The organism is Streptomyces sp. NPDC003379, from assembly GCF_053589195.1.
Genome location: NZ_JBSFRK010000012.1, coordinates 88483 through 143892 on the forward strand (window position 1 = coordinate 88483; position 55410 = coordinate 143892).

The following is a 55410-nucleotide window of genomic DNA, read 5'->3' on the forward strand; positions in this document are numbered from 1 at the left end:
GGTGGGCCAGCTGGGGCTCGGCCCCGCCATCGGCCTGCTCGCCGCCGACGTGTCCGGCATCAGGGTGCATCTGATCGGGCACAGCTTCGGCGCCCGGCTCGTCTCGTACGCGCTGCGCGGCATGCCCGCCGACGTACGCGCGGTGAAGTCGGTGACGCTGCTCCAAGGGGCCTTCTCGCACTACGCGTTCGCCGAGCGGCTGCCGCACGACCGGTCGCGCGGCGGCGCCCTGCACGGTGTGCAGCACCGCATCGACGGCCCCCTCATCTCCTGCCACTCGCGCCACGACGACGCCCTGGGGCGGCTCTATCCCCTGGCGTCGAAGCTGGCCGGTGACTCCACGAGCTTCCTGAACCTGTTCGAACGCTGGGGCGCCATCGGCTACGACGGCATCCGGGCGGTGGAGGACTGCAAGCGCGTCAAGCTGGGCGAGAAGCTGCCGACCAAGGGGTGTGTGAGCGTGGACGCGGCGTCGGTGGTGCGGCGCGGCGGTCCGCCCGCCGGCGCGCACAGCGACGTGTGCCATGAGGAACTGGCGCGTGCCGTGTTCGCCGCCGGGCGGATCGCCCTGGCCTAGATCCCTCCTCCGGCCCGGTGGCGGGGGAACTCGACGACCTGCTGGTACGTCGGGCGGTTCTGCCACTGGACCGGCTTGTGCGTGATGCCGCCGAGCGCGCGGTGAATGATCGCGTCCGCGCACCACTGGTCACCGGCCCTGCACGCGTCGTCGCCGGGGTAGACCTCGGTGGCGGGCTCGGCGACGGCCTGCGCGAGGGTGGCGAGGAGGGTGTCGCGGCACGCGTCGAGCTTGCCGTCGCCGCAGTAGGTGTCGGCCAGCTCACCCTTCACCGGCTGCCCGAGGACCTTGCGCAGGTCCTTGTCGGCGTAGCCCCACCAGCCGTACTGGAAGGCCGACCCGGCGTGCGCCCCCGTGGGCCCGTGGCCCGCGGAGGGTGCCTCGTCGGTGCTCAGCTGCGCGGTCAGGGCGTCGTACAGGTCCTTGCCCAGGCCCGGCTTGAACTCGGCCTCGATCAGCAGTGGCCACCAGGCGTCCATGACGCGTACGGCGTCGGGGTGGGCGTACGTCTTGGAACCCGCCGACGTCTGGTTGCGCCGCGCACCCGCCTTGCGCCAGGCATCCAACCGCTGTACGGCCTGGGAGAGTCGCGGGTCGGTGACCGGCTTGCTGCGCACCACCTTCAGCAGTTCGGGCAGCACCTGCTCACCGCGCAGATCGGTGACGGCCGCCTCGGACATGGCCTGCGTGAGCGCGGCGCGGGTGACGCCGCCCTCCTCGGTGAGCTTCTTGACCCGCCCGTCGAGCAGATCGCCGCGGTGCACGGCGCTGACTCCGAAGCCCGCCGTGCTGAAGTCCTTGGCCTGCTTGTTGTTCCAGGAGATGTAGTAGTCCTGGTTGACGGACTGGGGGTGTTCGGCGGGCGGGGTCCGCGCCGACGTGTTGTCCTCCGGGTCGAAGTCCCGCCACTCGTAAGCCTGTCGGCCTTCGACCGGCAGCGCGGGGTCGACGCTGTCGGCACGCTCGGGGTTGGCGCCGCTGTTGTAGTACGCGATGTCGCGCGAGTCGGCGTAGAACCAGTTGAAGGCGTAGCTGATGTTCTGCGCCGCCTTCTTGAAGCTCGCGGCGTCCTTGACGTACGAGGGGTCGTTCAGCATCTGGAAGCCGATGATCGAGTCGGCCTCGTGGCGGTAGGTGGAGCGCAGCGAGACGTACGCGACGGGCTCGGAATCGATGCTCGCGCGGTGGGTCACGATGCCGTACTTGGTGCGGAAGACCTGCATGCGGTAGGAACCGGCGGCCGTGGAGTCGGCGAGGGTCGGCTTCCAGGCGTTCTTGCGCTCCAGCTTCTCCATGGGCGTGCAGGTGCCCCGGTACAGGTAGCCGGTCGACTGCTTGGTGGGCGTGGAGCCGCCAGGCTCGCAGAGCTCCACGGCGTACGTGTCCGTGATGTCCTGCCCGGCGGAGGTCGCCGACCAGGCGTAGTCCTGGCCGCGCCCCAGCTGGACGTACATCCCGACGCCCGCGAAGGAGACGCCCCGGGCGCTGATGCCCGGCCCCTGGAGCTCCTGCTGCATGAGCAGCTGAGGGGCGAAGTAGCCGGTCTGGGGGCCGAAGACGGCGACCGGGTTTCCGCTCGCGGTGTGCTTGCCGGAGACGAGCAGGGCGTTCGACATGCCCTTCTTGTGGCCGTCGGGCCGGAAGAGGTCGGCGGGCAGGACGCCCTTGTCGTACATGCCCTGGAGCGGCTTGAGCTTCCCGGGCGCCTTCACCGGGTCCTTCGCGCCCGTCTCTGCGCCGCCCTCACGGTCGTACACGAGCTGCTCGCGTTCGACCGATCCCGGGTCGGGCATGGCCGTACCGCGCGCCTTCTCCGGCTTGCCCGCGTAGGGGAAGCCCGTGCCGTCGTGGATGGTCTGGACGGCCTCGGGGTCGTTGCGGGCGCGGAAGGACTCCCAGACCTCCGTGCCCTTCTCGACGCCGTACTTCTCCTGGGACTTCAGCAGGGAGAGGGCGGATTCGACCTCTCCGCCGCCGCCGTTGCCGAAGAGCCCGCCGACGACCGAGGCCAGCGCGATCATGTCGGTGACCTTGAAGGGTTCGATCTCGCCGATGTTGGTGATCGCGTCGATCTTGCCGGTCAGGACGTACTCGCCGGGGAAGTAGCGGCCGTTCTTGGACTTCTCTCGGTAGGCGTTGAGCCCGTCGATGTAGGCCTGCGCGTCCTCCATGGCCTGCCTGCCGCGTTCCCCCTGCGTCGACCTGATGTACTCGACCTGCTTCTCCAGGTCCTTCTCCGTGTACGGAGCCTGCGGCCAGAACTGCTGCTCAAGGCCCTGGTTGGCGAGCGCGCCGCCCGCGAAGGACGTCAGCTCGCCGCGGCCTATGTGCCGGAAGAGGTCGATGAGCCAGAGCCGGTCCTGCCCGGCGGCGAAGCCCGCGCCGAACTCGGTGCCGTAGCGGGTGGTGCCCTTGATGTGCGGCACGCCGTACTTCTTGTCGCGGGTGATCGTCACGTCGTCGCGCGGCTTGGTGACCGAAGCGATCTGGCCGTCGCGCACCCCGAAGGAGGCGTCGTTGAAGAACTCCGTGAGACGGTCGTCGGTGAGGGAGGGGTAGCCGGATGACAGTGCGTCGTACGGGCCCAGCTGGTCGTCGGCGTGCGCGGGCCGGGTGCCGAGGAGCCGGTGGGAGAGGATCTCGGCGAGCGTCGCGTTGCCGTTGGCGCCGGGCGGCAGGATGTCCGCGCACTGGCCCTCGCAGTAGTCGGCGCCCTCCTCGGCGCCACTGCGCTCGGCGGCGGGCTCCCGGGGCGCCGCGCCCGCCCCCGGCGGTGGCGCCAGCAGACAGGCGCCGAGTGCGAGCGCCGCTCCCGCCGTGAGCGTTCTGAGTCTGACGATGCGTCGTCGCATGGCTGCTCCTCCGAGTCCTGCGGAAGGCGGATGCGGCGGAGGTTACTGGCGAGTCGGCGAACCCGAAAGATGAACAAGCGTCGCTTTTTCCGAATCACCACAACGCGCCCCCTTCGTGGGCGCATCAGTACTGCTCAGGCGGGCAGGCGAAAAGCGGTCGCCTCGAAAGGGAGCCGATTCGCGTGTCGATACGTCTACTCGGCGACGTCGTTTCGACTTCGGTTCGATTGCGACGCCGGCAGATACGGAACACGGGGTACCAGTACGGAAGTACGTGTGACGGAGGTGCAGGGCGATGGCCGGATTCCGGAGTCTCGCGAGACAGGTGCGTGATCCGCAGAGCGATCTGGCACTGCGGCGCTACTCGCTGCGCAAGTGCCTGGAGAGGTTCGCCCCATACGGACACCGGGCGACCTGGGACCATCTGTGCTCACGGGCGGGTTTCGGGCCCGAGGACAGGTCGCCCGACCCGGCGAGGCTGGTGGCCGCGCTGGAGGAACTGGAGGCGGCGCGGGCGGTCTGGCTCGCCTACGAGGCGGGCTTCGCCGAGCGCCGCCGCAAGGAGAAGCACGACGGGCTCAGGCGCCCCGGCAGCGAGGACGACTGGCACCGCCGCACCTGGGGCGGCTGCGGCGTCGCCTGGTGCGACGACCCGGACGTCCACCCCCGCGCCCCCCTCGCCGAAGTGCTGCGCCGGCTGATCGCGGCGCTGGAGAGGGAGCCGGGCGCGTCCTGCCCCGTCTGTGGGGACACCTCCCTGGTGTGGAAGCGCGGTCTGGCGCACGAGCCGTCCTCGGGGGCGGTCTGCACGGGCTGCGGCATCGTCGTGCCCGCTCCCGTGCTCACACCGGACGCGGTGGCCCGGGCGCGGGCGCGCAGCCTGCGGCCACTGGTCTCGGCATGAGGAACGGAGCGGTCAGGGCGTGATCACGTCCGTATGGATGGCCAGTTTGAACTGGGCGTGCGTCAGCGGCGTGGCGAGCTTCACGTCTCCCACGCCGCGCGCCGATATCTTCAGCCCGACGGGCGTCTCCGGGTGGACGAACATCTGCCAGACGTAGGACCTGAACTGGCTGCCACGGGTGGGCGCGGAGTCGGTCGTCGCGGTTGAGTCGTACCCGGTGGTCAGGTTCAGCGGGTCGCGGACGAAGCGCGAGCGGTACTCGGTGGGACCGCTGTCGGGCCGCCAGAAGACCAGCGCGGAGAGCACGCCCCAGCCGTCGTGGCTGGGCCATATCAGCCCCGAGTGGGCGTTCGGGAAATGCGAGGGGCCGCTGCCGGCCTTCGCCGGGTCGTGCATGCGCCACGGATCGTACGACTCCTCGCCCGCTCCGTACGGGAAACGCACGAGGTGGTAGCCGTCGCTGTCGTACTTGATGGCCTGCGGCCCGTGCTGTGCGGCGTCCCACTTCAACGAGCAGATGGCGACCGACATCGGCCCTCCCCCTGAGTGATGTTGCGTGAGCCCCTGCCTTCTTGCTTCCTGCTTTCCTGCTTCCTGCTTTCTTCTTCTACTGCTTCTCTTGTACTACTTCCGGGGGCGGCCCTCCACCATCAGGCGGGAGCCCGTGAGCCGTTCGCCGAAGGCGTCATCAGGGTTGGAGAGCACGCACGTCTCCAGGGACAGACACCCGCAGCCGATGCAGTCCGTGAGGTGGTCGCGGAGCCGGCCCAGCTGTTTGATGCGTTCGTCCAGTTCCGCGCGCCAGTGCTCCGAGAGGTGCGCCCAGTCCTCGCGGTTGGGCGTGCGCTCCTCGGGCAGCGAGTCGAGGGCCTCGCGGATCGTGGCGAGCGGGATGCCGACGCGCTGGGACGCGCGGATGAAGGCGACGCGGCGCAGAGTGTCGCGGTGGTAGCGGCGCTGGTTGCCCGAGGTGCGGCGGCTGCTGATGAGGCCCTTGGTCTCGTAGAAGTGCAGGGCGGAGACGGCGGCGCCGCTTCGGGCGGAGAGCTGACCGACCGTGAGTTCGTGGACCTTCTCAGGAATCTGGGGCACCCCTGGAACCCTAATGGCCGGTGCGTTGACACGCGTCGGCGCGCCCCGCATGCTGAGCAAGCGCTTAGTCGCACCTACTGATGACTTGATGACTTGATCGCACACGTCTAGGAGGCCAGGGATGGCGGAGCCGAGGATCTTCACGTCGGCCGAGGAACTGCGCGCCGGAGTCGGCGGGCAGCTGGGGTACAGCGACTGGCTGGAGATCGACCAGAAGCGGATCGACCTCTTCGCCGAGGCCACGGGCGATCACCAGTGGATCCACGTGGACGCCGAGAAGGCGGCCGCCGGTCCCTTCGGGACGACCATCGCGCACGGCTATCTGACCCTGTCGCTGCTGCCGAGCCTGGTGCCGCAGGTCATGCGCGTCGAGGGCATGAAGATGGGCATCAACTACGGCACCAACAAGGTCCGTTTCCCCTCCACGGTGCCGGTCGGCTCGCGGCTGCGGGCCACGGCCACGCTCACGGACGTGACGCCCACGAAGGACGGCGGCGTGCAGGTGACGGCCCAGGTGACCGTGGAGCGCGAGGGCGCCGACAAGCCCGCGTGCGTGGCCGAGTCGGTGTCGCGCTACTACTTCTGAGCCGGGGGGTCTACTTCCCGGCACCCACCATCCGCAGCACGAGGTCGGCGTAGAGCGCGCCGACCTCGTCGGGCGTCCGGTGCCCCGCCACGTTGAACCAGCGGGCCACGTCGATGCAGAGCGAGAGCACGGCGAGCGTGGTGCCCGGCACGTCCGGGACGTCGAACTCCCCGGCCCGCACACCGTCGTTGATGATGCCCCGTACCGCCGCGTCCGACTCGCGGCGCAGCGCCACGATCTCCGTGCGGTGCTCCTCGCCGAGCGCGTCCAGCTCGTACTGCACCACGCGCGCGGTCATGTGATGGGCGGCGTGCCAGCCGACGAAGGAGCGCACGGCCGCCGTGAGCCGGTCGGCCGCGCCGCCCTCGCCGTCCGCCGCGGTGCGCAGGATGGCCAGGGCCTTGTCGTGGCCGATCCTGCTGATGCGGTGGAGCAGCTCTTCCTTCGTCTTGTAGTGGATGTAGAGCGCGGCGGGGCTCATCCCCGCGCGGCCCGCGATGTCCCGGGTCGTCGTCGCGTGGTAGCCGCGCTCGGCGAAGGCCTCGACGGCGGCGATCAGCAGCCGCCTCGCCGCGTCGGGGCTGACCTCGCCCCACGGCTGCTCCTCGACGCCGGTCTCCTCCGCCGCACTCATGCCCGCTCCTTCGCACCTGACCCGGTCTGCCGGGAGGGACACCATACCCCTGACGGTGAGCAAGCGCTTAGAGAGCGACGGTCAGGCGTCCGGTGGGGCGGCCGGTCAGGTGTCAGGGCTTGGCGAACGGGTCGTGTTCGGCGAGCAGCTTGTCGACGCGGGCCTGGTCGACCCTGCTGACGATCTGCACGACCTCCTGCCGGTCCCTGATCACCTTGGCGAGGGTGAACGCGGAGGTCGTCAGGTAGAGCACGGCGATGGCGAGGAAGCCCCGGACCCAGGCCGAGGCGTCCAGGTAGCCGATGCCGATGGCGACGGCGCCGATGGACACGGCGAAGGAGGCCACGGCCTGGCCGTAGAAGGCGTTGGTGGTCTGCTGCTTGACGTGCGGCTCAGTCATGGCCACAGCTTCGCCGCCGGGCGGCCCGCGCCATATCCGCTCGCGTACTCAGATGCGTACTCAGCGCGGGGCCCGGTGGTGTCTCAGAAGGCCGAAATCCCGGTCAGCGCACGGCCGATGACGAGCTTCTGGATCTGGCTGGTGCCTTCGTAGAGCGTCATCACGCGGGCGTCGCGCAGCAGCTTGCCCGCCGGGTACTCGTCTATGTAGCCGTAGCCGCCGAAGACCTGGAGCGCGTTGTTGGCGGCGCGCACGGCGGCCTCCGAGGCGAACAGCTTGGCCTTGGAGGACTCCGTGGCGAAGGGCCGGCCCCGGTCGACGAGGTCGGCGACCCGCCAGGTCAGCAGGCGCGCCGCGTCCACGTCCACCGCGATGTCGCTGAGCAGCTCCTGGACGAGCTGGTGGTGGGCGATGGTCTTGCCGAACTGTTCACGCTCGGTCGCGTACTTCACCGCCACGTCCAGGGCGGCCTGCGCGATGCCCACGCATCCGGCGGCCACCGACATGCGCCCCTTGGCCAGCGCCGACATGGCGACGGAGAAGCCCTTGCCCTCGGGCGCCAGCATGGCCGACGCGGGAACGCGGACGTCCTCCAGGACCAGCTCGGCGGTGGCCTGGCCGCGCAGGCCGAGCTTGCCGTGGATCGTGCGGCGGCTGAGGCCGGGGGTGTCGGTGGGCACCAGGAAGGCGGAGACGCCCCGGTGGCCCGGGGTGTCGTTCGTGCGGGCGAAGAGGAGAACGACATCGGCCCACGTGCCGTTCGTGATGAACATCTTGGCGCCGTTGACCACGTAGTCGTCGCCCTCCCGGACTGCCTTGGTGGTGAGGCTGCCCGCGTCGGAGCCGGTGCCCGGTTCGGTGAGCCCGAAGCATCCGACGTACTCCCCGGAGGTGAGCCCCGGCAGCCACTGCCGCTTCTGCGCCTCGCTGCCCCAGGACGCGATGGTCTTGGCGACGAGGCCGAGCGAGACGGAGACGATGCCGCGCACGGACGAGTCGCCGCGGCCCAGCTCCTCGGTCACCAGGCAGTACGCGAGGTGGTCGCCGCCCGAGCCGCCGTACTCCTCGTCGATGGTGAGCCCCAGGAAGCCGACGTCGCCGAGCTTCTTCACGAGCGCCCGGTCGACGCTCTCCGCGCGGTCCCACTCGATGACGTGCGGGGTGATCTCGCGCGCGACGAAGTCCTCGGCCAGCTGCCGGACGGCGGTCTGCTCGTCGCTGAGCTCCAGGTTCATCGTGGGCACCTCTTCGCCTCGGCATGTACGTGGGGATGTACTGGGCTTTTAAATTAGCACTGCTAGTTTCCTGTGGCAGCCCTACTATGTGCCGCATGGCCCGACCGCGCAAGCCCCTCCTCAGCCGAGAACGCATCGTCGACACGGCGCGCGCCCTCGTGGACGCCGAGGGCCTCGCGGCCGTCTCCACGCGCCGCCTCGCCGCCGAGCTGGGGGTCAGCGGGCCGTCCCTCTACAACCACTTCCGTACCAAGGACCAGATCCTGGAGGCGGTCGCCGACTCGGTGAGCGCGCAGGTCGACCTGTCGATGTTCGACACCGCCGACGGGCGTGACTGGCGTACGGCGCTGCACGACTGGGCGGTCTCCTACCGGGCCGCGCTGACGCTGCACCCGAACATCGTTCCCGTGCTCGCCCGGGGTCCGGGGCGCCGCCCGGCCGGCCTGCGGCTCGCGGACGCGATGTTCGGGGCGATGGTCGACGCGGGCTGGCCGGCCGCGCAGGCCACGTCGATCGGCGCGCTGATGCGGTACTTCATCATGGGCTCCGCGCTCGGGTCGTTCGCCGGCGGCTTCGTGGACGATGAGACCGCGTACGACCCGGCGGACTACCCCCACCTCGGCCAGGCCCACCTCCTCGCCGAACGCCAGCAGATCATCGACGAACGCGCCTTCGAGGCGGGCCTCAAGGCGCTGCTCGACGGACTCGCCCTCCAGTACGAGCAGGTGGAGGCGGGGCGGACGGCCGACGCCTGACGCTGCGGTGCGCACCGCAGCGTTCCTGGCCCATCCTGAGGACATGAAGCCCGGTCACACCACGCGGCAGGGGCGGCACCGCTAGGTGCGGCTCGCCGACGCGGGTGTCGTGCAGCTCGTCGAGGACTTGAACCCCGCGTCCTAGCGCAGCAGCGCGCGCGACACCCGCGCCGGCCTCGCGCGGCGTACGAGGCTCCGCCACCGCTCACTCCGCCACGATGCGCTCCACCGCCGCCGTGACGAGCGCGTCCCGCTCGGCCTCCGAGAGCACCCCCGGCAGCGTGAGCTGCTCCACGATCAGCCAGTTGAAGGCCAGGTAGAGCAGCCGGACGCCGGTCGCGTCACCGGGCAGGCCGGAGGCCTCGTGGTAGGCGAGGTTGGCGTCGAGGTCGGCCCGGACGCGCTCGGTGAGGACGGCGCGCAGGTCGGGGCGGCGGGTGGCCTCCAGGCGCAGTTCGAGCAGGGCGAGGTAGCCGGTGCGGAAGGCGCTGACCCGGCCGACGACCTCCCGCATCAGTCCCGCGTACGCCTCCTTGTCGCGCTCGGCGGTGCGCTGGCGCTCGATCTCCTCCGGGCTGGGCTGGAGCCGTTCGTAGACCCGGGCGCCCGCCTGGGTCAGCAGGTCGTCGCGGTTGCTGAAGTAGTTGGAGGCCGTGCCGGTCGGCACACCGGCCTCGGTGTCGACCGCCCGGAAGGTCAGCCCCCGGGCGCCTTCCCTGGCCAACACCTCGATGGCGGCGTCGACCAGAGCCGCACGCCGTCCGTCGTTCCTGCGCACCATTGACATCACTCCGTCCGTAGTACTACGTTCCGACCACTACAGCAAGAGTACTACAAGGGGAGCAGCAGATGCGCAGACCTGGGCGACGAGGAGCAAGCCACCGCCTACGCCGCGTGGGTCAACACCCGCTATCCCGAGACGGTTCCCACCGCCCTGCGCCCGCACGTCGGCCTCGCCGACGCGCCCAACCGCCGCTTCGACACGGTGGTGATGGGCCACGGCACGTACCGTCCTGCCCTGGCCCACGGCACCCCGAGCCCCTACGCGCACCTGCGCCAGTACGTGGTGTCGAACACGCTCGGCTCCGCTCCCGACTCCGCGGTGACCGTGGTCGGCGGCGGGCGGCTCGCGGCGGCGGTGCTGCCGGAGCTGGACGAGCTGATCGTGAAGAGCTATCCGGTGGTCGCCGGGGCCGGAATCCCCGTATTCGGCGGTGAGTTCGACCCGACGACGTTCCGCGTGAACAGGCGCGAGTCGTTCCCGAACGACGTCACGATCACGTGGTTCACCGTGCCACGACAAGGTCGAAGTGACACCGTCGCCCGGTAAATAGCTGTAGCCTGCATCCGTTCTGTCGGGCGAAACAGGGACATCACACGGGAGTTGGCCGTGGGGCATGCGACGGATGCGCTGGACGCCGAGGGCTCGGCGAAGGCCGCGCGAGTCTCGGCACGGACCGGGGAAGTCCCGGTACAGGCCGCGGGCCGGGTGACCGTGCCGCCCCGCCTCCGCGAGTTCACCGCGCAGGTGCTGCGGGGGCAGGCTCAGGTCACCTTTCTGCCGAGCGCAGCGACGGGTGCGGTCTTCTTCGGCGCGCTCTCCGTGGCGGGCTGGGAGTACGGGCTCTACGCCCTCGTCGGCACCGCCGTCGGCACGGGCGCCGCGCGGCTGCTCGGCGTGGACCGTGACCGGGTCGGGGCCGGGCTCGAAGGGTTCAACGCCTGCCTGACCGCGCTGTGCTTCGCGGTCTTCCTCGGTGCGCGGCACCTGTCGACAGCTCTGCTCGCGCTCGCGGGCTGCGTGGTCGTCACGGTCGTGACCGCCGCCGTGGTCAATCTGCTCGGGGTCTGGGGACTGCCCTCGCTCACGCTGCCGTACTGCCTGGTCGCGAGTGCCATGACCATCGCCGCGCCCGGCTTCCGGCGGGTCTGGCACCACGGCGAGGGGCTCGCGGCCCTCACCGGCCCCGCCACGGGCCCGACCGTACCGAGCCCGGCCGAACTGGCCCGGGGGTTCTTCGCCGACTTCGCGGAGATCTTCTTCATGCCGCAGTGGTACGTCGGCGCCCTCCTGCTCGCCGGTCTCCTCGTCGCCAGCCGTCGCACGGCGGCCGTGGCGTGCCTCGGCAGCGCCGTCGGTATCGGCACGGCGTGGGCGCTGGGCGCACCCGCCGCGCGGATCGCCGACGGCACGACGGGCTACAACTCCGTCCTCGTCGCCCTCGCCCTGTGCGGCGTCCTCCTGCCCGCGCGGGCGGCGACACTCGCGTACGCACTCGTGGGCGCCGCCACCGCGACGGCGGTCGGCCCGGCGGTGGCGGCGCTCTTCGCGCCGTCCGGCGGGCACGCCTTCACCTGGCCGTTCGTCCTGACGACATTCGTGTTCCTGGCGGGGGCCAAGTCCTTTCCCCGGCTCACCGGTTCCGGCAGCGCCCGAACCGCCGGGGCCGCCGGGGGCTGATCAGAAGACGACCAGCGCCCGGCCGCCCTTGCCCGCGACCATGTGCTCGAAGGCGGCCGGGATGCCGTCGAGCGTGATCCGGTCGGTCACCAGGACGCCCAGGTCCAGACGCCCCGCCCGGATGTGCTCGGCCAGGACCGGCAGGTCCACCGCCGGGTCGCAGTTTCCGTACACGCAGCCGGACAGGGTGCGGCCCCAGTGGAAGAGCTCCAGGGCGTTGAAGGTGACCTGCTGGTCCTTGCCGCCGATGCCGACCACCGTGGTGCGGCCGCCCCGGCGCGTGGACTCCCAGGCCGTGCGGATCGTCACCGCGCGGCCCACGCACTCCACGGCCACGTCGACGCCCTGACCGCCGGTGAGGCCCCTGATGTCCTTGGCCGTCCGCTCCGAGGCGACCACGTAGTCGGTGGCGCCCGCCGAGCGCGCCAGCTCCTCCTTCTCCGGGGAGACGTCGACCGCGACGATCCGCGAGGCGCCGGCGATCCGGGCCGCCTGCAGCGTGGCGAGGCCGACCCCGCCGACTCCGTACACGGCGACGGTCTCGCCCTCGCGCACCTTCGCCGAGTGGTGCACGGCGCCGTACCCGGTCAGGACGGCGCAGCCGAGGAGCGCCGCGTCGGTGAGCGGGACGCCGTCCGGCACCGGCAGGACGCAGTTGGCCGCGACCACCGTCTCCTCGGCGAACGCGGCGACGTTCAGGCCCGGATGCAGATCCGTGCCGTCCGGCCGCTTCGCGTAGACGTCGGCGGCGCCCGCGAGGGCGTTCGCGCAGAGCCACACCTCGCCGAGCGTGCAGGCGTGGCAGGTGCCGCAGGACGGCGCCCAGTTCAGGACGACGCCGTCGCCGGGGGCGACCCGGGTGACGCCCTCGCCGACGGAGACCACGGTGCCCGCGCCCTCGTGGCCGAGTACGGCGGGCACCGGGACGCGCATCGTGCCGTTGGACAGGGACAGGTCGGAGTGGCAGACCCCGGCGGCGGCGAGACGCACGCGGACCTGGCCGGGGCCCGGCTCCGGCAGGTCGATGTCGGCGATCTCCAGGGGGGAGCCGGCGGCGGGAAGAATGGCGGCGCGGACCATGATGAGAGGAACTCCCTTAGAACTGGAGGGACTTGGTCTGGAGGTACTCTGCCAGGCCGTGCGAGCCCAGCTCGCGGCCGACGCCCGACTGCTTGTAGCCGCCGAAGGGGGCGAGCGGGTTGAAGCTGCCGCCGTTGATGTCGACCTGGCCGGTGTCCATGCGGCGGGCGAACGCGACCGCCTCGGCGTCATCGGCCGCCCACACGGCCCCGGCGAGGCCGTACACGGTGTCGTTGGCGATGCGCAGGGCGTCGTCCTCGTCCTCGTACCGGATGAGGGAGAGCACCGGCCCGAAGATCTCCTCCTGGGCGATGGTCATCTCCGGGGTGACGTCGGCGAAGACGGTCGGCTGGACGAAGTAGCCCTCGTCCTTGGGGGCTTCGGGTCCGCCCGCCACGATCCGGGCGCCCTCCTCGACGCCCTTCTCGATGTAGCCGCGCACGCGTGCCTGCTGCTTGGCGTTGACGACCGGGCCGATGCGGGGGCCGTACTTGGCGGCCGCGGCCCCGGCGAGCTCCACCGCCTCGTCGTACCGGTCGGTGTGCACCAGCATGCGGGTCCAGGCGCTGCACGTCTGACCGGAGTTGGACATGACGTTCGCGACGCCGACGTTGACGGCCTTGGCGAGGTCGGCGCTCGGCAGGATGACGTTGGCGGACTTGCCGCCCAGTTCCAGGGCGACGCGCTTGACGGCCGCGCCCGCGGTGGCGCCGATCCGCTTGCCGACGGCCGTGGAGCCGGTGAACGAGACCAGGTCGACGCCCTCGTGCTCGGCGAGCGCCTGGCCCGCGACCGGGCCGAGCCCGGTGACGAGGTTGAACACGCCCGCGGGGATGCCCGCCTCATGCACCGCCTCGGCGAAGAGCTGGGCGGTGAGCGGGGTGTCCTCGGCGGGCTTGAGCACCACCGTGCAGCCCGCGGCGAGCGCGGGGGCCACCTTGTTGACGATCTGGTGGAGGGGGTAGTTCCACGGCGTGATCGCGCCGACCACGCCGACCGGCTCCAGATAGACGGTGGAGTTGCCCACCTTCTCCTCGAAGGGGTGCGTCGCGGCCAGCTCCGCGTACGAACCGCAGACGAGGATCGGGACCCCGGCCTGCACCGCCTGTGCGAACGGCAGCGGGGCGCCCAGCTCGGCAGTGACGGTCTCGGCGATCTCGTCCCTGCGGGCGACCAGCCGGTCGCGGAGCGCGCCGATCAGGGCGGCGCGCTCGGCGGGCGGCGTGGCGGCCCAGCCGGGCAGGGCGGCGCGGGCGGCGCGGACCGCGGCGTCGACGTCTTCCGCCGTGCCGGCCGGGACCTGCCCGATGGGCCGCTCGTCGGCCGGGTTGACGACCGTGATCGTGTCGGCGCCGGCAGCCGCGCGCCAGGCGCCGTCGATGTACATGCCGTCGTGGGCCTTCATCGCATTCCTCCAGGTTGTCGTCCGCACTACAAACTAGCGCTGATAGTTTTCGGGCACCAGGGGCGTCGGAGCCCAGGCGTACCAGAGATCTCCGGCGCTTGGGCCGGCCGCTGCCGGATTTCTCCGTCGCCCTCCTCGGAACGGCGGCGTCCGCGGCCCTCCCGGCCCTACCCTCATGCACATGCTGCTGCTGCGCCGGAAGTTGCGGATGACCGTGGTCCTGGCCGTCGCCCTCGCCGCCACCTTCGTCGGGGCGACGGAAGGGGGCGCGGGGTCGGCTCGCGCCGAGGAGAAGCCGCCGCACGAACGGCAGGCGCAAGGGCAAGAGCAACTGCTGTTCTACAACCACGCCTACGGAGTCCTCGACCGGGAGACCGCCGACGCCGTCGAACACTCCCCCTACCTGCGGAAGTTCGCCGACTTCGAGGTCCGTACGACGACCGGTTCCGACGGCCATACCTGGACCGGCCGCTATCTGAAGGGCCGCGAGACCTACCTAGAGATCTTCGGGGTGGGCGACGTGCCCGACACCCCGCTCGGCAGCACCGGCATGGGCGTCTCGACCGAACGCGACGGCGACCTGGCGACCGTGCTCGCACGACTGCGGGACCAGGGCGTCGAGGACCCGCTGGAGTTCCAGCAGACCCGTGACTTCGGCGACGGCGTCCCGGTGCCGTGGTTCGACGGCGCCTTCACCACCGACCAGTACGACGCGTTCGGCACCTGGGCGATGGAGTACCGCCCCGAATACTTCGCCGACCCACGCGGCAGGACGGAACCGGCCTCCTACCCCGGTGACGTCGGCCGCGAGCGCTATCTCCCGGACGCCTACCGCGACCGCCTGATGCGGAACATGACCTCCGTCCGCCTGGCGGTCACCGCACGCGACCTGGCCAACACCGTGCCGCTGCTGCGGGCCGGCGGATTCGCCGTCCGCCCCGCACCGTCCGGCGGCATCGTCGCGAAGGGCGGCGGCACGACGATCCGCCTGGACGCCGTACCGCGCGACCAGGTGGGCCTGCGCCAGTTCACGTTCTCGCTCAACCGCGCCACGAAGAGCCGTCACGAGGAGCGACTCGGCCACTCGACCCTGACGGTCGGCCCGGGCCCCCGCGCGGTATGGGACTTCGAGGGTTCGCCCCCTGCCGACCGGCGTTGAGCCGAGCCGCCTGCCGCGTCAGATGATCGCGCTCCGCGAGGTTCGGCGCCTTCTGGGCCGCCTCGGTATACAGCCGTGCCGCCGTCGCGAGGTCGCCGTCCCGCTCGTGGAGGTAGGCCGCCACCGCCGCGTGGCGGGGCAGCGTCGCGTCCAGGGTCGCGAGCGCCGCCAGGCCGGCGCGGGGGCCGTCCGCCTCGCCTACGGCGACCGCGCGGTTGAGGCGGACGACCGGGCTGTCGGTCAGGCCCGCCAGCTCGTCGTACCACTCGACGATCTGCACCCAGTCCGTCTCCCCCGCGGTGGGCGCGTCGGCGTGGAGGGCCGCGACGGCGGCCTGCGCCTGGTACTCACCCAGCCGGTCGCGGGCGAGAGCCGCCTGCAGAATCCGAACGCCCTCGGCGATCGACTCCGTGTCCCACCGGCCGCGGTCCTGCTCGGCCAGCGGCACCAGGCTGCCGTCCGGCGCCGTCCGGGCGGCGCGCCGGGCATGGTGGAGCAGCATGAGGGCGAGCAGCCCCGCCACCTCCGGGTGGTCGATCGCGGCCGCGAGCTGCCGCGTGAGCCGGATGGCCTCGGCGGCGAGGTCGACGTCTCCGGAGTAGCCCTCGTTGAAGACCAGGTAGAGGACGCGCAGCACGGTGGCGACGTCGCCGGGCGTCTCGAACCGCACGCCCGAGACGGTCCGCTTGGCCCGGCTGATGCGCTGCGCCATGGTCGCCTCGGGCACCAGATAGGCCTGCGCGATCTGCCGGGTCGTCAGCCCGCCGACGGCGCGCAGCGTGAGCGCGACCGCCGACGAGGGCGTGAGCGAGGGGTGGGCGCACAGGAAGTAGAGCTGGAGCGTGTCGTCCACCGCGGGCGAGGGCCCCGGCGCCGGTTCCTCGTCGACGAGGTCCTCACGCCGGCGCCGCGCGGCGTCCGCCCGCGTCGCGTCGAGGAACCGGCGCCAGGCCACGGTGACCAGCCAGCCCTTGGGGTCCCGCGGCAGTCCGTCCGGCCAGACGCGGACCGCCTCGACGAGCGCGTCCTGCACGGCGTCCTCGGCCGCCGCGAAGTCGGCTCCGCGGCGGACGAGGATGCCGAGGACGCTCGGCGTGAGGCTCCGGAGCCTCCGGAGCAGGACCTCTTCCATCGGCGAGGTCACTCCGTGATCGTGGGCGGCGCGGTCAGGAACGGGCGCACCTCCAGCCACTCGTGGATCGGCTTCCCGCCCGCCCCGGGCGCGGCCGACAGCTCCCCGGCCAGCTCCACGGCCCGCTCGTAGCTGTCGACGTCGATCACCATCCAGCCGGCGATGAGGTCCTTGGTCTCGGCGAACGGGCCGTCGGTGACCGGCGGGCGGCCCTCACCGTCGTACCGTACGAACGTCCCCTCGGGGGCCAGCGCCTGACCGTCGACGAACTCGCCGGTCTTCTCCAGCCGGTCCGCGAAGTCCTGCATGTACTGCATGTGCGCGGAGATCTCCTGGGGCGTCCACCGGTCCATGGGTACGTCGTTCACCGCGGCCGGGGCGCCGCGGTAGTGCTTGAGCAGCAGGTACTTGGCCATCGTGTCTCTCCCTTGGTGCTGTACGACCCATTGTGGTCGCGTTCACTACGGGGACGGAGCCGGTCACGGGTTCTCGACATCGTCGGTCGAATTCGTCGGCGGAATTTTTCCGGCTGCCCTACGGAGCGGAACGGCGCGGAACGGCGCGGCGCGGCGCGGCGCCAAAGCCGACATTCACCTCGCATTGGTCCGGAATTTGATTTCCGTTGCGTGACAGACGCATGACAAGCCGTCCAGCCTCTTGATCTACGCCCGTGAAGCGGCCACGCTTCTGCTCGCGACGGGAGCGGCACGCACCGCTCCCTTCTGTGTGTGCGATCACGCGCACACCCCCCACAGTCGCGTCGCCCCACCCGGGCGCGCCGCCTATGAGGAGGACTCCCTCGTAATGGCAATGCTGCGCAGCAAGAAGACTGTGATCGCCGCGGCGATCTCGACCGCCGCCGCCGCCGTTCTCGGCGCGGTCACCGCCCTGCCCGCCCAGGCCGCCCCCACCGAGGGCACCGTGATCGCGGCGGGCTCCGCCGACGCGGTCAAGGGCAGCTACATCGTCACGCTGAAGAAGAGCTCGGGTCTCAAGGCCGCCACGAGCCAGGGCAAGGGCCTCATATCCGAGTACGGCGGCTCGGTGACGAAGACCTTCAAGTCCGCGCTCAACGGCTACGCCGCGAAGCTGAGCGCGACGGAGGCGAGACGCCTCGCCGCCGACCCGGCGGTCGCCACCGTCGAGCAGAACCAGCGGATCCAGGCCAGTGCGACGCAGTCCAACGCCCCGTGGGGCCTGGACCGCATCGACCAGGCCAGGCTGCCGCTGTCCGGCGGCTACACCTACCCGGACACCGCGGGGTCGGGCGTCACCGCGTACGTGATCGACACCGGCGTACGCATCTCGCACTCGGAGATCAGCGGCCGCGCGGTCAACGGCTATGACGCCGTCGACGGCGACAGCACCGCCCAGGACGGCAACGGCCACGGCACGCACGTGGCCACGACCGTCGCGGGCAAGACGTACGGCGTCGCCAAGAAGGCCAAGATCGTGGCGGTCCGCGTGCTGGACAACAACGGCTCCGGTACCACCGCCGGTGTCATCGCGGGCATCGACTGGGTGACCGGTAACCACGCCGCCGGCGCCCCGGCCGTGGCCAACATGTCGCTCGGCGGCGGCGCCTCCACGTCGCTGGACAACGCGGTGAAGAACTCCATCGCCGATGGCATCACCTACGCGGTCGCCGCGGGCAACGAAGGCGTCAACGCCGCCAACTCCTCCCCGGCCCGGGTCCCCGCGGCCATCACGGTGGGCGCGACCGGCAGCAACGACGCCAAGGCCAGCTGGTCCAACTACGGCTCGGTCCTGGACATCTTCGCGCCCGGCGTCTCCATCAAGGCGGGCTGGCACACCGGCGACACGGCGACCAACACGATCTCCGGTACGTCGATGGCCGCCCCGCACGTCGCGGGCGCGGCGGCGATCTACCTGGCGGGCCACACCTCGGCCACGCCGGCGCAGGTCGCTTCCGCCCTGGTGAACGGGGCCACGCCGAGTGTCGTGACCAGCCCGGGCACCGGATCTCCGAACCGGCTCCTCAAGATCGTCCCGTAACCCGCTGTTCCGTACGGATAGTTGCGCCCCGGAGGTTGTCGACGCCTCCGGGGCGTTTCCGTGCCGGGGCGGACGCGTCCGCGGCGGTCCGGCCGTGGGCTGGTGCGGGTCGTCTGTGGCTGAGCGCGCAGTTCCCCGCGCCCCTGACGGGGCGCTGCCCAAGCCCCCGCGCCGAGCAGGCTGACGCGCCTGCTGCCGCCTCGCCGTGGCCTGGTGCGAGCCGTCTGTGGCCGGGCGCACAGTTCCCCGCGCCCCTGACGGGGCGCTGCCCAAGCCCCCGCGCCGAGCAGGCTGACGCGCTCGCCGTGGGCAGTAGCGGGTCGTCTGTGGCCGGGCGCGCGTCGTTCTCCGCGGTCCTGGCGGGGCGCTGCCGGTCAGGGGTGTGGAGTCCGTGTGCCCAGGCCCGCCGCGAGCAGCAGGAGTCCGCCCAGCATCACGAACGGCGCGGCCACGCCCGCGACGCCGGCGACCAGGCCCGCGGAGGCGGGCGCGGCGACCTGGCCGAGGCGGTTGCCGGTCAGGCGCAGCGCCAGTGCCGTCGAGCGCGCGCCGTCGGGCGCTGCCTGGACGACGGTCGTCATGGAGAGCGGCTGGCCGACGCCCAGGCAGAAGCCGAGCGCGGCGAGCATGAGGGCGAGCCCCCACGCCGGTACGGGCAGCGCCATGGCCGCGCACAGCAGCCCGCCCAGCAGACACGTACCGGTCAGCAGGACGGTTCTGCCGAGCAGCCGGATCATCGGCGTCATCACCAGGCGGCAGGCGATGGTCGACGCGGCCCGCAGGCTCAGGAGCATCCCGACCGTGGCGGGAGCGATGCCGCGGTGCTCGCCGACCACCGGCAGGTAGGCGGTGAGGACGTCCGTCACGGAGAGCACCGCGAGGCTGATGAAGATGCCCGCGGGCACGCCCCGGGCGCGCAGTATGCCGAGCACCGGCACCCGCTCGGCGGCTCGCTTCCCCAAAGGCGTACGTACGTGCTCGATGCGCCACAGCGAGGTCAGGGAGACCGCGCCGACCGCCGCCGAGACGAGCAGCGCGAGGGCACTGGTGCGGCCCATGTCCGCGCCGATCAGGGCGCCCGCGGCGACCGGCCCGGCCAGCTGGCCCAGCGAGGCGCCGATGGTGAAGTGCCCGAAGTTGCGGTCCTGTTCGTCGGGCGCGGACTGCCGGGCGACGATCGACTGCGCGCCGATCACGAAGCAGAGGTGGCCGAGCCCCATCACGCCGCTCCACGCGGCCATCGCGGCGAGCGATCCCGCCGCGCCGCTCAGCGCGCAGCCGCCGGAGATCAGGACGACGCCGACGGGCAGCAGCGGCGCGCACCGCCCGTGGTCCGTCCGGCGCCCGAGCGGTACGGCGGCGAAGAGCGGAAGCAGCGCGTAGACGCCCGCGATGACGCCGACGGCCCGTTCGTCGGCGCCCAGCGAGAGGGCCCGGTAGGAGACGGCGGGCCGCGCCATCGACACCGCCGCCTGCGCGAAGCCGAAGGCGATGACGAGACGGAGCAGCCAGCCCCTTCCACCGGGCCCGGGTATCACGGGCGGCATCAGATGATGCCGAAGAGAATTCCGGCGCCGAGCACCACCAGCGAGGTGAGCACGGCCCATTTGACGGTGAACTTGGTGTGGTCGCCGAACTCCACCTTGGCCATGCCGACGAGCACGTACACCGCGGGCACCAGCGGGCTCGACATGTGCAGCGCCTGGCCGGCGATGGAGGCGCGGGCGATCTCCAGGGTGCCGACTCCGTGGGCCTGGCCCGCCTCGGCGAGGACCGGCAGGACGCCGAAGTAGAAGCCGTCGTTGGACATGAAGTAGGTCAGCGGGATCGACAGAAGGCCGGTCACCAGGCCCATGTGCGGGCCCATGCCCTCGGGGATGGCGTCGACGAGCCAGTCGGCCATGTGGTCGACCATGCCGGTGCCGCTGAGGACGCCGGTGAAGACGGCGGCGGCGAAGACCATGCCGGTGACGTTGAGGACGTTCTCCGCGTGGGCGGCGATACGGGCCCTCTGGTCGGGCATGTGCGGGAAGTTGACGGTGAGGGCGAGCGCGGCGCCGAGCAGGAAGAGGACCGGGATCGGCAGCCACTCCATGATCATGGCGGTGAGCAGCAGGACGGTCAGGCCCGCGTTGAACCAGTAGAGCTTGGGACGCAGGGTCGGGCGGTTCGGGTCGAGCCCCTGGAAGCCGTCGTCGGAGTCCTCGGCGTTCTCGGCGTTCTCGGCGGCCTCAGCGTCCGCGTCGGTGCCCGCTCCCCCGGCGGCCTTCTTCGTGAGAGACGTACGTCCGTCAGCCGCGCCGCCAGCGCCACCGGCTCCGGCTCCGGCTCCGGCTCCGGCTCCGACAAGCACCGTCTCCTCGGCCTGCTCCGTCTCCTTCGTCAGGACCTCGTCGAGCGACAGCACGCCGAGGCGCTTGCGCTCCCGCAGACCCAGTACGTAGGAGAGCAGGAAGACGGCGACCAGACCCATGGCCAGCGCCGGGATCATCGGTACGAAGATGTCGGCGGCGTCGACCTTCAGCGCGGTCGCGGCACGGGCCGTCGGGCCGCCCCAGGGCAGCGTGTTCATGACGCCGTTGGCGGTGGCGGCGACACCGGTCATCACCACGAGGCTCATCTTGAGGCGCTTGTACAGCGGGTACATCGCCGAGACCGTGATCATGAAGGTGGTCGAGCCGTCGCCGTCGAGAGAGACGATCGCGGCCAGCACGGCGGTGCCGACCACGATGCGCATCGGGTCCGCCTTGCAGAAGCGCAGGATGCCCCGGACGATCGGGTCGAAGAGACCGACGTCGATCATGACGCCGAAGTACACGATGGCGAACATGAGCATGGCCGCCGTGGGCGCCAGATTGCCGACGCCGTCGAGGACGTAGTCCCCGAGATGGGCTCCCTTTCCTACGAACACGCAGAAGAGCGCGGGGATCAGCACCAGCGCCGCGATCGGCGACATCTTCTTCATCATGATCAGCACCAGGAAGGTGGCGATCATGACGAATCCGAGGATTGTCAGCATGGGGGCTACCTAACGTTCACCATCGAACTCCCACCAGGTCTGGCGGTCCGGTCGACGTTAGGACTCGCCGTGAAGTGTTAACAAGATGTTGACGCGCGAGCAATAAGCGCAAAACTCCTGGTCACAGCTGTGTGCCGGTCAGTCGTGTCGGTCAGTCGAGGGAACGCGCGAAGTACGCGTGCAGCAGCGCCCGCGCCTCTTCGGTGAGGCCGGGATCGCCCGACGGGTGCCCGCGGAAGGCCAGCTGCAACACCGCGTCGACCGCCTCCACGCCCACGAGCACGGTCCGCCGCAGCCGGTCGTCCAGGGCCCGCCCGAGGTGGTCCGCGAGCAGCGCCGCCACCCGCTCCGCCACCTGGACGTTCGCGTCCGGCATCGCGTCGGGGGCCGAGGGGACGCCGAAGTCGACGAGGCCGAAGCCGGGGACGGTGCGCTTCATCGCCAGGTACTCGTCGAAGGCGGCGTCGACCGCGCCGCGCCAGTCGCCGCGGTCGACGCCGCTCACACGCGCGGCCACGCGCTGCGCGTACGCGTCGAGGTTGCGGTGGGCGAGGGCGTCCGCCAGGGCCCGCTTGTTGCCGAAGAAGCGGTAGACCGAGCCGATCGGGACGCCCGCGCGGTGGGCGACGGCGCGGGTGGTCAGACCTTCGTAGCCGACCTCGTCCAGGACGGCGGCGCAGGCGTCGAGGATCCGGGTCAGGCGCTCGGCGCTGCGCTCCTGCACGGGCACGCGGCGCAGGGAGGCCGGGGGGCGCGGTTCCTCGGACGGGTTCCGGTGGGGCATCCGGGGAGAGTAGAGCATCGCTCACATTCCTGGCTTCCTCTTGCGCGAGGAAAACCTGAATCCTACGGTGTCCCATAGGAATCATTCACGAGGGAGCTGTGATGAGCGGGGACCACGCAAGCAACGCCGACCGAGCGGGCGCCGACGACGCCAGGAAGGCCGCCGAAGGGCTGGCCTATCTCTCCGGATTCGGCAACGAACACAGCTCAGAGGCGGTGCCCGGCGCGCTGCCGCACGGCCGCAACGCACCGCAGCGCGCCCCACTCGGGCTCTACGCCGAGCAGCTGAGCGGCTCGGCCTTCACCGAGCCCCGCGCACACAACCGCCGCTCGTGGCTGTACCGCATCCGCCCCTCGGCCGCGCACCCGCGTTTCACCCGTACGGAGAACGGCGCGATCCGGACGGCCCCCTTCACCGAGTCGGTCCCCGACCCGAACCGGCTGCGCTGGAACCCCCTCCCGGAGCCCGCTCCCGGCACGGACTTCGTCGCGGGCCTGTGGACGCTCGGCGGCAACGGCGACACGACACAGCGCACCGGCATGGGCATCCACCTCTACCACGCCAACTCCTCCATGAGGCACCGCGTCTTCGGCGACGCGGACGGCGAGCTGCTGATCGTCCCCGAGCACGGCGGGCTGCTGCTGCGCACGGAGTTCGGCGCGCTGCACGCGGAGCCCGGCGAGGTCGCGCTGATCCCGCGCGGTGTCCGCTTCCGCGTGGAACTGCTGGAAGAGAGCGCGCGCGGGTACGTCTGCGAGAACTACGGCGCCCCCTTCCAGCTTCCCGACCTCGGCCCGATCGGCGCCAACGGCCTCGCGAACGCACGCGACTTCAGGGCGCCCGTGGCGGCGTACGAGGATGTCGAGGGCCCGGTGGAGGTGGTGAACAAGTTCTGCGGCAACCTCTGGCGCGCGACCTACGACCACTCCCCCCTCGACGTCGTCGCCTGGCACGGCAACCACGTCCCGTACGTCTATGACCTGCGCCGCTTCAACGTGATCGGCTCGATCAGCTACGACCATCCGGACCCGTCGATCTTCACCGTGCTCACCTCGCCGTCCGACACCCCGGGCCTCGCGGGCGTCGACTTCGTCGTCTTCGCGCCCCGCTGGCTGGTGGGCGAGGACACGTTCCGGCCGCCGTACTTCCACCGGAACGTGATGAGCGAGTACATGGGCCTGATCGAGGGCGCGTACGACGCGAAGGCGGAAGGCTTCGTACCGGGCGGTGGCTCGCTGCACAACATGATGTCCGCGCACGGCCCCGACCGCGAGACGTTCGAGAAGGCGTCGGCCGCCGAGCTGAAGCCGCAGAAGATCGACGACGGCCTCGCCTTCATGTTCGAGACGCGGTGGCCGGTGACGGCGACGGAGCAGGCGGCGCGGGCGTCCCACCTGCAGCGCGGCTACGACGACGTATGGCAGGGTCTGGAGCGCCACTTCCGCAACTGATGCGGCATTACTGATGCGGCACAATGACGCAGCGTGACTGATTCGGAGAGACCGTGACCGCTTTCGCCCCGGACTCGATCGTCCTGAATCGGAAGCTGCCGCTCTGGTACCAGGTGTCGCAGTCCCTGCGCGCCTCGATACTCGGCCGCACCCCCGAGGCCCCGCTCCGGCTGCCCACCGAGGAGCAGCTGGCGGGGCACTACGGGGTGAGCGTGCTGACCATGCGGCAGGCGCTCAAGGAGCTGGAGGACGAGGGCCTGATCACCCGACACCGGCGGCGCGGCACGTTCATCGAGCCGAGCGCCCGGCGCGGTTCCCCCGTGCGCCTGCTCGGCTCGGTCGACGCGATCGTGGCCCAGCAGTCGGGCATGACCACCGAGCTGCTGGACCACGGCACGGCTCCCCCGCCCGCCGAACTCGCCCCGTACTTCCCGGACTCGGCCGAGGTGGCGACGTACCACCGGCTGCGCAGCGACGAGAAGACGGGCGAACCGACCAACCACGCCCGCAACTACATCCGTACCGAACTTGCCACCCGTATCGACCTGGACGACCTGGTGCGCTGGCCGATGACGAAGGTGCTGCGGGATGTGGTGGGGATGCGCATCAGCCGCATCACGGACACCGTCGAGGCCACGCTCGCCGACCCGGAGACCGCCCGTCTCCTCCAAGTGCCGCTGCTCAGCCCGATCCTGCACTACACGGGCGTGACCTACGACGAGGACGGCCGGGCCCTGGACGTGGCCCGCATCCACTACCGCGGCGACCGCTTCTCCTTCTCGGTGACGCTCGAAGCGACGTGAGGCCGTGCGGCGTGCGGCGGTGAGGCCCGGTACCGGCCCCGGCACCATGCCGCCCGCCGCCGGGTACGTCGTACGATGCCGGGCGTGACGCACGACGAAGCGCCGCTGCTCGCGGACCTCATGCCGTGGTCCGTCGCACCGCTCCGGCCGGGCCGCGGGTGGCCGATGGGACCGGACGCCGCATCCTTGAAGGCCCGCTGGGCCGCCCTCCTGCGCGCGGACGAAGCGGCCCGCGAGGCCCTCTTCCGCCCCACCCGCTCCCGCACGCTGCACACCGCCGTCGCCCAACTCCCGGGCCACCCGGGCGGAACAGGCCGGCTGGCCAGGGAGTCGGGGCCGTGCCCCGAGCCCGTCCGCGTGCTCCACGGCCCGTTCGACGAGCAGTGGCTCATCCCGGACCACCGCCTCATCGACGTCGCCCGCCCGGAGCTGTGGCGGGTCGCGGGCGAGGGCCAGCTGTTCGCCGTCGAGCAGGGGCACGTGCCCGGGGCCGCGGGGCCCGTGGTGCTCGCGTCGGCCGCGCTGCCGGACGGCCGCTCACCGGCCGGGCGACCCGGCCGCGTCCGGCCGCTGTTCCGCCGCCCCGGCGGCCTGGAGCCCAACGTGGCGCCGGGACTGCTCGGGCACCTCTCAGGGGTGCTCGGCCAGGAGGTCACGGCGCGGACACTGCTGGCCTGGGTGCTCGCCGCGGGATCCGGCTCGGCGGCGGGCTGCCGGGTGCCGCTGACGGCCGACGCCGGCCTCTGGGCGCGGGGCGTGGAGCTCGGGGAGCGGCTGCTCAGACTGCATCTGCGCGGCGACGGTGAGCGTCCGAAGCTGCCCGGCGGGCGCAGACCCTACGTCCGGGCGCCCCTGCCCGCGCGCCCGCGCTCCCTGTCGTACGACGCGGAGGAGCAGGTCCTGCGGGTCGGCGAGGAGGGTGTCGTCTCGCCGGTGCCGAAGGAGGCGTGGGAGTTCGAGGTGAGCGGGGTGCGGGTTCTTGAGCGGTGGTTCGGGCCGCGCTCGGGTGACACGGAGGCGGAGCCGGGGACGCTGGAGGCGATCCGCCCCTCGGTGTGGCCGCAGGCCTGGACGTCCGAGCTGCTCGAACTGATCACGGTTCTCGCGCTGATCGCGGAACTCGCGCCGGGACAGGAAGAGTTGGCGGCCGCTCTCGGCGACGGGATCACCGTGGAGGAGCTGCGGCGGGCGGGCGTTCTGCCCGTACCGGACACCGCGCGGCGGCCCGCGTCCGTACTCGATCACCGTGAAGAGGGACCCGAGGGGCAGTTCGCGCTGATCTAACCGGGGGCGGGGGTGTGACAGGCGGGAGAGAGGGGTGAACGGGTGGGCGGGAAAGATCCGCCGCGGAGCGGCGGCTCAGTCCCGGGGAACCACCCGTGATCAGCGACCGCCGAAAAGCGACCGCCGCAGCCTGCGCAGCGGCGCGAAGAGCGAGACATGCCTCACTCGGACACCCCTGCTGCTGCGGGCGCGCGTGGTGTCACGTGAGGTGAGCTCACGCATCAGCAGCGTCGCCTCGTGCGACTCACGCTGCGGGACGGCTGGGCCGCCCAGCACCGAGAGATGGCGGTCGAGGCGCGAGCTGGTCGCGCTGCTCCCACAAGTGATCGCAGGGACACGCGCCCTGCTGCGCACCGTTATCTGTTCCATGTCACTCCCCACCCGTACGAGGGCACCCGGCCCAGGGCAGGTTAACCCTATCGCCCCGTCGTGACACACGTGTATCCCGGTCGCAGGATTCACCTCCCCCACAAGGAGGTTGACGATTACTCTCCGAATATGACTGATTCCAGGGCGAGTTGGACATACAGTTCTAGACTCCTCCGGTCCGGGCGGCGCTCACGTGGGCTATCTCACCTGTCGTCATACCCGGAGAGAGTTGCTACTTTTGTGGACAATCGCACCGCTGCGGATGGGGGACCCCCGTGAGCCGGCCAGAGCGCGTGATCGCCGGGCGGTATCGCCTTCTGGCACCGCTGGGCGAGGGCGGCATGGGCACCGTGTGGCGGGCCCGGGACGACGTGCTCGGCCGTGAGGTCGCCGTCAAGGAAGTGCGCGCGCCCGCCGGGCTCCCGGTGAGCGAGGTCGACCGGCTCTACGCCCGTCTGGAGCGGGAGGCCTGGGCCGCCGCCCGCATCCCCCACCGCAATGTGGTCACCGTCTATGACGTCGCGACGGAGGAGGGCCGCCCGTGGATCGTCATGGAGATCGTGCGGGGGCTCTCGCTGTCCGACGTGCTGGACGCAGAGGGCGCCCTGGCCCCGCAGCGCACCGCCCGGATCGGCGCCGAGGTGCTCGCCGCCCTGCGCGCCGCCCATGACGCCGGGGTCCTGCACCGCGATGTCAAGCCCGGCAACGTACTGATCGCCAACGATGGCCGGGTCGTCCTCACGGACTTCGGCATCGCCATGGTCGAGGGCAGCTCCGCGCTGACGATGACCGGGGAGGTCGTCGGGTCGCCCGAATTTCTCGCGCCGGAGCGGGCGTTGGGGCACCGGCCCGGGCCCGCGTCCGACCTGTGGTCGCTCGGCGTGCTGCTCTACGCGGCCGTCGAGGGCAGTTCGCCGTTCCGCCAGGACACCCCGCTGAGCACGCTGCGCGCGGTCGTCGACGAGGAGCTGCCGCCCGCCCGCAACGCCGGACCGCTCGCCTCGGTCATCGAGGGGCTGCTGCGCAAGGACCCGGACGAGCGGATGTCCGCCGCCGACGCCGAGCGCGACCTGCGGCTCATCGTCTCGGGCGGCAGGCCGCTCACCGAGACCCCGCTCCCCTACATGCCGACCGTCACCGCCGAGCGCGGCCCGTACGGCCCGACCCCGCCCGCACCCCTGCCCATCGCCTCGCCGCAGCCCGCCACGGCCTCCTGGGGCACCGTGACGACCGAACCGGCGCGGCGCCGCCGCACGGTGGCCGTCCTGGTCGCCGGCCTCATCGCCCTGGCGCTCGCCCTGGGCGGACTCACGTACGCGCTGGTCAACCGCGACGACGGCGGTGGCGGCAACGGCAGCGGCTCGGAGGGCGAGGGTGGCCCCGGCTCGACGGGCGGCAAGGGCGGGGCCGAGCAGACGTCAGGGGGCTCGGGCGGCGGCGGGTCCGACGGGGGCGGCTCGTCGGACGGCTCCACGGACGGCGGTGACGGGGGCGGCGACGACGGAGGCGGCGGATCCACCAACGGCGGGAACGGAGGGAACGGGGGAAGTGGAGGGAACGGCGGCAACGGCGGTACGACCACGCCGCCCGCCCAGTCCGTGAAGGTGCACGTCTCCGGAGCCCGTACCCAGTACGAGGGCCCTTGTCCGCCGGCGGCGGCCCAGGCGCCGTCGTTCACCGCGACGTTCACGGTGGGCCGCGTCCCGGTCGACGTCGAGTACCGCTGGGTCACCGGGTCCGGTGAGCCGAGCGATCCGGGGTGGAAGACGCTGTCGCTCCCCTCCGGGGGCGGCAAGACGCGGCAGGTCAATCATGTCGAGACGGCGTACGACCCGGTCGGGACGCACACCAATTCGATCGGTGTGCAGGTGCGCGGTCCGGTGGCCGCCACCTCCAACACCGTGAAGTACTCCGTCACGTGCGAGCAGGAGACCCCGACGGGCGGGGCCTCCTACACGCCGAACGCGTCCCTGTCTCCGGCGGTGGTCAGGCCGCCGAGGTGAACACGGGGAGGTAGCCACCGGACTGTCCGGCGGCCGTGGGGTGGTAGGACTCGCCGATGTTGGCCCAGTTCAGGCTGTGCAGCCATGAGCTGCCCGAGCAGATCTCGTGCCCGGTGAAGGTGCGGGTGACGTCGCCGAAGGCGAAGCCGTGGTCGGCGGCGCGCTTGGCGGTGGCCGTGTTGAGGTAGTCGGCGGCGTCGTTGATGGCGGCCCTCTCACGCTCGGTGAGGCCCGCCGCGCAGGAGCCGCCGAGCTTGTAGAAGCGGGGGTAGCCGAGCACCACCACGCGGGCGGACGGTGCCTTGTCGCTGATCGCCGCGTAGACCTTGTCGAGGTTGCCGGGGAGCGTCGAGTCGACGTACGAGCGCGCCTGGGCGATGCGGTTCAGACAGCTGGTCTCGGACTGCAGTACGCACGTCGTCATGACGTCCGCGAAGCCCGCGTCGTTGCCGCCGACGGAGAGGGAGACGAGACCGGTGCCGGAGCCGAGCGGGCCCAGCTGGTTCGCCAGAACATCACCCGTACGAGCGCCCGAGCAAGCGGTGAAATGGAAGCTGGAGGGTGAGTGCGCGGCCGCCCAGAGGGCGGGGTAGGCACGCTTGCTGCGCTTGCAGTTGCCGCTCGCGCTGTCGTAGTTGCCGGCGCCGACACCCGACGAATAGGAGTCGCCGAGCGCCACATAGCCGGTGGCTGCTGCGTTCTGGTCCGCTTGCGCCGCGGTGGCCCCGGTGAGGGCGAAGGCGACGGAGAGGAGGAGCGAGGACATGTATGCCGTGAAGCGGGACAATCTCATGGAACCTCCCTTAGCAGGATTTCCCCCTCGACCGTGGTAGCACGCGGCCCCGCGCGCCGATAGTGTGCATGTCAACGAATGCCTCAACAATTTCCGTTCGCACACGATGAGTTCACTTCGGCCACGGAAACCTGGCGTGGAACATCTGCACGCTTCCTCCGTATCTTGACGGGCCGCCAGGGACTGCGCGACATTGAAGCCCGGCATCCGGCGCGTCGGGGGGCAAAGTCGCCAATGCAGACCATCGGGAGCAAGGCACCGCCATCAGACACGGAGCGGCGTCCCCGGCAGGCCCGCGGGAGCGACCTGCTGCCGCTGTTCGCGGGAGCGGCCGTGGCCGTGGGGGGCGTCGGCGCGATGCTCGCGCTCGTCGACCTGAGTTCGCCGCTGCGCGGGCCCTTCACTCTCTTCTTCCTCCTCGCCGCGCCCGGGGCGGCGATCGCCGCCGCGCTGCGGGCGCTCACACCATGGGGCCGCGCCGTGGCCTCCGTGGCCGGAGCCGTCGCGCTCAACCTCCTCGTGGCCCAGGGCATGCTGGCGCTGCACGTGTGGTCGGTGCGCGGCGGCGTCGTCGCCGTCACCGCCCTCAGCGCGCTCGCTCTGCTGCTGGTGGTGGCAAGGGGCCCGCGCCGCCGTACGGCGAGAAGGTGGACCGCCTGACGTGGACATCACCGTGCACCGCCCCGGCGAACTCACCGGCGCCGACCGGGCGGCATGGACCGCCCTGCAGTCCAAGGCCCACCTCGACGGCTCGCCCGAGCTGGCCAACCCCTTCCTCGCCCCGGAGTTCGCGCTCGCCACGGCGCACGGGCGGCGCGGGGTGCGGATCGCCGTCGTACGCGAGGACGGCGAACCGGCGGCGTTCTTTCCCTTCCAGCGGACCGTCACCGGCGTGGGCCGGGCGATCGGCCTCGGCATCTCGGACTGCCAGGGCATGGTGCACCGCCCCGGGTTCCGCTGGGACGCCCGGGAGCTGCTGCGGGCCTGTGGGCTCGCGGTGTGGGAATACGATCATCTGGTGGCCGGTCAGGCACCGTTCGAGGCGGGTGCCGGCGGCTCGTTCCCCTCCCCCGTGATGGACATCGACCAGGGGTACGAGGTCTATCTCGGCCAACTGCGCGAGCGCTCCCCGAAGTTCACCAGGTCGACCCTCGCCAAGGAGCGCAAGCTGGGCCGCGACCACGGAGCGGTGCGCTACGTCCACGACGAGCGCGACCCCGAGGTGCTGGCCACCCTGATGGGCTGGAAGTCCGCGCAGTACCGCAGGACGGGGCGGAGCGACCGCTTCGCGCGTCCGTGGATCGCCGAGCTGGTCCACCGGCTCTTCCACACCAGGACCGACTCGTTCGCCGGCGTCCTGTCGGTGCTCTATGCCGCCGGTGTCCCGGTCGCGGCGCACTTCGGGCTGCGCGGCGAGCGCATCCTCGCCTGCTGGTTCCCCGCGTACGACCCGGCGTTCTCGAAATACTCGCCGGGCCTGGTCCTGCATCTGCGCATGGCCGAGGCGGCGGCCGCCGACGGCATCGCGTGTCTCGACCTCGGCCGGGGCCAGAAGGATTACAAGGACTCCCTGAAGACACGCGAACTCGCCGTGTCGGAAGGGTGGGTGGCACTGCGCCATCCGGTGGCTCTCGGACACCGGGCGCGGCGCGCTCCGGTCAGGGCGCTGCGGAACACCGTGCTGTCGAGGCCGGAATTCTTCGGACCGGCCGATAAACTGCTCAAGCGGATGGGCCATATTCGATCACTGGGCAAGGAATAAAGCAGTCCGAATGTGACCGCATAGATTGCTCAAATCATGAAAAACGTGAGGCCACGTTCCAGGTCTTGCCATACAGTCTCAATCATCAATACCGTCGTACATCCACCCGCAACGGTCCATCACGCAATGCGATCCAGGGGAGGGCTCAGGATCGCGATGGTTCCGGTGCGGGGCGCGGTAGGGGGGTGCCGTGCCCGGTGATCGCTCTTCAGCCGGGTCACGTGCCGCGCGATGCCAGCTCACTCGGCATGCACGGAGATCTATTTCGGCATGCGCAAGCGAGAACCCCCCTTTCGAACCGGATCAATGACCCGACTGCCCGGGGGCGGGCGGTCCACCGGACGAGAGGGACCACCGGACTCATGAGTTCTTTTGTGCGCCCGGCTGACGCCGGACAAGACCCATTGGACGAGATCTCCCGGAACTTCCGGCCGATCTCCACGCACTTGGCGATCACACCGCCGGTGAGCGTGGTGATACCCGCGATGAACGAAGCGGAGAATCTCCCCTACGTATTCAAGACACTGCCCGAGTGGATACACGAGGTCGTCCTCGTGGACGGCAACTCCACCGATGACACGGTGGCCGTCGCCCGTGAGCTGTGGCCGGGCGTGAAGGTGGTCCGCCAGCTCGGCAAGGGCAAGGGTGACGCCCTGATCACCGGCTTCGCCGCGTGCACGGGCGACATCATCGTGATGGTCGACGCGGACGGCTCCGCCGACGGCCAGGAGATCGTCTCGTACGTCTCCGCCCTCGTCTCGGGCGCGGACTTCGCCAAGGGCTCGCGGTTCGCCAACGGCGGCGGCACGGACGACATGACGCCGATCCGCAAGCTCGGCAACCACGTCCTGTGCTCCGTAGTCAACGCCAAGTTCGGCGCCCGCTACACGGACCTCTGCTACGGCTACAACGCCTTCTGGCGGCACTGCCTCGACAAGATCGAGCTCGACTGCACCGGCTTCGAGGTCGAGACCCTGATGAACATCCGGGTCGTCGAGGCCGGGCTGAAGGTGCAGGAGATACCCAGCCACGAGTATCTGCGGATCCACGGCACCAGCAACCTCCGCGCCGTCCGCGACGGCATCCGCGTGCTTAAGGTGATCCTCACCGAGCGCTCCAGCCGCGGCAGGCGCGGCGCGCGGCGCAAGGGCGCGCGGGTCCTGCCCTTCCGCAAGGGCCAGGGAGAGGTGTCTTGAGCGCGGACATATCCGTCGTCATCTGCGTGTACACCGAGGACCGCTGGGAGGACATCCTCGCGGCGGTCTCCTCGGTGCGCGCGCAGTCGACGGCGGCCCTGGAGACCCTGCTCGTCGTCGACCACAACGCTTCGCTCCTGGACCGGCTGGCCAAGGAGTACAAGGAGACCGAGGGAGTGCGGGTGCTCGCCAACGAGGGCCCCCGCGGCCTCTCGGCGGGGCGCAACACCGGCATCGCCGCCTCGCGCGGCTCCGTCATCGCCTTCCTCGACGACGACGCCGTCGCCGAGCGGGAGTGGCTGCGCCACTTCGCCGATGCGTACGAGGACCCACGGGTCCACGGCGTCGGCGGACGCACCGTGCCCGCGTGGGAGTCCGGGCGGCGGCCCGTCTGGTTCCCCGAGGAGTTCGACTGGGTCGTCGGCTGTACGTACAGGGGGCACCCCGAGGGCCGCGCGCGGGTGCGCAACGTCCTCGGGGGCAACGCCTCGTTCCGGCGCTCCGCCTTCGACGTGGCGGGCGGCTTCGCGACGGGCATCGGGCGGGACGGCGACAAGCGGCCGCTCGGCTGCGAGGAGACGGAGTTCTGCATCCGGCTCACCCGTGCCGAGCCGGACGCGATCCTGCTCGTCGACGACCGCTCGGTGATCCACCACCGGGTGCCGGCGGCGCGGGAGCGGTTCGGCTACTTCCGTACGAGGTCGTATGCCGAGGGCCTCTCCAAGGCGCTGGTCTCCCGGAGTGTCGGCGCCGGCAAGGGGCTTGAGTCCGAGCGGCGCTACACCACGCGCGTGCTGCCCGCCGGGGTCGGCCGCGGTCTGCGGGACGCCGTGCTCGGGCGGCCCGGCGGCGCGGGCCGCGCGGGCGCCATCGTGGCAGGAGTGGCCGCCGCGGCCGGGGGGTACGTACTGGGGTCCGTCCGTGCGCGCCGGGGAGGCGCCACGTTCTCCGTCGTGGAGATCGCCGGCAGGGCGGGGGACGCACCGGGCACGGGCGGCGAGGGGGCCGCCGCATGAGCGAAGGGTCCGTGCCGATACTGATGTACCACTCGGTCGCGCGCCTGCCGAACGAGGCGACGCACGACCTGTCGGTGTCGCCCGACGCGTTCGCACGCCAGATGGAGGTGCTCGGCGAGCGGGGCTTCACACCGCTCACCACCGCCCAACTGGCCGCGATCTGGCGCTCCTCGGGCGCCGCGCTGCCCGAGCGACCCGTCCTGATCACCTTCGACGACGGCTATGAAGGCGTGCACCGGTACGCGCTGCCCGTACTCGCCAAGCACGGCTTCGCCTCCTCCCTGTTCGTCTCCACGGGCTGGCTGCGCGGGGATCACGACACCGGGGGCGGCCTCGACGTCATGCTCGACTGGGACCAGGTGCGCGAGCTGGCCGCCGCCGGGACGGAGATCGGCGGGCACAGCCACACACACCCCGAACTCGATCAGCTCCCCGACGAGGAGCTGCGGTCCGAGCTGTGCCGCTGCCGGGACATCGTCGCCGACGAGCTGGGCACCCGGCCCGTCTCCTTCGCGTACCCCTACGGCTACTCCAGCCGCGGGGTGCGCGCATGCGTGCGGGAGGCGGGCTTCGGCCAGTCGCTCGCCGTCGGCAACGCCCTGGCCCGCCGCGCCCAGGGTCCGTACGCCCTGCGGCGGGTCACCGTGCGCCGGTCCACCCGCGCCGAGGAGTTCGAGCGGCTCGTGGAGGGCCGCGCGATCACCCGCACGTTCGCCAGGGACCACGCCCTGTCCAAGGGGTACGCCGTGGTCCGCAGAGCCCGACAGCTCCGCCGGAAGGCCATCTGTTCCCGTGTCTGACACGACCACCGCCCAGGCCGACGCCTCCGGTTCCCCGCACACCGGAGAGCAGCCGCCGACAGCCAGGTCCGGCAGGGCGCGCAGAGTGCGCCTGCCGGGCAGGGACGGCGGCAGCCCGCTGTTCCGCAACGCCTACGCGCTGATGCTGAACACGGGCATCTCCGGCGTGCTCGGCGTCGGCTTCTGGCTGGCCGCCGCCCGGTACTACTCGGAGTCGGCGGTCGGCCAGGGTTCGGCGGCGATCGCGGCGATGAAGCTCCTCGCGGGGCTCACCGCCGTGACGCTGACCGGCGCCCTCGCCCGGTTCATCCCCATCGCGGGCCGCGCCACGGGCAAGCTCATCTTCCGCACGTACGCGGGGAGTTCGGTGGCGGTGGCGCTCGCCGCGGTGGTCTTCCTGCTCACGCTCGACCTGTGGGGGCCCTCGTACCGCTTCCTGCACGGCCCGGTGCACGGCGTCGGGTTCGTCCTGGCCGTCGTGGCCTGGTCGGTGCTGACCTTGCAGGACGGCGTCCTGACCGGGCTGCGCAACGCGCTGTGGGTGCCCGTCGGCAACACCGCCTTCTCGGTGGCGAAGCTGGGGCTGCTCATCGCGATGGCCGCGGCGATCCCCACCGCGGGCGTCTTCGTCTCCTGGGTCGCCTCGATCCTCGTATCGGTGATTCCGCTGGGCTGGCTGGTCTTCCGGCGCCTGGTGCCGCGCCATGTGAAGGCCACCGACGGCAGGACGAAACCGCCGACGCTGCGCGAGATCGGCCGGTTCCTCGCCGGTGACTACACCGGCTCGCTCTTCTCGCTCGCCGTGGTCTACCTCGTCCCGGTCATCGTCGCCTCGCAGGTCAGTTCGGTCGACAACGCGTACTTCTACATCACCACCACCATCGGCGGCACCGTCAACCTCCTCGCCATCAACATGGGTGCCTCGCTGACCGTCGAGGGCGCGCACGACCCGGCGCTGCTCGCCGCCAACACCCGCTCCGCGCTGCGCCGGATGGCGATGATCATGCTGCCGGTCTGCGGCATCCTCTTCCTGGCCGCGCCGCTCGTGCTGCGCATGTTCGGCCAGGAGTACGCGGACGCCGCCACTCCGCTGCTGCGCTGGTTCGCGGTGGGGGCGCTTCTGCGGGTGGTCATGGAGACGTACTTCGCGGTGCGGCGGGCGCAGAGCGAGACCTCCGGGATCGCCTGGCTGCAGGGGCTGCTGTGCGTGCTGGTCCTCGGTCTCACGCTGATCCTGCTGCCGCGGATGGGGCTGACCGGCGCGGGCATCGCGGAGATCTGCAGCCTGGCGGTGATCGTGGCGATCGCGGCGCCCAAGCTGTACCGCGTGATGCGGGCGGCTCCCTCGGGCGGGCCCGCCGCGAGCGCGGCTCCTGACGGGGACCTGGCCGACCTGGGGACGCCGGACGCGCCCGCCGGACAGGTGCGGAAGGGGGCCGCCGAGGGTGCGGCCAAGGGCACGGAGCGCAAGGGGCGGCACGGGCCCGCGTGGGCGCTGCGGGAGTCGCTCGACTCGGACACCCTGCAGCTCGCCGTACAGCTCGATTTCGAACACCAGGAGCGCAGGCCGGACGTGCGGCCCGGCCCTGGCACGCCCGCCGCCGGGACGCCCGCCCACGAGGCGCCCGTGGCGAAGAGCGAGGGGGACGACATGGACCACCGGCCCACCTGGGCGCTGAGAACCCCGGGCGCCGAGGGCGTGGCTGCCGGGGGCGTCGCTGCCGAGGGCGCGCCGGCCGTCGAGAAGCCGTCGGCCTCCGAGGCGTCCCTCGTCGAGAAGCCGTCCGCCTCCGAGGCGTCCCTCGTCGAGAAGCCCCATGCCGAGGAGAGCGCGACGAAGCGGGAGGGGGCCGGGGCGGCGCTGCCCGCGGGACCGCTGCCCCAGGAACCGGCGCCCTCCCGGCCGCTGCCCCCGAAGTCGCTGCCCGGCGAGGAGCCGTCGGACGACGAGCCCTCGGCCGAAGAGCCGTCGGCCCACCCGCGCCCCTCTCGGCTCCGCGTCCTCGTCCTGTCGCTGCTGCTCGCCGCCGCGCTCGCCCTGTACTGGGTGCCCGTGCTCGGCCTCGGCGAGCGGGACCTGGACGACATGGGCGGGCTCGGTCTGATCTCCGTACTGCCGAAGCCGACGCTGCTCGGCGCCGCGCTGCTGGTCGTCGTCTTCTCCGTGCTGCTCTGGATGGACCGGCCGATCAAGGGCCTCCTCCTGGTGACGCTGCTCGCCACGGTCGTGTCGCTGCACGCGCTGCCCGCGGTCATCGAGGCCGAGCCGCGGTTCGCCACGGCCTGGCAGCACCTGGGCTTCATGGAGTACATCGACCGGACCGGCACCGCGGTGCCCGATCTCGACGCGCGCTGGAGCTGGCCCGGATTCTTCGCGGCGGCCACGTTCGTCGCGCAGGCGTGCGGCGTCTCGGACATGACCGAGGTGATCCGCTGGTGGCCGACGGCCGTCCAACTGCTCTACCTGGCGCCGATGTTCCTGCTCGTGCGCTCGATGCGGGGGGCCTGGCGCGCCAAGTGGGCCGGGCTGTGGATCTTCGTCCTGAGCGGCTGGGTCGGCCAGGACTACTTCTCCCCGCAGGGCTTCACGTATCTGCTCTACATCGCCTTCGTCGCCGTGCTCCTGGTCTGGTTCCGCGCGCCGCGCGTGCTGTGGACCAAGCGGCGCCCGGGCGAGCTGGAGGTCGAGCCGACGGGCCGCAGGGAGCGCGGGGTGCTGCTCCTGGTCCTCGTGGGCCTCTTCGCGGCGACGGTCCCCGCGCACCAGCTGACGCCGTTCGTGATGCTCGGCGTCCTCACGGTGCTCGTCCTGGTCGGCCGCTCGGAGCTGCGCGGCCTTCCGATGCTCTTCGGGGTGATGGTCCTCGTCTGGCTGGGCTTCCTCGCCGAGCCGTACTGGTCGGGGCATTTCGACGAACTGTTCGGCGGGGTCGGCGGCGTCGGCGGCAATGTGACCTCCTCGGTCTCCGGGCGCATCGAGGGCGGCAGTTCGACGCACCGGCTCGTGCTGTACGTCCGGGTGGCGATGGCCGGCGCCGTCATGGCGTTCGCCTGCTGGGGCTGGTGGCGGCGGCGCTTCTACAAGTACAGCGAACGTTCACTCCTCGTCCTGGCCTTCGTACCGTTCCTCGGCTTCGCCATGCAGTCGTACGGCGGTGAGATGGCCCTGCGCGTCTTCATGTTCGCGCTGCCGGGCGCGGCCCTGCTCGCCGGTCTCGCGCTGTTCCCGCGCGCGGGCATCACGCCGGAGGAACGGGACCGCGACCGGGTGAGCCTGGCGCCGCTGGCCGCTCTGATGGCGGGGCTCGTCCTGATGGGCGGCTTCCTGGTGGCGCGCTGGGGCAACGAGTCCTTCGAGCGCGTCCGGCCGGGCGAGGTCGCGGCCATGGAGTACGTGTACGCGCACGACGACCCGACGGTGCGGCTGCTGTGGATGAGCAACGACACGGTGAACAACGTGACGCCCGCGCTGCCGTGGGGCACGCGGGACATGGAGAAGGTCGAGTACGTCCCGACGCTCGCGCCCGCCGACCCGGTCCTGGTCGCCGGCCTGGTCAAGGCGCTCAAGGACGCGGGGCCCAACTCGTATCTGATGATCAACCGGAGCCAGACCACGTATCTCCAGCTGGACGCGGGCTACTCGAAGACGTGGGAGCCGCGGCTCATCCACCACCTGGACAACCGCGAGGACCTGAAGAAGGTCCTCACCAACGACGACGCGACCGTCTACAGCCTGCGGGAGCAGCCGGACGGCAAGGCGGCCGAGGCCGATCCGGGGCCGGTCGGGCCGAAGGTGACATGGACGCCGTGGTCGGTGGTGGGCGCGCTCGCCGCCGTGGCGCTCGTGCTGCTGCTCACCGCGCGCGAGATCGTGCGCGTCGCGGCGGCGCCGAGCGTGCGGCAGCAGCGGTGGCTGCAGAGCAGCTTCTGGTTCTCGCTGCCGCTGCTCGCGGTGCTGCTCGCGTCGCTGGTGCAGCGGTTCGTGACGATGGCGTGACGGCTCGTCCCGCGGTGCGGCGGCTCAGCGCTTGAGCCACCTCACCTCGTACCCCGACATGTCGAACCGCTTCCCGTCGACCTCGGCGCTGATCTGCCGGTCGAGGGTGTTCACCACGAGGACGGCGTCGCCGTCGGCGATGACGCGTACGTCACGCCGGTCGTCGGCGGCGATCGACACCTTCTCGAACTCCGTACCCGGGCCGAACTCCTCGCCGAACCGCTCGATGAGCCTCAGCATCGGCAGCTGGGCCCCGCCGCCCGCCTTCTGGGTGGCCGTCCACAGGCAGCCCGCGCACTTGGCACCCCGCTTCTGCGGGTTCCAGTAGAAGCCGCTGGTGGCGCCGCCGCGGGCCATCGCCATCAGGCCCGACGCCTGGACGGCGACGCGGTGCGCCTCGGACCAGTCGTCGCGGTTGTCCTGGCTGTCGCCGGGCTCCACGTAGTACTCGGCCCACCACAGGGGCAGGTCTCCCGTGCGCTCGCGCACCCACTCGCCGACGGCCGTGAGCTTGTCGGTAGCCTTGAACTCGTCGGGGAGCAGCTCGTCGTCCGCGGTGTAGCTGGAGCCGTCGACGACGACGAAGTCCGCGCCCCGCTTGTTCTTGTTCCAGTACTTGAAGGCGTCGAGGGCCCGCTGGTCCAGGCGGCCCCAAGGGCCCTTCACCGGAGAGGCGTTCTCGGTCTGGCGCGGGTCGAGGCTGTCCATGACGAGGTAGGGGCCGCCGACCATGATGTCCTTGTTGACCTTCTTGAGCTCCTCGTGGACGAGGTTGTAGAGCTCGGTGTAGCCCTCGTAGTCCCAGCGGGCCTCCTCGTCGTTCCAGAAGCCCTTGAACTCGTTCCAGACGATGAAGTGGCGTACGTCCGGATAGCGCTTGGCGATGGTCGCGGCGAGCTTCGCGAAGTCGTCGTAGTGCGCGCGCTCCGGGGCCGTCTCCAGCGCCTGCTGGCTCCAGTCGGTGTTGTCGGCGCCGGGCTCGCCGCCCTTCATCCAGTCCGGGGCGCAGCAGAGCGTGACCACGGGCGTGCCGTCGCTCGCCCGGACGAAGTCCATCCGGCGGTCCATCGCGGAGAAGTCGAAGCGGCCGTCGACCGGCTCCGGATTGCCCGCGCCCCAGCCCATGATGTGCTGGATCTGCGGGACGGGGCGATCCTGGCCGGCCAGTTCGCCGCGGACGCGTTCGACGGCCTCGGGCTCGCCGTCGTCCGCGCTGTACTGGGTGTGGGTGAAGCCCCAGCCCACCTCGGGTCCGGCCTCGTTCGGGGGGACGGCGGGGGTGCCGTGCACCTTGTCGCCGTCCGGAGTGGTGCCTGCGGTGCCGGCGCCGTCCCCGGGCAGCGTATTGACCAACGTGATCACCAAGGCCAGTGCGGCCAGAGCGACACCGAGCAGTGCGGTGAGGCGCCACCGCCGTGCCCCCGAAACCCACCCATGACGTCCCATCAGCGACAAGCGTATCCGGGGCGGTAGGCGGTGGGACAGATTCCGTACGACAGCAGTCCTGTGGAAACCGGATGCACAACGGCGCGCGCGTGCCGGATCATGGCGGCATGTCTGCGAACCCTCACGACGCCCTGCCGATCCGGCTCAACGTCGACGACAGCGACTCCCCGTCGGATGTCGTGGACGCGCTGTTCCTCGGCCGCTTCGCGACGGGCGAGCAGCCCTTCTCGCACAGCGCGAACATCGAACGCGTGAAGAAGGGCTCCACGCTGCTCCCGGCAGGGGCGACGGTGCTGCGGGCCGCCAGGGACGACGACCGCAGTGCGACGCTCGCCGAGGGCGAGGGGTGGACGCTGCTGGTCTCCCGCTGGAACCGCGGCGCGGACGTCACGGTGACGGCGACCACCGCCGACCTCGCCGAGCGGGTGCTCAAACAGGCCACGGACGGCGCGCAGGACGAGCCGGAGCCCCAGCCGGAGAACGTGACGATGGGGTTCTGGTACGTGTCGCCGCGGCGCGGCCCGCACCGCACCACCCGGCAGATCTCGGCCGGTACGTGGGAGGAGGTGCGGCCCAATTACACGGCGCCGGTCGCCGACGCCATGGACAAGCTGATGAAGACGACCCCCGAGGACATCTCGGGGCGCCTGCTCCTGCTGCACGGCCCGCCGGGCACGGGCAAGACGTCGGCGCTGCGGACGCTGGCGCGGTCGTGGCGGGACTGGTGCCAGGTGGACTGCGTCCTGGACCCGGAGCGGCTCTTCAGCGACGTCGGCTATCTGATGGACATCGCGATCGGCGAGGACGACGGCACGGCGAAGGAGCGCTGGCGGCTGCTGCTCCTGGAGGACTGCGACGAGCTGATCCGCGGCGAGGCGAAGCACACGGCGGGTCAGGCGCTCTCGCGGCTGCTGAACCTCACGGACGGTCTGCTCGGCCAGGGCCGCAACGTCCTGGTCGGCGTCACGACCAACGAGGACCTGGAGCGCCTGCACCCGGCGGTCATCCGTCCCGGCCGCTGCCTGGCCCGCATCGAGGTCGGCGCGCTGACCCGGCCGGAGGCGGTGGAGTGGCTCGGCACGGAGGAGGGCGTCTCGCGCGAGGGCGCCACCCTCGCGGAACTCTTCGCACTGCGCCGGGGCACGACCCCGACCTCGGTCCCGGACCAGAGGCCGGGGGCGGACGCGGGCCTGTACTTGTAACAGGCGCGCCGCAGGGGCGCGAGGCTGTTTTTTGATATGCGGCTCCGCCGCGTGGGCGCGACCAGCCACAACGCCGCAGCAGCTGCCCGGAGCCCTCAGCCGGAACCCCCATAAGCCGCGCGCAGCGCATCCCGTACAGCGCTGAGCGCGGCCTCCTCGGAGAGGCCGAGGCGGCGCGCCAGCCCGGCATAGGCCTGCGCCTGGGCCGAGGCGGCCCGAGCCCCCGCGTCCCCCGCGGCGGCGATGAACGTGCCGTTGCGGCCCCGGGTCTCGATGACCCCGTCGGTCTCAAGTGCCCGGTACGCCTTGGCCACCGTGTTCGCCGCGAGCCCCAGCGACTCGGCGAGCCCCCGCACCGTGGGCAGCTTGTAGCCGACCGGCAGCGCGCCCGACCGCGCCTGCCCGGCGATCTGGGCCCGCACCTGCTCGTACGGCGCGTCGCCCGCGCCCCCGTCGATGTCGATCGTCAAAGTCACGGAGCGATTGTGCCGCACGGCCCCACGGAAAATAGGAGGCACCCCGCGGCGGGCCCCGCGTACCGTGCGGGCTCATGACAGTGATCGTCCGGGCCCTGAGCCCCGATGCCCCGAGTGCCGCCGCGGACGTCGCGGGTTTCGCCGCGGTGCGCCGGGCCTGTGTGCCCGCCATGCTCGCCACCCCCGAGTCGGTCGCCTTCGACCACACGCATGCCCACCCGGACTCCGCCCACCGGCAGTTGATCGCCGAGGCCGACGGTGAGGTCATCGGTACGGCGCAGGTGGGCATGGCCTACGACAGCCCGGAACCCGGCCAGGGCTTCGCCAATGTCTACGTACATCCGGAGCGGCTCGGGGCGGGCGCCGGAACGCTTCTGCTGCGTACGGCGGAGGATCACCTGGTGGCCGAGGGTGCGCGCACCGTCTTCTCATGGGTGCTCGACGAGCCCGCGAACCTCGCCTTCGCCGCCCGCCGCGGCTACCGCGCGAGCCGCCGCGCGCACTTCCTCCGCCTGGACCTCACGCACGGCACGCTGCCGCCCCGCCGGGAGCCGCCCGCGGGGGTGGAGCTGGTGAGCGGATCGGTGTACGCGGGCGACGCGCGGCCCCTGTTCGCCCTCGACGCGGAGACGGTGGCGGACGAACCGGGCGATGTGGCCGCCGAGTTCACGGACTACGAGCACTGGCTCGCCGAGACCTGGCACCACCCGCTGGTCAGCCGGGAGCTGACCACGGTGGCCCTGGTGGACGGCCGCCCGGCGGCGTTCAGCCTGGCCCGCACGGACGGCGCGGGCCGCTACGCGTCCGGCATGACGGGCACCGCGCGCGCCCACCGCGGCCGCGGCCTGGCCAAGCTCGCCAAGAACGACTCCCTGCACCGGGCCCGCGCGGCCGGCTGCACGGAGGCGTTCACGGGCAACGACGCCGGCAACGAACCGATGCTGGCGATCAACAACTGGTTCGGCTACGAGATCTGCGCCACGGAGGTACGCCATGTCCGAGACCTCATCTGACCGGCCCCGCCCCACCACCACCTTGCACATCACCCTCGTCAAGGCGGGCCGCACCAAGATCCGCTACCCGGCGCGGCTCCTGCACGACGACGGAACCCGCATCACGGTCCGCGCGCCCTGGGCGGCTCCCGACGTCCGCGACTTCGGCTTCGTCCGCTTCGAACCGGGCGACGTCTTCACCGAGCACTACTGGCGCGACCGCTGGTACGCGATCAAGGAGGTGTACGCCGCCGACGGCACCCTGAAGGGCTGGTACTGCGACGTGACCCGCCCCGCCGTCCGCGACGGCGAGGTCCTCACGGTGGAGGACCTGGACCTCGACCTGTGGTGCTCGGCGGACGCGAGCACGGTGCTGCGCCTGGACGAGGACGAGTTCGAGGCGAGCGGTCTCCCCACCACGGACCCCCTGACGGCCACCGCGGCCCGCCGCGCCCTCACGGAACTGGAGTCCCTGGCCCGCGGAAGGCTCCTTCCGCGGGGCCGGTAGCTCGCTTCGCGCACGTGCTCGATCAGAAAGGCGGCGCGAGGAGGTCTAGCACGTGGCTTCGGTGGACATCGGTAAGGCAGGACGTCGGTAAGGCAGGGAGGCAGCCATGCGCCGGGTCACCACGCACAAGCCCGCGGTCAAGACCGTCAGCCGTCGGGTGCGGGAACGCCAGGAGGCCGAGGTCCAGCCCCGGGAGAGGCCGGAGGTCCGCAAGGACGTCCAGCGGACCTGGTGGCCGGACGGGTGAGAGTCCGCCGTCACGTGCGGGAGAGCCGCTTGCGGTAGTGCAGGCGGTCGTACGGGCCCTCGATGCGGCGCTCCACCAGGTCGTATCCGTAGCGGGGGTAGATCTTCTGGTTCTCCCACATCAACGCGTTGGTGTAGAGGCGGACTTCGGTGAGGCGCAGGGCACGCGCGTGTGCGTCGACGTAGGTCAGCAGGTTGCGGCCCACTCCTTGACCGGCGGCTTCCGGGTGGACCGCGATCGATTCCAGAAGCAGGTGGGCCTCCTCGCGCGGTTCCGTGACGGGGACGAGGACCAGCAGGCCGACGACCGGGTCCCCGGTGACGTACACCCGTCCCGCCGCCACGTCGGCCGCGTGGTCGGCCTCCATGGGGGCGGGGACGAGGCCGATGCGTGCGATGTAGTGGTGGTACGCCGCGTCGGTCACCGCGCGTACGGCGGGGACGTCGGCGGCGGTGGCGAGTCGGATGTCCGGGGGGAATCCCGTCGTGTCCGGGGAGAGATCGGTCGTCTTGGTCATGCCTCCACGTCTACGTCACGGCGGCGCGACCGCACCAGCGCCTTCTTCACCAACGGCCATGCCACGATCAGGACGATGAGGCCATAGACCGTCACGGAGAAGGGTGTGTCGATCAGCCCGCTGACGCTGCCGTCGCTGATCTGCAGGGCGCGGCGCAGCTGTTGTTCCGCGTTGGGGCCGAGGATGACGCCGATGACGGCGGGCAGGACGGGCAGTCCGTAGCGCCGCATGCCGAAGCCGATCAGGCCGATGACGAGCAGGATGACGAGGTCGAGCGGTTCGCCGCCGACCGCGTACGCGCCGACCGCCGCGAAGAACAGGATGCCCGCGTAGAGGTAGGGCCGCGGGATGCGCAGCAGCTTCGCCCAGAGGGGGGCGAGGGGGAGGTTCAGGGCCAGCAGCAGCACCATTCCCACGAAGAGGGACGCGATCAGGCCCCACACCAGGTCGGGTTCGCGTTCGAAGAGCAGCGGGCCCGGCTGGATCCCGTACTGCTGGAAGGCGGCGAGCATCACCGCGGCGACGGCCGTCGTGGGCAGGCCGAGCGTCAGCATGGAGACGAGGGTGCCCGCCGCCGACGCGGATGCCGCCGACTCGGGGCCCGCGACGCCCTCGATGGCGCCCTTGCCCCACTCCTCCTTCCGCTTGGACAGGCGTTTCTCGGTGACGTAGGAGAGGAAGGTGGGGATCTCCGCGCCGCCCGCCGGGATCGCGCCGAACGGGAAGCCGATGAGGGGGCCGCGCAGCCAGGACTTCCAGGTGCGCCGCAGGTCCGACCTGCCCAGCCAGGGGCGGCCGACGGGGATCGCGTCGGCGCCGGCGCGCCGCAGGTGCGCGGCGACCCACAGGGCCTCGCCGATCGCGAAGAGGCCGACCGCGACGATCACCACGTCGATGCCGTCGGCGAGTTGGAGCGAGCCGAACGTGAGCCGCTGCTGGCCCGTCATCTGGTCCAGGCCGACCAGGCCGATGGTCAGGCCGATCAGGAGCGAGGCGAGGCCGCGGACGCGGGAGGAGCCGAGGACCGAGGTGACCGCGATGAACGCGAGCACCATGATGGCGAAGTAGTCGGGCGCGCCGATGCCGACGGCGAGGTCGGCGACGGTCGGCGCGAGCGCCACCAGGAGGACCGTGCCGATCATGCCGCCCGCGAAGTGGCCGATGGCGGCGGCCGCGAGGGCCTGCGCGCCCCGGCCCGACCTGGCCATCGGGTGGCCTTCCATGGCGGCGACGACGGCGGCGCTCTCGCCGGGGGTGTTGAGGAGGATCGAGGTCGTGGAGCCGCCGAACATCGCTCCGTAGTAGATGCCCGCGAACATGATGAAGGCGCCGGTCGGTTCGAGCCCGTAGGTGACGGGCAGCAGGAGGGCGACGGCCATCGCGGGGCCGATGCCGGGCAGGACGCCGATGGCCGTGCCGAGCAGCACGCCGACCGCGGCCCAGAGGAGGTTGAGCGGGGTGAGGGCCGTGCCGAAGCCGTCCGTCAGGGAGTTGAAGGCGTTCATGTCACAGCACTCCCATCAGGGGGCCGCCCGGCAGGGGAACGCCGAGCAGGTTGTTGAAGACTCCGTACGTGACGACGGAGAGTCCGGCGGCGATCAGCGGGTCGCGGTCGAGGTGGCGGCTGCCGAGCGCGTAGGCGGAGCCCCAGAAGAGCAGCGCTCCTGCGACGGGGAAGCCGAGCGGCTCGATGAGGACGGCGGTGGCGAGGAAGACGCCCGCCAGGAGCAGCACGGTGCGCCAGTCGGCCGGTTCGGACAGGTCGATGTCCTCGCCGCCCTCGGCCTCGCCGCGCCCGCCGCGCAGCACGTCGACGGCGAGCAGGAGGGCGACGACGAGCAGTCCGATACCGACGGCGACCGGCACGGTCCTGGGGCCGATGGGGCCGCGCTGGGCGATCTCCACGTCCATGGTGAGCGCGTCGGTGAGGACGAGCACGCCGAGGGCCAGCAGCAGGACGCAGACGCCGAGTTCGGAGTGTTCGCGCAGCCAGGAGCGGGCGCCGTCCGGCCGCTCGGACGTGACGTCGGTGGTGGTCACAGCCCCAGCTCCTTCAGGACGGACACGACGCGCTTGTCCTGGGCGTCCAGGAAGTCGCCGAACTTGTCACCGGTGAGGAAGGCGTCGTCCCAGCCGTTCGTCTGGAGGGACTTCTTCCACTCGGGCGAGGCGTGCAGCTTTCGGAACAGCTCGGTGAGCTTGTCGCGTTCGGCGTCGCTGAGGCCGGGCGGGGCGACGATGCCGCGCCAGTTGGTGAAGTCCACGTCGTAGCCGGACTCCTTGAGGGTGGGTCCGTCCAGACCGCGCACCCGCTCGGGCCCGGTCACGGCGAGCAGCCGCAGCTCCCCCGACTTGATCTGGTCCAGGTACTCGCCGACTCCGGAGACACCGAAGGCGACCTTGCTGCCGAGGATGGAGGCGAGGAGTTCGCCGCCGCCGTCGAAGGGGACGTAGTTGACCTTCTTCGGGTCGATCCCGGCGGCGCGCGCCATCAGCATCGGCGCGAGGTGGTCGGGCCCGCCGGGTGACGAACCGCCGCCCACGGGCAGTTTCCCGGGGTTCTTCTTCCAGGCCCGGACGAGCTGCCCGATGGTCTCGTACGGGGAGTCCTTGGAGACCACAACGACGTCCTGCTCCTCGGTGAGCCGGGCGATCGGGGTGGTGTCGGAGAGAGTCTTCGGGGAGTCGTTGGAGCGTGCGGCGCCGACGACGCCGAGGCCCATGGACATGGCGAGCCTGCCGTTGCCGTACTCGCCGACGAGCCGGGTCAGGCCGACGGTGCCGCCGGCGCCCGGCAGGTTGAACACCTCGATGTCGTGGGTGAGTCCGGCGTCCTCGGCGTTCTTCGCGGCGGTGCGGGCGGTGATGTCGTAGCCGCCGCCGGGCGTGTTGGGGACCATGAGGCGCAGGCCCGGGATCTGCGTGCCGGTCCCGGCGCCGCCGCCCGTGGTGAGCAGGGGCGGCACCACGAGCACGAGCAGCGCGGCGCCGAGCAGGGCGAGGGGTGTGCGCGGGGCGAGGGGTGTGCGCAGGCGCACGTGTGCCACCACCTGTCGGTATGTGAAGGGGACGGGGGCAGGTCGGTCGGTTGTGAAGTGGCCCACATGTTGCCGGGGCGTTGACGACCTGTCTCTCTTCCGGAACCAACGGTCGTTGTGGTCGTTGTGGTCACCCCCATAGCCTGCGGCGATGACAAGGGTCCTGGTCGTGGACGACGACTTCATGGTCGCCAAACTGCACAGCCGGTACGTCGCCGCGGTGGACGGATTCGCCGTGGCCGGCGTCGCGCACAGCGGCGCGGAAGCGCTCGGTGCGGCGGAGCGGCTCCGCCCCGACCTCGTACTCCTCGACGTCTATCTGCCCGACATGGACGGCATCGCGGTGCTCCGGGAGCTGCGGGCCGCCGAGGAGCGCGACCCGGGGCGGCAGCCGGTGGACGCCCTGTTCATCACGGCCGCGCGGGACGCGGAGATCGTACGGGCGGCGCTGCGGGCGGGCGCCCTGCACTATCTGATCAAACCGTTCAACCAGGCGGCACTGCGGGAGCAGTTGCGGCACGTGGCGGCGTTGCGGGCGCGGCTCGACGGGCTCGCAGAGGCCCGCCAGGAGGACGTCGACCACATCTTCGGCCCGCGCCCGCCCGGCTCACGGGAGCTGCCGAAGGGGCTCGCGGCCCACACCGCGGAGCTGGTGGAGCAGACCCTGCGGGGACACCCCGGCGGCCTCTCCGCCTCGGAGTGCGCGGGGTCGGGCGCCCTGTCGCGCGTGAGCGCCCGCCGCTACCTGGAGTTCTTCGTGGACACGGGCCGCGCCGAGGTGACGCTCCGCTATGGGGGGACGGGGCGGCCCGAGCGGCGGTACCGGTGGGTGGGGTGAGCCGTGGGGTGAGCGTGAGGGCGGTGAAACGGGCATCACGGGCACGACCTGAGCGGAGGCTGAGCCCTCCCTTAACGCGGCCATAAGGATCTCCGTCCCGGGCCGTCGGCAAGGGATTTCACGGATTTCACGGGCTAGCTTTCCCGGCGTCCCCCTGTGAACCGTCGTTGAGGAGAACCACCCATGCCCGCTCGCCGCAAGGTCACCGTGATCGCCGCCGTCGGCGTCGCCCCGCTCGCCCTGACCGCCCTGTCGGTGACGCCCGCCGCGGCGCACGGCTCGATGACGGACCCGGTCAGCCGGGTCTCCGCCTGTTTTCAGGAGGGCCCGGAGTCCCCGAAGTCCGCCGCCTGCAAGGCCGCCGTCGCCGCGAGTGGCACGCAGGCCCTCTACGACTGGAACGGCGTGAACATCGCCAACGCCGCCGGGAAGTCGAAGGAGATCATCCCCGACGGCAAGCTGTGCAGCGCGGGCAACGACAAGTACAAGGGCCTCGACCTGCCGCGCGCCGACTGGCCCTCCAGCAAGCTGTCCGCCGGGAAGCACACCTTCCGCTACAAGGCCACCGCCCCGCACCGGGGCTCCTTCGAGCTGTACGTCACCAAGGATTCGTACGACCCGACGAAGCCCCTGAAGTGGTCGGACCTGGAGAAGAAGCCCTTCGTCAAGGTCACCGACCCGAAGCTGCGGAACGGCGACTACGTCTTCGACGGGAAGATCCCGGCCAAGTCGGGCCGCCACCTGATCTACTCGGTCTGGCAGCGCTCGGACTCCCCCGAGGCCTTCTACACCTGCTCCGACGTCGTCTTCGGCAAGGACAGCGGCGGCTCCGGTTCCGCCCCGGCCCCGGCCGCGTCCGCCCCCTCCGACGAGGAGATCGCGGCGGGCGCCGAGAAGTCGACGGTCGAACACCACGGGCACGGGGACGCCGACGCCAGTACGGGCGCGAAGGCCACGGAGGCCGCTCCGGCCGCTGATTCCGGTTCCGGCTCCGGCGATGCGCCTTCCGGCAATGAGCCCGAGGTGAACGGCGGCGCCGAGAAGCCCGTCACCACCGCGAACGACGACCTCGCCGAGACCGGCGGCTCCAGCTCCACCTCGTACATCGCGATCGGCGGAGCCGCGGCCCTCGCCGTCGGCGCCGCGGCGATCTTCGCCACGACCCGCCGCCGTGCGGCCGGACGTCACGGTCGCTGAAGCGGCTGGACCAGTATCAGGAGAGACACGTGGTCGGCGTCGCGTTCTTCGGATCCAGCGCGTTCGCCACCTCGTGGTGGGCAAGACGGTCCAGGACGCCGATCGCCACGTGCTCGGACACGTTGACGCGGCACAGGTCCTGAAGGGTGACGTTGCGTACGCCGGGGCCGTCGAGGAACTGGCTGCGGTACGGCGTGACCACCTCGTCGTACTTGGTGGCGATGACGGTGTAGCGCACGCCCGGCACAGTGTCGCCGCCCGCGTTGAGCTTGGTCAGGAACGGTGACCCGGCCACCTGGTCGGCGAGGCTCGGCGTCTTCGTGGTCAGCAGGTCCTCGATGCCCGGGAAGTACGGCAGCAGCCTGGTGAGGCCGAGCAGGGTGGTGCCGTGGTTGTCGGGCGCGAGGCCGATGAGGGCGTTCACCTTGTCGGCGCCGCCGAGGAACTTGAGGTAGTGGCGGGGCATCATGCCGCCCTGCGAGTGGCCGACGAGGTCCGCCTCGTCGGCGCCCGTCGAGGCGAGCACCTTGTCGACGAAGCCGTCGAGCTGCTCGGCCGACTTGTCGATGGGGCCGAGCCCGTGGACGAACGGCACGTCCTTCAACTGGCCGTAGTCCAGGGAGTAGACGCAGTAGCCGCGCGCGACCAGATAGGGCGCGAGGACGAGCCAGTTGTCGATGGAGTTCCCGAACGTGCCGTGCACGAGGACGACCGGGCGGGGGTGGGCGGTGGAGGGCTCGCAGGTGTAGTCGTTCCAGCCGCGGGACGTGGCGGATTCCGTCTGAGCGGTGGTGGCAGTGGTGGCGGCGGTGGCGGTGGCAGCGGGGGTGAGGGTGACCGCGCCCGTGAGGAGCAGGGCGGCGGCGAGCGCGCGCAGCGCTCGTCTCCAGGGCAGCATCCGGTGATCTCCTTGCGGTTCAAGGGAGTGGAGAGGGGTAATGTACGCCCTGTGATCCAGATCACAGGATGCCGTGCTCACGTCAAAATACGCGCCGGTGGATGAAGACAGAAGCTGCGCGTCGCACCAACTTCCAGTGATTACTGGCAGAGTTTTCGGTCCTCTTGGTCCCGGGGCATCCCGCAGTCCCGCCGTCCCGCCGTCCCGCCGCCTCGCCGTCCCTCACCGTCGCGGCGCCGCGAGCCCCATCTCGTACGCGATGATGACCAGTTGGACCCGGTCCCTGGCGTCGAGCTTGGTGAACAGCCGCGCCACGTGCGCCTTGACCGTCGCCACCGTGATGAACAGCTCGGCGGCGATCTCGCTGTTGGACAGGCCGCGCCCGACCAGGATGAGGACCTCGCGCTCGCGATCGGTGACGCCGTCCGGCGGGCGCGGCGGAGACGGCAGGATCGGCGGGGTCGGCTCCGGGCGGGCGGCGAACTCCGCGATCAGGCGCCGCGTCACGCTCGGCGCGATCAGCCCGTCGCCGGCGGCGACCACCCGGATGGCCGCGAGGATGTCGTCCAGGGCCATGTCCTTGACGAGGAACCCGCTCGCGCCCGCCCGCAGCGCGCCGTAGACGTACTCGTCGTCGTCGAAGGTGGTCAGGACGAGGACGCGCGCGCCCTCCGCGTCCGCCTTGATCAGGCGGGTGGCCTCGATGCCGTCCATGCCCGGCATGCGGATGTCCATGACGACGACGTCGGGGCGTACGTCCCTGGCCAGCCGGACCGCTTCGGCGCCCGTGCCCGCCTCCCCCACGACCTCGATGTCCGCGGTGTCGGCCATCAGCACGCGCAGGCCCGCGCGTACCAGCGGCTGGTCGTCGGCGAGGACCACGCGGACGGTCCCTGCGCTCATCGGGCGTCCTCCGCCGGCACGGGCAGCCGGGCCACGACCCGGAAGCCGCCCTCGGGGCGCGGTCCCGCGGTGAAGTCGCCGTGCAGCAGGCTTACGCGCTCGCGCATGCCGACGATGCCGTATCCGCCACCGGCGGGCAGCCCGCCCTGTCCGTCGTCGACGACCTCGACCGTCACGTCGTCGTCGCCGTGTCCGACGCTCACCCGGCATGTGCCGGTGCCCGCGTGGCGTACGACGTTGGTGAGCGCCTCTTGCAGGACGCGGAACGCGGCCAGGTCGATGTCGGCGGGCAGCGGCCGCGGCTCGCCGTGCCGGAGGACCTGGGCGCGGACCCCGGCGTCCAGCGTCGACGCGACGAGGCGGTCGAGGTCGGCGAGGCCGGGCGCGGGCTCCAGGGGCGCTGGGAGGTGCCCGGCCTGCGTGTCGTCGTGCCCCGTCGTGGGCCTCCGCAGCGCGACGAGCGTCCTGCGCAGGCCCGCGAGGGTCTCCCTGCTGGTGGCCTCGATGGTGGTGAGCGCGTTGCGGGCCTCGGCGGGCTGGGTGTCGATGACGCGGCTGCCCACGCCCGCCTGGATGGCGATGACGCCGATGCTGTGCGCGATCATGTCGTGCAGCTCCCGGGCGATGCGCAGCCGTTCGGCGGTCACCGCCTGTTCGGCGGCCCGCGCGCTCAACGCCTCCGCGTGCGCGCGGCGTTCCCGTACGGAGTCGCCCGCGAGCCAGGCGGCGGACGTCGCGAGGGCGAGGAACGCGGAGAGCTGGACGGCCCGTCCCGGGGTCTGCCCGAAGGAGGACAGATGGGTGCCGAGCTGCGCGCCGAACGCCAGGCCGGCCGCCACCACCGAGGTGCGGCGCGGCCGTATCGCGGCGATGTAGCCGACGGCGAGGTCGCCGAGCACGACCTGGAAGTACGCGATCTCCGGATTCTGCATCTGCGTACGCGCGGCGGCCCACCCGACGAGCAGCAGCGCGAGCGCGGACAGCGGCCTGGTCCGCAGAAGCGCGCCGAGCAGCGCGGTGAGGACGATCAGCGGGACGACGGTGAGCGCGCTGAAGCCACTGCGCCCGTCGAGCATCGCGAAGTACAGAGCGAAGGGGTAACCGACCGCGGCCGCCCAGGCCACCGGCACGAGCCACGCGCCCGACAGCCGCCACCGGGCCACGGAGAGCAGCGAGGCCGTTGGTCTCGGCGGGGCGGTTCGCGGCTTCGGCGAGAGCACCGCATCACGCGAAGCCACCGAGCCCGGCGGCGCGACCTGCGGCTTCGGCGAGTGCATCGGACCGGGCGAAGCCGCCGATCCCGGCGACGCGGTCCGCGGCCTCGGCAAGGCCGCCGAGCCGGACAAGGTGCCCGCGGAAGGCAAGGCCCACGTGGCCGCCGCGTCCTCCGCGTCCGGTGGACCGGGGGGAGTCGGTGGGCGGGGAGCGTCCGGCGTCGCGTGCATTTCCCGATCGTAAGCGCGCCGTCCCGCCCTGGCATGGGCCCCGAGACGTACGCCCACAGGCTACCCGCCCCCGCGCGGATGTGGTCGCCGGGCCGATGACCCGGCCGGGCCGTCCGCGACACCGTGGAGCGCGTGATCGAAATTGACGAACTGACCAAACGCTACGGCGCCGCCACCGCGGTGAACGGCCTGAGTTTCACGGTGCGTCCAGGGCGGGTGACCGGGTTTCTCGGGCCGAACGGCGCGGGCAAGACCACCACGTTGCGGATGCTCCTCGGCCTCGTCGAGCCCACCGGCGGAAGCGCCACCATCGAGGGGCGGCCGTTCCGTGACCGCCCGCGCGGGCTGCGTCACGTCGGCGCCCTGCTCGACGCGGGCGACGTGCACGGCGGACGCAGCGCCCTGGCCCACCTCGCCGCGCTCGCCCGCAGCAACGGCATCGCACGCCGCCGGGTCGAGGAAGCTCTCGGCGAGGTGGGCCTCACGGAGGTCGCGCGGCGGCGCGTGTCCGGCTACTCGCTCGGCATGAAGCAGCGGCTCGGCATCGCCGCCGCGCTGCTGGGCGACCCTCCGGTGCTCCTCTTCGACGAGCCGCTCAACGGCCTCGACCCGGAGGGCGTGTTGTGGGTGCGGGGTCTTTTTCGGCGCCTCGCCGCTGAGGGCCGTACGGTCTTCGTCTCCAGTCACCAGATGAGCGAGATGGAGAGCACCGCCGAGCAGCTGATCGTGATCGGCCGGGGCGAGCTGATCGCCGCGGAGAGCGTGGCGCGGTTCGCGGCCCGCTCCACCCGGCCGGGCGTGACCGTGCGGACACCCCGCGCCGCCGAACTCACCACCGTCCTGACCGCCGAGGGCGCCGCGGTCCAGCAGGACGGCCACGGACTGCTCTCGGTCAGCGGCCTGCCCCCGGCCCGCGTCGGCGAACTGGCCTGCGCCCACCGGCTCCCCCTGCACGAACTCAGCACCGCGGGCCCGTCCTTGGAGGCGGCGTTCATGGAACTGACCGCCGACCACCTCGACCACCACGCCGGAGAGACCCGATGAGTACGCAGACGAATACGCCTGAGCGGATCCGCTTTGCCGATCTCCTCGCCGCCGAGTGGATCAAACTCCGGTCGCTGCGCTCGACGTACTGGGTGCTCGGCGGCGGCGCCCTCGTCGTCATCGGCATCAACGCCAACTCCGCCTGGTCCAACGCCCGCCGGCTCGCGGACATGCCGCCGCCCCCGGCCGACCTCGAACCCCATTTCGGGTTCGACCCACTGCACACCGCCTTCGTCGAACCGGCCTGGCAGCTCTTCATGGTCCTCGCGGCCACGGTGGGCGCGCTCTCGGTCATCGGCGAGTACACCAGCGGCCTGATCCGTACGACGTTCACGGCCGTGCCGGACCGCCGGGCGGTGGTCGCGGCGAAGATCGCCGTGGTCACGGCGGTGCTGTGCGGGCTCGGCGCGGTCGTCGCGGGGGTGTCGTTCGGCGTGACGCAGGCGCTGCTGCGGGAGGAGGGCGGCCTGTCCATCGGCGACGACGGGGCGCTGCGGGCCGTCGTGGCCTCGGCGCTGCTCGCGCCGGTGTGCGCGCTGGTCGGCATGGCGCTGGGGGCGGCCGTCCGGCATGCCGCGGGCAGCATCGTCGCCGTAGTGGGCACGCTGCTGCTGCTTCCGGCGCTCTTCCAGGGCGACACGTACCGGTGGGTCAAGGAGATCGGCAACGCGATGCCGCTCACCGCGTGGGGCCGCCTCGCGGAGAACCCGGCGATGCCCGGTCTCCCGGAGAAGTACCCGGTGACGCCCGCCGAGGCGTGGACGGTCTTCGCCGCGTGGCCGCTGGTCGCGGTGGTGGTGGCGGTCGTCGTGGTGCGCCGCAGGGATGTGTGAGGTCAGGAAGGTATGGGGGTTACGCCGCCAGCGTCCCCGGCACGATCGCCCCGGGCCCGAACTTCTCCCGCGCCCGGTCGGCCACCTCCTCGATGCGGCGCGCCTTCTCGTCCGCCGGGTCGAACGTCAGCTGGTGCGTGGCGTGTTCGGCCGGCGCGAGCCCCTCGGCGCGCAGGGCGACGGCGCGCACCCGGGCGCGCTGGAGGCCGAGCGCTTCGTACATGCGGTACGCGGCCGTGGTCAGCGCGGTGGAGTGCGCGGTCGGCTCGGGCAGGGACCGGGTCCGGACGGTCGTACTCCGGTCCGCGTACCGCACGGTGAGGGTCAGCGCGCGGCACACCTGGTCCTCGCCGCGCATCCTGACGCCCAGCTCCTCGGCGCCGGACAGGAGGGCGCGGCGGTGCCGGAAGGGGTCCAGCTCGTCGCGGGGGAAGGGGCGTTCGACGGCGAGGGAGCGCGCGGCGGAGTTCGGCACGACCCGGGCGCGGTCGACGCCCCGCGCCTTCTCCCGCAGCTCGCGGCCCGCGCGGGCGCCGACGAGCCGCTGCAGGGTGGACAGGGGCGCGGCGGCGACCTTCCCGAGGGAGTCGAGGCCGTACTCGCAGAGGGTACGGGCGGTCGCGCGGCCGATGCCGGGCAGTTCACCGACCGGCCGGTCGGCGAGGAACTCCCGTACGCCATCCGCCCCTTCGGGCACGGCACGCGTCACGCCCGGGACGGCTCCGCGGGCGGCCATCCGCGCCAGCATCGGGCCGGGCCCGGCGCCGATCGCGCACTCCACGCCGTACAGCGCGAGCGCCCGCACCCGGATCAGCGCGGCCAGCTCGACGGCGCTCCGCCCGAAGTACCGCCGCGCGCCGCGTACGTCCACGAGCGCGGCGTCGGGCGGCAGCGCCTCGACCAGCGGGGTGAACTCACCGAGCAGAGCGACGAGTTGCGGGAGGACGGCCTCGTACATGGGTGTCAGCAGAAAGCGTACGTAGAGGGTGTTCACCTCATTGCTCACCTCATTGCTCATCCCGCGCTCCCCGGACTCTGGTGCCACAACTTCCTGCCGCCGCCCGCGGCGCCCTCGCCCGCCGGGCGGAGATCCGCCCAGGGGTGCATCTCGTACCCCGTGGACATGCGGATGCGCCGCCCGCCCGCCACGGGGTCCGTGGCCGGACCCGGCTCGGACTCAGGTGCAGGCTCAGACGCAAACTCCGGCTCCGGCTCCGCCAAGCGCAGCGCCACCGCGTCGAGACCGCCCTCCTTGCGCACCTCCACCAGCTCCGCGAGGTTCCACGCCGCCGCGCCGACCACGCTGAAGCTGCGCGGCCCGCGGCGCTGCACCACGCCGCGCACCAGCAGCAGCCAGGAGTGGAAGACGGTGTGCGCGCACCGCTCGTGCGCGTCGTCGAAGAAGGCCAGGTCGACCAGGCCCGTACCGTCGTCGAGGGTCGTGAAGATGACCCGCTTGCCGGAGCGGATCGGCGGGGTCTGCGTGGCGGCCTTGGCGCCCGCGACCAGGACGGTCGCGCCGTGCTCGGCCTCCCGCAGCCGCCGGGCGCTGAGCGCGCCCAGCTCCGCGAGGAAGTCGGCGTGGTCGCCCATGAGGTGGCGCGAGGAGTCCATGCCGAGGACGCCCAGCTCGGCGCTGAGCCGCTCGGCGTCGTCGAGGTCGGGCAGCCCGGCGGACGCCGTCTTCCGCCCGCCCGCCAGGGGGAGCTGTCCCCCTGCTGCGCCCCGGGTGCCGCGCCGCAGCTCGGTCAGGTGCAGTTGCAGGTCGCGGCGGTTGGCGCCGAACGCGTCGAGCGCGCCGACCTGCGCGAGCCGCTGGGCGACCGGTTTGGAGGGCCTGGCCCGTTCCCAGAAGTCGACGAGGGAGGCGTACGGCTGTCCGTCCGCGATCCGCGCGGCTTCCGCCTCGCTGATGCCGTGCACGTCACAGAGGGCGAGCCGCAGACCCCACACCGGCCGCGGCTCGGACACCAGTTCGATACGGTGGGCGACCGCCGACCGGTTCACGTCCAGCGGAAGGATCGGCACCCCCCGCCGCCGCGCGTCCGCGAGCAGCAGCCGCTTCGGGTACATGCCGGGGTCGTGGGTGAGCAACCCGGCGTAGAACGCGGCCGGGTGGTGGACCTTCAGCCACGCCGACTGGTACGTCGGTACGGCGAAGGCCACGGCGTGCGCCTTGCAGAAGCCGTACGACCCGAAGGCCTCGATGATCTCCCAGGTGCGGGCGATCGTCCCGGCGTCGTACCCCTTGGCCGCCGCGT

Annotated in this window: 54 protein-coding genes (2 of these 54 cut by a window edge); 26 read left to right on the forward strand and 28 right to left on the reverse strand. The window is 71.8% G+C overall.

The features are described 5' to 3' along the window. Positions 1-577 carry the 3' end of a serine-threonine protein kinase gene (locus ACWDVB_RS13790; RefSeq protein WP_451516762.1) on the forward strand. Its footprint begins 689 nt before the window's first position, so the window shows 577 of its 1266 coding nt (coding positions 690-1266); its start codon lies off the left edge, out of view; it ends in the stop codon at positions 575-577. Here ACWDVB_RS13790 and ACWDVB_RS13795 read toward each other — a convergent pair. Further along, entirely contained in the window at positions 574-3429 is a 2856-nt protein-coding gene (locus tag ACWDVB_RS13795; RefSeq protein WP_451516761.1) for a penicillin acylase family protein, read from the reverse strand. The two genes, ACWDVB_RS13790 and ACWDVB_RS13795, sit on opposite strands and share 4 nt — an antisense overlap. Positions 3430-3724: 295 nt before the next feature. Here ACWDVB_RS13795 and ACWDVB_RS13800 point away from each other — a divergent pair, with 295 nt between their 5' ends. Further along, positions 3725-4333, forward strand: coding sequence for a hypothetical protein (locus ACWDVB_RS13800; protein WP_451516760.1), 609 nt, complete (start codon positions 3725-3727; stop codon positions 4331-4333). A 12-nt stretch (positions 4334-4345) separates the two neighbouring features. Here ACWDVB_RS13800 and ACWDVB_RS13805 read toward each other — a convergent pair whose 3' ends face one another. Continuing rightward, on the reverse strand, positions 4346-4864 hold the full coding sequence (locus tag ACWDVB_RS13805) for a hypothetical protein (RefSeq protein WP_451516759.1): 519 nt from the start codon (positions 4862-4864) through the stop codon (positions 4346-4348). 93 nt (positions 4865-4957) lie between these two features. Then, positions 4958-5425, reverse strand: coding sequence for a redox-sensitive transcriptional activator SoxR (gene soxR, locus ACWDVB_RS13810; RefSeq protein ID WP_451516758.1), 468 nt, complete (start codon positions 5423-5425; stop codon positions 4958-4960). A gap of 121 nt (positions 5426-5546) precedes the next feature. Between soxR and ACWDVB_RS13815 the strand changes: the two genes are divergently transcribed. Beyond that, on the forward strand, positions 5547-6011 hold the full coding sequence (locus ACWDVB_RS13815) for a MaoC family dehydratase (protein ID WP_451516757.1): 465 nt from the start codon (positions 5547-5549) through the stop codon (positions 6009-6011). Positions 6012-6021: 10 nt separating this feature from the next. Here ACWDVB_RS13815 and ACWDVB_RS13820 read toward each other — a convergent pair whose 3' ends face one another. From ACWDVB_RS13820 to ACWDVB_RS13830, 3 genes are all read right to left on the reverse strand, one after another. Then, positions 6022-6645, reverse strand: a complete 624-nt coding sequence (locus ACWDVB_RS13820; RefSeq protein WP_451516756.1) for a TetR/AcrR family transcriptional regulator — start codon at positions 6643-6645, stop codon at positions 6022-6024. A gap of 112 nt (positions 6646-6757) precedes the next feature. Beyond that, positions 6758-7045 carry a YiaA/YiaB family inner membrane protein gene (locus tag ACWDVB_RS13825; protein WP_451516755.1) on the reverse strand — a complete coding sequence of 96 codons (288 nt, stop codon included), beginning with the start codon at positions 7043-7045 and terminating at the stop codon, positions 6758-6760. 83 nt (positions 7046-7128) lie between these two features. Beyond that, the gene (locus ACWDVB_RS13830; RefSeq protein ID WP_451516754.1) at positions 7129-8280 is read right to left on the reverse strand and encodes an acyl-CoA dehydrogenase family protein; all 1152 of its coding nucleotides are present in this window, start codon (positions 8278-8280) and stop codon (positions 7129-7131) included. A gap of 95 nt (positions 8281-8375) precedes the next feature. Here ACWDVB_RS13830 and ACWDVB_RS13835 point away from each other — a divergent pair, with 95 nt between their 5' ends. Next, positions 8376-9035: a TetR/AcrR family transcriptional regulator gene (locus ACWDVB_RS13835; protein WP_451516753.1), complete on the forward strand. Its 660-nt coding sequence runs from the start codon at positions 8376-8378 to the stop codon at positions 9033-9035. A gap of 205 nt (positions 9036-9240) precedes the next feature. On the opposite strand, the gene ACWDVB_RS13840 is transcribed toward ACWDVB_RS13835, so the two are convergent. Beyond that, positions 9241-9816 (reverse strand): TetR/AcrR family transcriptional regulator, encoded by a 576-nt coding sequence (locus ACWDVB_RS13840; protein WP_451516752.1) that lies wholly within the window; start codon positions 9814-9816, stop codon positions 9241-9243. A 210-nt stretch (positions 9817-10026) separates the two neighbouring features. Between ACWDVB_RS13840 and ACWDVB_RS13845 the strand changes: the two genes are divergently transcribed. Continuing rightward, a complete protein-coding gene (locus ACWDVB_RS13845; RefSeq protein ID WP_451516751.1) occupies positions 10027-10365 on the forward strand; it encodes a dihydrofolate reductase family protein in 339 nt (112 codons plus the stop codon). A gap of 60 nt (positions 10366-10425) precedes the next feature. Next, positions 10426-11496, forward strand: a complete 1071-nt coding sequence (locus ACWDVB_RS13850; protein WP_451516750.1) for an urea transporter — start codon at positions 10426-10428, stop codon at positions 11494-11496. Here the strand turns inward: ACWDVB_RS13850 and ACWDVB_RS13855 are convergent, their stop codons facing one another. Then, entirely contained in the window at positions 11497-12576 is a 1080-nt protein-coding gene (locus tag ACWDVB_RS13855; protein ID WP_451516749.1) for a Zn-dependent alcohol dehydrogenase, read from the reverse strand. A 16-nt stretch (positions 12577-12592) separates the two neighbouring features. Beyond that, complete coding sequence (locus ACWDVB_RS13860) at positions 12593-13981, reverse strand: aldehyde dehydrogenase family protein (protein ID WP_451516748.1); 1389 nt, start codon at positions 13979-13981, stop codon at positions 12593-12595. Between the two features lie 208 nt (positions 13982-14189). On the opposite strand from ACWDVB_RS13860, the gene ACWDVB_RS13865 reads away from it, so the two are divergent. Then, positions 14190-15140, forward strand: a complete 951-nt coding sequence (locus tag ACWDVB_RS13865) for a DUF5829 family protein (RefSeq protein WP_451516817.1) — start codon at positions 14190-14192, stop codon at positions 15138-15140. Here the strand turns inward: ACWDVB_RS13865 and ACWDVB_RS13870 are convergent. Then, complete coding sequence (locus ACWDVB_RS13870) at positions 15022-16272, reverse strand: RNA polymerase sigma factor (RefSeq protein WP_451516816.1); 1251 nt, start codon at positions 16270-16272, stop codon at positions 15022-15024. The genes ACWDVB_RS13865 and ACWDVB_RS13870 overlap by 119 nt on opposite strands. Positions 16273-16280: 8 nt before the next feature. After that, the gene (locus ACWDVB_RS13875) at positions 16281-16688 is read right to left on the reverse strand and encodes a YciI family protein (protein WP_451516747.1); all 408 of its coding nucleotides are present in this window, start codon (positions 16686-16688) and stop codon (positions 16281-16283) included. Between the two features lie 388 nt (positions 16689-17076). On the opposite strand from ACWDVB_RS13875, the gene ACWDVB_RS13880 reads away from it, so the two are divergent. Further along, complete coding sequence (locus tag ACWDVB_RS13880; RefSeq protein WP_451516746.1) at positions 17077-18288, forward strand: S8 family peptidase; 1212 nt, start codon at positions 17077-17079, stop codon at positions 18286-18288. A gap of 374 nt (positions 18289-18662) precedes the next feature. Here the strand turns inward: ACWDVB_RS13880 and ACWDVB_RS13885 are convergent, their stop codons facing one another. The 3 genes from ACWDVB_RS13885 to ACWDVB_RS13895 all read right to left on the reverse strand — a co-directional run bounded on the left by ACWDVB_RS13885 (position 18663) and on the right by ACWDVB_RS13895 (position 22091). Beyond that, positions 18663-19826 carry an MFS transporter gene (locus ACWDVB_RS13885; protein WP_451516815.1) on the reverse strand — a complete coding sequence of 388 codons (1164 nt, stop codon included), beginning with the start codon at positions 19824-19826 and terminating at the stop codon, positions 18663-18665. An 8-nt stretch (positions 19827-19834) separates the two neighbouring features. After that, on the reverse strand, positions 19835-21307 hold the full coding sequence (locus tag ACWDVB_RS13890) for a CitMHS family transporter (RefSeq protein WP_451516745.1): 1473 nt from the start codon (positions 21305-21307) through the stop codon (positions 19835-19837). Positions 21308-21458: 151 nt separating this feature from the next. Beyond that, complete coding sequence (locus ACWDVB_RS13895; RefSeq protein ID WP_451516744.1) at positions 21459-22091, reverse strand: TetR/AcrR family transcriptional regulator; 633 nt, start codon at positions 22089-22091, stop codon at positions 21459-21461. 101 nt (positions 22092-22192) lie between these two features. On the opposite strand from ACWDVB_RS13895, the gene hmgA reads away from it, so the two are divergent. The 3 genes from hmgA to ACWDVB_RS13910 all read left to right on the forward strand — a co-directional run bounded on the left by hmgA (position 22193) and on the right by ACWDVB_RS13910 (position 25629). Then, entirely contained in the window at positions 22193-23542 is a 1350-nt protein-coding gene (gene hmgA, locus ACWDVB_RS13900) for a homogentisate 1,2-dioxygenase (RefSeq protein ID WP_451516743.1), read from the forward strand. A 53-nt stretch (positions 23543-23595) separates the two neighbouring features. After that, a complete protein-coding gene (locus tag ACWDVB_RS13905) occupies positions 23596-24345 on the forward strand; it encodes a GntR family transcriptional regulator (RefSeq protein ID WP_451516742.1) in 750 nt (249 codons plus the stop codon). Positions 24346-24420: 75 nt separating this feature from the next. Then, positions 24421-25629, forward strand: coding sequence for a type ISP restriction/modification enzyme (locus tag ACWDVB_RS13910; RefSeq protein WP_451516741.1), 1209 nt, complete (start codon positions 24421-24423; stop codon positions 25627-25629). Between the two features lie 99 nt (positions 25630-25728). Here ACWDVB_RS13910 and ACWDVB_RS13915 read toward each other — a convergent pair whose 3' ends face one another. Continuing rightward, complete coding sequence (locus tag ACWDVB_RS13915; RefSeq protein ID WP_451516740.1) at positions 25729-25998, reverse strand: hypothetical protein; 270 nt, start codon at positions 25996-25998, stop codon at positions 25729-25731. 341 nt (positions 25999-26339) lie between these two features. Here ACWDVB_RS13915 and ACWDVB_RS13920 point away from each other — a divergent pair, with 341 nt between their 5' ends. Then, a complete protein-coding gene (locus ACWDVB_RS13920; RefSeq protein WP_451516814.1) occupies positions 26340-28001 on the forward strand; it encodes a serine/threonine-protein kinase in 1662 nt (553 codons plus the stop codon). Here ACWDVB_RS13920 and ACWDVB_RS13925 read toward each other — a convergent pair. Continuing rightward, positions 27985-28794 (reverse strand): SGNH/GDSL hydrolase family protein, encoded by an 810-nt coding sequence (locus ACWDVB_RS13925; RefSeq protein ID WP_451516739.1) that lies wholly within the window; start codon positions 28792-28794, stop codon positions 27985-27987. The two genes, ACWDVB_RS13920 and ACWDVB_RS13925, sit on opposite strands and share 17 nt — an antisense overlap. Before the next feature lie 234 nt (positions 28795-29028). On the opposite strand from ACWDVB_RS13925, the gene ACWDVB_RS13930 reads away from it, so the two are divergent. From ACWDVB_RS13930 to ACWDVB_RS13955, 6 genes are all read left to right on the forward strand, one after another. Beyond that, a complete protein-coding gene (locus ACWDVB_RS13930) occupies positions 29029-29454 on the forward strand; it encodes a hypothetical protein (RefSeq protein WP_451516738.1) in 426 nt (141 codons plus the stop codon). Position 29455: 1 nt separating this feature from the next. Further along, a complete protein-coding gene (locus ACWDVB_RS13935; protein ID WP_451516737.1) occupies positions 29456-30556 on the forward strand; it encodes a GNAT family N-acetyltransferase in 1101 nt (366 codons plus the stop codon). A gap of 362 nt (positions 30557-30918) precedes the next feature. Further along, on the forward strand, positions 30919-31752 hold the full coding sequence (locus tag ACWDVB_RS13940) for a glycosyltransferase family 2 protein (RefSeq protein WP_451516736.1): 834 nt from the start codon (positions 30919-30921) through the stop codon (positions 31750-31752). Next, complete coding sequence (locus tag ACWDVB_RS13945) at positions 31749-32768, forward strand: glycosyltransferase family 2 protein (RefSeq protein WP_451516735.1); 1020 nt, start codon at positions 31749-31751, stop codon at positions 32766-32768. Before ACWDVB_RS13940 ends, ACWDVB_RS13945 begins: the two co-directional genes overlap by 4 nt. Continuing rightward, entirely contained in the window at positions 32765-33568 is an 804-nt protein-coding gene (locus tag ACWDVB_RS13950; RefSeq protein WP_451516734.1) for a polysaccharide deacetylase family protein, read from the forward strand. Before ACWDVB_RS13945 ends, ACWDVB_RS13950 begins: the two co-directional genes overlap by 4 nt. Beyond that, positions 33561-37565: a lipopolysaccharide biosynthesis protein gene (locus tag ACWDVB_RS13955; RefSeq protein WP_451516733.1), complete on the forward strand. Its 4005-nt coding sequence runs from the start codon at positions 33561-33563 to the stop codon at positions 37563-37565. Before ACWDVB_RS13950 ends, ACWDVB_RS13955 begins: the two co-directional genes overlap by 8 nt. A gap of 24 nt (positions 37566-37589) precedes the next feature. On the opposite strand, the gene ACWDVB_RS13960 is transcribed toward ACWDVB_RS13955, so the two are convergent. Continuing rightward, complete coding sequence (locus ACWDVB_RS13960; protein ID WP_451516732.1) at positions 37590-39011, reverse strand: GH39 family glycosyl hydrolase; 1422 nt, start codon at positions 39009-39011, stop codon at positions 37590-37592. Positions 39012-39118: 107 nt separating this feature from the next. Between ACWDVB_RS13960 and ACWDVB_RS13965 the strand changes: the two genes are divergently transcribed. After that, positions 39119-40213: a DUF5925 domain-containing protein gene (locus ACWDVB_RS13965; protein WP_451516731.1), complete on the forward strand. Its 1095-nt coding sequence runs from the start codon at positions 39119-39121 to the stop codon at positions 40211-40213. Positions 40214-40308: 95 nt separating this feature from the next. On the opposite strand, the gene ACWDVB_RS13970 is transcribed toward ACWDVB_RS13965, so the two are convergent. Further along, positions 40309-40689, reverse strand: a complete 381-nt coding sequence (locus ACWDVB_RS13970; protein ID WP_451516730.1) for a GntR family transcriptional regulator — start codon at positions 40687-40689, stop codon at positions 40309-40311. A 74-nt stretch (positions 40690-40763) separates the two neighbouring features. Here ACWDVB_RS13970 and ACWDVB_RS13975 point away from each other — a divergent pair, with 74 nt between their 5' ends. The 3 genes from ACWDVB_RS13975 (at position 40764) to ACWDVB_RS13985 (ending at position 42436) form a co-directional block, all read left to right on the forward strand. Beyond that, positions 40764-41702 (forward strand): N-acetyltransferase family protein, encoded by a 939-nt coding sequence (locus ACWDVB_RS13975; protein ID WP_451516729.1) that lies wholly within the window; start codon positions 40764-40766, stop codon positions 41700-41702. Then, entirely contained in the window at positions 41683-42189 is a 507-nt protein-coding gene (locus ACWDVB_RS13980) for a DUF402 domain-containing protein (protein ID WP_451516728.1), read from the forward strand. The genes ACWDVB_RS13975 and ACWDVB_RS13980 overlap by 20 nt, the downstream gene beginning before the upstream one ends. 106 nt (positions 42190-42295) lie before the next feature. Next, the gene (locus ACWDVB_RS13985) at positions 42296-42436 is read left to right on the forward strand and encodes a hypothetical protein (RefSeq protein WP_451516727.1); all 141 of its coding nucleotides are present in this window, start codon (positions 42296-42298) and stop codon (positions 42434-42436) included. A gap of 10 nt (positions 42437-42446) precedes the next feature. On the opposite strand, the gene ACWDVB_RS13990 is transcribed toward ACWDVB_RS13985, so the two are convergent. From ACWDVB_RS13990 to ACWDVB_RS14005, 4 genes are read right to left on the reverse strand one after another with little or no spacing between them, the layout of a single operon-like run. Beyond that, a complete protein-coding gene (locus tag ACWDVB_RS13990; RefSeq protein ID WP_451516726.1) occupies positions 42447-42953 on the reverse strand; it encodes a GNAT family N-acetyltransferase in 507 nt (168 codons plus the stop codon). Next, positions 42950-44458, reverse strand: a complete 1509-nt coding sequence (locus tag ACWDVB_RS13995) for a tripartite tricarboxylate transporter permease (RefSeq protein WP_451516725.1) — start codon at positions 44456-44458, stop codon at positions 42950-42952. Before ACWDVB_RS13995 ends, ACWDVB_RS13990 begins: the two co-directional genes overlap by 4 nt. A 1-nt stretch (position 44459) precedes the next feature. Then, a complete protein-coding gene (locus ACWDVB_RS14000; RefSeq protein WP_451516724.1) occupies positions 44460-44993 on the reverse strand; it encodes a tripartite tricarboxylate transporter TctB family protein in 534 nt (177 codons plus the stop codon). Then, complete coding sequence (locus ACWDVB_RS14005) at positions 44990-46003, reverse strand: Bug family tripartite tricarboxylate transporter substrate binding protein (RefSeq protein ID WP_451516723.1); 1014 nt, start codon at positions 46001-46003, stop codon at positions 44990-44992. The genes ACWDVB_RS14000 and ACWDVB_RS14005 overlap by 4 nt, the downstream gene beginning before the upstream one ends. Positions 46004-46142: 139 nt before the next feature. Between ACWDVB_RS14005 and ACWDVB_RS14010 the strand changes: the two genes are divergently transcribed. Both ACWDVB_RS14010 and ACWDVB_RS14015 read left to right on the forward strand, forming a co-directional pair. Beyond that, positions 46143-46829 carry a response regulator gene (locus tag ACWDVB_RS14010; RefSeq protein ID WP_451516722.1) on the forward strand — a complete coding sequence of 229 codons (687 nt, stop codon included), beginning with the start codon at positions 46143-46145 and terminating at the stop codon, positions 46827-46829. A gap of 183 nt (positions 46830-47012) precedes the next feature. Further along, a complete protein-coding gene (locus ACWDVB_RS14015; RefSeq protein WP_451516721.1) occupies positions 47013-48026 on the forward strand; it encodes a lytic polysaccharide monooxygenase auxiliary activity family 9 protein in 1014 nt (337 codons plus the stop codon). Positions 48027-48042: 16 nt separating this feature from the next. Here the strand turns inward: ACWDVB_RS14015 and ACWDVB_RS14020 are convergent, their stop codons facing one another. From ACWDVB_RS14020 to ACWDVB_RS14035, 4 genes are all read right to left on the reverse strand, one after another. Further along, positions 48043-48924, reverse strand: coding sequence for an esterase/lipase family protein (locus ACWDVB_RS14020; RefSeq protein WP_451516720.1), 882 nt, complete (start codon positions 48922-48924; stop codon positions 48043-48045). 222 nt (positions 48925-49146) lie between these two features. After that, the gene (locus ACWDVB_RS14025; protein WP_451516719.1) at positions 49147-49827 is read right to left on the reverse strand and encodes a response regulator; all 681 of its coding nucleotides are present in this window, start codon (positions 49825-49827) and stop codon (positions 49147-49149) included. Beyond that, positions 49824-51047 (reverse strand): sensor histidine kinase, encoded by a 1224-nt coding sequence (locus ACWDVB_RS14030; RefSeq protein WP_451516718.1) that lies wholly within the window; start codon positions 51045-51047, stop codon positions 49824-49826. Before ACWDVB_RS14030 ends, ACWDVB_RS14025 begins: the two co-directional genes overlap by 4 nt. A gap of 4 nt (positions 51048-51051) precedes the next feature. Further along, positions 51052-51198 (reverse strand): hypothetical protein, encoded by a 147-nt coding sequence (locus ACWDVB_RS14035; protein ID WP_451516717.1) that lies wholly within the window; start codon positions 51196-51198, stop codon positions 51052-51054. Positions 51199-51404: 206 nt separating this feature from the next. Here ACWDVB_RS14035 and ACWDVB_RS14040 point away from each other — a divergent pair, with 206 nt between their 5' ends. Both ACWDVB_RS14040 and ACWDVB_RS14045 read left to right on the forward strand, forming a co-directional pair. Then, the gene (locus tag ACWDVB_RS14040; RefSeq protein WP_451516716.1) at positions 51405-52316 is read left to right on the forward strand and encodes an ABC transporter ATP-binding protein; all 912 of its coding nucleotides are present in this window, start codon (positions 51405-51407) and stop codon (positions 52314-52316) included. Next, on the forward strand, positions 52313-53149 hold the full coding sequence (locus ACWDVB_RS14045; protein ID WP_451516715.1) for an ABC transporter permease: 837 nt from the start codon (positions 52313-52315) through the stop codon (positions 53147-53149). Before ACWDVB_RS14040 ends, ACWDVB_RS14045 begins: the two co-directional genes overlap by 4 nt. Before the next feature lie 19 nt (positions 53150-53168). Here the strand turns inward: ACWDVB_RS14045 and ACWDVB_RS14050 are convergent, their stop codons facing one another. Both ACWDVB_RS14050 and ACWDVB_RS14055 read right to left on the reverse strand, forming a co-directional pair. Further along, a complete protein-coding gene (locus ACWDVB_RS14050) occupies positions 53169-54143 on the reverse strand; it encodes a DNA polymerase Y family protein (protein ID WP_451516813.1) in 975 nt (324 codons plus the stop codon). Positions 54144-54163: 20 nt separating this feature from the next. Beyond that, positions 54164-55410, reverse strand: the final stretch of a protein-coding gene (locus tag ACWDVB_RS14055) for a DNA polymerase III subunit alpha (RefSeq protein WP_451516714.1). 2212 nt of this gene lie beyond the right edge of the window; only the last 1247 of its 3459 coding nucleotides appear in the window; its start codon lies beyond the right edge, outside the window; the stop codon is at positions 54164-54166.

Bases quoted from the DNA above. Each gene is read 5' to 3' on its own strand.
- ACWDVB_RS13805 (WP_451516759.1), bottom strand. From the start codon at position 4,864: ATGTCGGTCGCCATCTGCTCGTTGAAGTGGGACGCCGCACAGCACGGG.
- ACWDVB_RS13895 (WP_451516744.1), bottom strand. From the start codon at position 22,091: ATGCCCCACCGGAACCCGTCCGAGGAACCGCGCCCCCCGGCCTCCCTG.
- ACWDVB_RS13980 (WP_451516728.1), top strand. From the start codon at position 41,683: ATGTCCGAGACCTCATCTGACCGGCCCCGCCCCACCACCACCTTGCAC.
- ACWDVB_RS13890 (WP_451516745.1), bottom strand. From the start codon at position 21,307: ATGCTGACAATCCTCGGATTCGTCATGATCGCCACCTTCCTGGTGCTG.
- ACWDVB_RS13825 (WP_451516755.1), bottom strand. From the start codon at position 7,045: ATGACTGAGCCGCACGTCAAGCAGCAGACCACCAACGCCTTCTACGGC.
- ACWDVB_RS13960 (WP_451516732.1), bottom strand. From the start codon at position 39,011: ATGGGACGTCATGGGTGGGTTTCGGGGGCACGGCGGTGGCGCCTCACC.
- ACWDVB_RS13830 (WP_451516754.1), bottom strand. From the start codon at position 8,280: ATGAACCTGGAGCTCAGCGACGAGCAGACCGCCGTCCGGCAGCTGGCC.
- ACWDVB_RS14025 (WP_451516719.1), bottom strand. From the start codon at position 49,827: ATGAGCGCAGGGACCGTCCGCGTGGTCCTCGCCGACGACCAGCCGCTG.
- ACWDVB_RS13920 (WP_451516814.1), top strand. From the start codon at position 26,340: ATGGGCACCGTGTGGCGGGCCCGGGACGACGTGCTCGGCCGTGAGGTC.
- ACWDVB_RS13815 (WP_451516757.1), top strand. From the start codon at position 5,547: ATGGCGGAGCCGAGGATCTTCACGTCGGCCGAGGAACTGCGCGCCGGA.
- ACWDVB_RS13925 (WP_451516739.1), bottom strand. From the start codon at position 28,794: ATGAGATTGTCCCGCTTCACGGCATACATGTCCTCGCTCCTCCTCTCC.
- ACWDVB_RS13845 (WP_451516751.1), top strand. From the start codon at position 10,027: ATGGGCCACGGCACGTACCGTCCTGCCCTGGCCCACGGCACCCCGAGC.
- ACWDVB_RS13880 (WP_451516746.1), top strand. From the start codon at position 17,077: ATGGCAATGCTGCGCAGCAAGAAGACTGTGATCGCCGCGGCGATCTCG.
- ACWDVB_RS13910 (WP_451516741.1), top strand. From the start codon at position 24,421: ATGCCGGGCGTGACGCACGACGAAGCGCCGCTGCTCGCGGACCTCATG.
- ACWDVB_RS13840 (WP_451516752.1), bottom strand. From the start codon at position 9,816: ATGGTGCGCAGGAACGACGGACGGCGTGCGGCTCTGGTCGACGCCGCC.
- ACWDVB_RS13795 (WP_451516761.1), bottom strand. From the start codon at position 3,429: ATGCGACGACGCATCGTCAGACTCAGAACGCTCACGGCGGGAGCGGCG.
- ACWDVB_RS13835 (WP_451516753.1), top strand. From the start codon at position 8,376: ATGGCCCGACCGCGCAAGCCCCTCCTCAGCCGAGAACGCATCGTCGAC.
- ACWDVB_RS13965 (WP_451516731.1), top strand. From the start codon at position 39,119: ATGTCTGCGAACCCTCACGACGCCCTGCCGATCCGGCTCAACGTCGAC.
- ACWDVB_RS13865 (WP_451516817.1), top strand. From the start codon at position 14,190: ATGACCGTGGTCCTGGCCGTCGCCCTCGCCGCCACCTTCGTCGGGGCG.
- ACWDVB_RS14010 (WP_451516722.1), top strand. From the start codon at position 46,143: ATGACAAGGGTCCTGGTCGTGGACGACGACTTCATGGTCGCCAAACTG.
- ACWDVB_RS13990 (WP_451516726.1), bottom strand. From the start codon at position 42,953: ATGACCAAGACGACCGATCTCTCCCCGGACACGACGGGATTCCCCCCG.
- ACWDVB_RS13855 (WP_451516749.1), bottom strand. From the start codon at position 12,576: ATGGTCCGCGCCGCCATTCTTCCCGCCGCCGGCTCCCCCCTGGAGATC.
- ACWDVB_RS13940 (WP_451516736.1), top strand. From the start codon at position 30,919: ATGAGTTCTTTTGTGCGCCCGGCTGACGCCGGACAAGACCCATTGGAC.
- ACWDVB_RS13875 (WP_451516747.1), bottom strand. From the start codon at position 16,688: ATGGCCAAGTACCTGCTGCTCAAGCACTACCGCGGCGCCCCGGCCGCG.
- ACWDVB_RS14020 (WP_451516720.1), bottom strand. From the start codon at position 48,924: ATGCTGCCCTGGAGACGAGCGCTGCGCGCGCTCGCCGCCGCCCTGCTC.
- ACWDVB_RS13995 (WP_451516725.1), bottom strand. From the start codon at position 44,458: ATGAACGCCTTCAACTCCCTGACGGACGGCTTCGGCACGGCCCTCACC.
- ACWDVB_RS13950 (WP_451516734.1), top strand. From the start codon at position 32,765: ATGAGCGAAGGGTCCGTGCCGATACTGATGTACCACTCGGTCGCGCGC.
- ACWDVB_RS13915 (WP_451516740.1), bottom strand. From the start codon at position 25,998: ATGGAACAGATAACGGTGCGCAGCAGGGCGCGTGTCCCTGCGATCACT.
- ACWDVB_RS13860 (WP_451516748.1), bottom strand. From the start codon at position 13,981: ATGAAGGCCCACGACGGCATGTACATCGACGGCGCCTGGCGCGCGGCT.
- hmgA (WP_451516743.1), top strand. From the start codon at position 22,193: ATGAGCGGGGACCACGCAAGCAACGCCGACCGAGCGGGCGCCGACGAC.
- ACWDVB_RS13930 (WP_451516738.1), top strand. From the start codon at position 29,029: ATGCAGACCATCGGGAGCAAGGCACCGCCATCAGACACGGAGCGGCGT.
- ACWDVB_RS14045 (WP_451516715.1), top strand. From the start codon at position 52,313: ATGAGTACGCAGACGAATACGCCTGAGCGGATCCGCTTTGCCGATCTC.
- ACWDVB_RS13975 (WP_451516729.1), top strand. From the start codon at position 40,764: ATGACAGTGATCGTCCGGGCCCTGAGCCCCGATGCCCCGAGTGCCGCC.
- ACWDVB_RS14015 (WP_451516721.1), top strand. From the start codon at position 47,013: ATGCCCGCTCGCCGCAAGGTCACCGTGATCGCCGCCGTCGGCGTCGCC.
- ACWDVB_RS13820 (WP_451516756.1), bottom strand. From the start codon at position 6,645: ATGAGTGCGGCGGAGGAGACCGGCGTCGAGGAGCAGCCGTGGGGCGAG.
- ACWDVB_RS13870 (WP_451516816.1), bottom strand. From the start codon at position 16,272: ATGGAAGAGGTCCTGCTCCGGAGGCTCCGGAGCCTCACGCCGAGCGTC.
- ACWDVB_RS13985 (WP_451516727.1), top strand. From the start codon at position 42,296: ATGCGCCGGGTCACCACGCACAAGCCCGCGGTCAAGACCGTCAGCCGT.
- ACWDVB_RS13800 (WP_451516760.1), top strand. From the start codon at position 3,725: ATGGCCGGATTCCGGAGTCTCGCGAGACAGGTGCGTGATCCGCAGAGC.